This window comes from Cellulomonas triticagri, assembly GCF_003696205.1.
Classification (GTDB): Bacteria; Actinomycetota; Actinomycetes; order Actinomycetales; family Cellulomonadaceae; genus Cellulomonas; species Cellulomonas triticagri.
The window spans coordinates 1-40,614 of the sequence record NZ_RFFI01000023.1; the positions used below are offsets into that span (position 1 = coordinate 1).

Annotated in this window: 37 protein-coding genes, 1 tRNA gene and 2 pseudogenes; 21 read left to right on the forward strand and 19 right to left on the reverse strand. The window is 75.4% G+C overall.

The features are described 5' to 3' along the window. The 3 genes and pseudogenes from EBM89_RS05940 to EBM89_RS05950 all read left to right on the forward strand — a co-directional run. A pseudogene (locus EBM89_RS05940) lies at nucleotides 1-562 on the forward strand (DNA polymerase III subunit delta'); the annotation flags it as partial. Between the two features lie 26 nt (nucleotides 563-588). Then, a complete protein-coding gene (locus tag EBM89_RS05945; protein ID WP_233571573.1) occupies nucleotides 589-2,142 on the forward strand; it encodes an alpha/beta hydrolase in 1,554 nt (517 codons plus the stop codon). A gap of 69 nt (nucleotides 2,143-2,211) precedes the next feature. Further along, a tRNA-Thr gene (locus EBM89_RS05950) sits at nucleotides 2,212-2,284 on the forward strand. A gap of 1,307 nt (nucleotides 2,285-3,591) precedes the next feature. Here EBM89_RS05950 and EBM89_RS05965 read toward each other — a convergent pair. After that, complete coding sequence (locus EBM89_RS05965; RefSeq protein WP_122148544.1) at nucleotides 3,592-3,906, reverse strand: hypothetical protein; 315 nt, start codon at nucleotides 3,904-3,906, stop codon at nucleotides 3,592-3,594. Between the two features lie 227 nt (nucleotides 3,907-4,133). On the opposite strand from EBM89_RS05965, the gene EBM89_RS05970 reads away from it, so the two are divergent. After that, nucleotides 4,134-4,646, forward strand: a complete 513-nt coding sequence (locus EBM89_RS05970; RefSeq protein ID WP_147463466.1) for a hypothetical protein — start codon at nucleotides 4,134-4,136, stop codon at nucleotides 4,644-4,646. Nucleotides 4,647-5,391: 745 nt separating this feature from the next. Here EBM89_RS05970 and EBM89_RS05980 read toward each other — a convergent pair. Continuing rightward, nucleotides 5,392-5,597 (reverse strand): annotated as a pseudogene (locus EBM89_RS05980) (integrase core domain-containing protein). 98 nt (nucleotides 5,598-5,695) lie between these two features. On the opposite strand from EBM89_RS05980, the gene EBM89_RS05985 reads away from it, so the two are divergent. Both EBM89_RS05985 and EBM89_RS05990 read left to right on the forward strand, forming a co-directional pair. Then, nucleotides 5,696-6,085 carry a VOC family protein gene (locus tag EBM89_RS05985; protein ID WP_122148570.1) on the forward strand — a complete coding sequence of 130 codons (390 nt, stop codon included), beginning with the start codon at nucleotides 5,696-5,698 and terminating at the stop codon, nucleotides 6,083-6,085. 209 nt (nucleotides 6,086-6,294) lie between these two features. Beyond that, the gene (locus EBM89_RS05990; protein WP_122148547.1) at nucleotides 6,295-6,546 is read left to right on the forward strand and encodes a hypothetical protein; all 252 of its coding nucleotides are present in this window, start codon (nucleotides 6,295-6,297) and stop codon (nucleotides 6,544-6,546) included. 60 nt (nucleotides 6,547-6,606) lie between these two features. Here EBM89_RS05990 and EBM89_RS05995 read toward each other — a convergent pair whose 3' ends face one another. Then, nucleotides 6,607-7,074, reverse strand: coding sequence for a P-loop nucleotide/nucleoside kinase family protein (locus EBM89_RS05995; protein WP_233571574.1), 468 nt, complete (start codon nucleotides 7,072-7,074; stop codon nucleotides 6,607-6,609). A gap of 111 nt (nucleotides 7,075-7,185) precedes the next feature. Here EBM89_RS05995 and EBM89_RS06000 point away from each other — a divergent pair, with 111 nt between their 5' ends. Both EBM89_RS06000 and EBM89_RS06010 read left to right on the forward strand, forming a co-directional pair. Further along, complete coding sequence (locus EBM89_RS06000; RefSeq protein WP_122148548.1) at nucleotides 7,186-7,929, forward strand: Type 1 glutamine amidotransferase-like domain-containing protein; 744 nt, start codon at nucleotides 7,186-7,188, stop codon at nucleotides 7,927-7,929. 620 nt (nucleotides 7,930-8,549) lie between these two features. Then, nucleotides 8,550-8,846, forward strand: a complete 297-nt coding sequence (locus tag EBM89_RS06010) for a hypothetical protein (protein ID WP_122148572.1) — start codon at nucleotides 8,550-8,552, stop codon at nucleotides 8,844-8,846. A 6-nt stretch (nucleotides 8,847-8,852) separates the two neighbouring features. On the opposite strand, the gene EBM89_RS06015 is transcribed toward EBM89_RS06010, so the two are convergent. From EBM89_RS06015 to EBM89_RS06030, 4 genes are read right to left on the reverse strand one after another with little or no spacing between them, the layout of a single operon-like run. After that, nucleotides 8,853-9,290: a VOC family protein gene (locus tag EBM89_RS06015; protein WP_122148550.1), complete on the reverse strand. Its 438-nt coding sequence runs from the start codon at nucleotides 9,288-9,290 to the stop codon at nucleotides 8,853-8,855. Between the two features lie 17 nt (nucleotides 9,291-9,307). Next, nucleotides 9,308-10,291 carry an NAD-dependent epimerase/dehydratase family protein gene (locus tag EBM89_RS06020; RefSeq protein WP_122148551.1) on the reverse strand — a complete coding sequence of 328 codons (984 nt, stop codon included), beginning with the start codon at nucleotides 10,289-10,291 and terminating at the stop codon, nucleotides 9,308-9,310. Beyond that, nucleotides 10,288-12,927, reverse strand: a complete 2,640-nt coding sequence (locus EBM89_RS06025; RefSeq protein WP_233571575.1) for an alpha/beta fold hydrolase — start codon at nucleotides 12,925-12,927, stop codon at nucleotides 10,288-10,290. Before EBM89_RS06025 ends, EBM89_RS06020 begins: the two co-directional genes overlap by 4 nt. Next, nucleotides 12,924-13,946 carry a 3-oxoacyl-ACP synthase III gene (locus EBM89_RS06030; RefSeq protein WP_122148552.1) on the reverse strand — a complete coding sequence of 341 codons (1,023 nt, stop codon included), beginning with the start codon at nucleotides 13,944-13,946 and terminating at the stop codon, nucleotides 12,924-12,926. Before EBM89_RS06030 ends, EBM89_RS06025 begins: the two co-directional genes overlap by 4 nt. A 255-nt stretch (nucleotides 13,947-14,201) precedes the next feature. Between EBM89_RS06030 and EBM89_RS06035 the strand changes: the two genes are divergently transcribed. Continuing rightward, entirely contained in the window at nucleotides 14,202-15,035 is an 834-nt protein-coding gene (locus EBM89_RS06035) for a sulfurtransferase (protein WP_122148553.1), read from the forward strand. A 6-nt stretch (nucleotides 15,036-15,041) separates the two neighbouring features. Here EBM89_RS06035 and EBM89_RS06040 read toward each other — a convergent pair whose 3' ends face one another. The 5 genes from EBM89_RS06040 to tkt form a co-directional block, all read right to left on the reverse strand. Next, nucleotides 15,042-15,473 (reverse strand): hypothetical protein, encoded by a 432-nt coding sequence (locus EBM89_RS06040; RefSeq protein ID WP_122148554.1) that lies wholly within the window; start codon nucleotides 15,471-15,473, stop codon nucleotides 15,042-15,044. Nucleotides 15,474-15,550: 77 nt separating this feature from the next. After that, nucleotides 15,551-16,291: a DUF5701 family protein gene (locus tag EBM89_RS06045; protein WP_199731990.1), complete on the reverse strand. Its 741-nt coding sequence runs from the start codon at nucleotides 16,289-16,291 to the stop codon at nucleotides 15,551-15,553. A 71-nt stretch (nucleotides 16,292-16,362) separates the two neighbouring features. Next, a complete protein-coding gene (ligD, locus tag EBM89_RS06050) occupies nucleotides 16,363-17,442 on the reverse strand; it encodes a non-homologous end-joining DNA ligase (RefSeq protein WP_122148555.1) in 1,080 nt (359 codons plus the stop codon). A 46-nt stretch (nucleotides 17,443-17,488) separates the two neighbouring features. Next, nucleotides 17,489-17,923 (reverse strand): class Ib ribonucleoside-diphosphate reductase assembly flavoprotein NrdI, encoded by a 435-nt coding sequence (gene nrdI / locus EBM89_RS06055; RefSeq protein ID WP_122148556.1) that lies wholly within the window; start codon nucleotides 17,921-17,923, stop codon nucleotides 17,489-17,491. Nucleotides 17,924-18,058: 135 nt separating this feature from the next. Next, nucleotides 18,059-20,224 carry a transketolase gene (tkt, locus tag EBM89_RS06060; RefSeq protein WP_122148557.1) on the reverse strand — a complete coding sequence of 722 codons (2,166 nt, stop codon included), beginning with the start codon at nucleotides 20,222-20,224 and terminating at the stop codon, nucleotides 18,059-18,061. A 258-nt stretch (nucleotides 20,225-20,482) separates the two neighbouring features. Here tkt and EBM89_RS06065 point away from each other — a divergent pair, with 258 nt between their 5' ends. Then, entirely contained in the window at nucleotides 20,483-23,158 is a 2,676-nt protein-coding gene (locus tag EBM89_RS06065) for a phosphoenolpyruvate carboxylase (protein WP_122148558.1), read from the forward strand. A 70-nt stretch (nucleotides 23,159-23,228) separates the two neighbouring features. Here the strand turns inward: EBM89_RS06065 and EBM89_RS06070 are convergent, their stop codons facing one another. The 3 genes from EBM89_RS06070 to EBM89_RS06080 all read right to left on the reverse strand — a co-directional run bounded on the left by EBM89_RS06070 (nucleotide 23,229) and on the right by EBM89_RS06080 (nucleotide 28,228). Then, complete coding sequence (locus EBM89_RS06070) at nucleotides 23,229-24,437, reverse strand: cobalamin-independent methionine synthase II family protein (protein WP_122148559.1); 1,209 nt, start codon at nucleotides 24,435-24,437, stop codon at nucleotides 23,229-23,231. A 93-nt stretch (nucleotides 24,438-24,530) separates the two neighbouring features. After that, nucleotides 24,531-25,205: an alpha/beta fold hydrolase gene (locus EBM89_RS06075; RefSeq protein ID WP_233571576.1), complete on the reverse strand. Its 675-nt coding sequence runs from the start codon at nucleotides 25,203-25,205 to the stop codon at nucleotides 24,531-24,533. 113 nt (nucleotides 25,206-25,318) lie between these two features. Then, nucleotides 25,319-28,228: a helix-turn-helix transcriptional regulator gene (locus EBM89_RS06080; protein ID WP_233571577.1), complete on the reverse strand. Its 2,910-nt coding sequence runs from the start codon at nucleotides 28,226-28,228 to the stop codon at nucleotides 25,319-25,321. A gap of 437 nt (nucleotides 28,229-28,665) precedes the next feature. Here EBM89_RS06080 and EBM89_RS06085 point away from each other — a divergent pair, with 437 nt between their 5' ends. After that, a complete protein-coding gene (locus tag EBM89_RS06085; RefSeq protein ID WP_122148561.1) occupies nucleotides 28,666-29,385 on the forward strand; it encodes an HAD family hydrolase in 720 nt (239 codons plus the stop codon). Nucleotides 29,386-29,520: 135 nt separating this feature from the next. Continuing rightward, complete coding sequence (locus tag EBM89_RS06090) at nucleotides 29,521-29,877, forward strand: PspC domain-containing protein (RefSeq protein ID WP_122148576.1); 357 nt, start codon at nucleotides 29,521-29,523, stop codon at nucleotides 29,875-29,877. Here EBM89_RS06090 and EBM89_RS06095 read toward each other — a convergent pair. Then, complete coding sequence (locus EBM89_RS06095) at nucleotides 29,838-30,569, reverse strand: amino acid deaminase (protein ID WP_122148562.1); 732 nt, start codon at nucleotides 30,567-30,569, stop codon at nucleotides 29,838-29,840. The two genes, EBM89_RS06090 and EBM89_RS06095, sit on opposite strands and share 40 nt — an antisense overlap. Before the next feature lie 198 nt (nucleotides 30,570-30,767). On the opposite strand from EBM89_RS06095, the gene EBM89_RS06100 reads away from it, so the two are divergent. The 6 genes from EBM89_RS06100 to EBM89_RS06125 are packed head-to-tail and all read left to right on the forward strand — an operon-like array spanning nucleotide 30,768 to nucleotide 35,903. Continuing rightward, on the forward strand, nucleotides 30,768-31,571 hold the full coding sequence (locus EBM89_RS06100) for an HAD family hydrolase (protein WP_122148563.1): 804 nt from the start codon (nucleotides 30,768-30,770) through the stop codon (nucleotides 31,569-31,571). A 2-nt stretch (nucleotides 31,572-31,573) separates the two neighbouring features. After that, nucleotides 31,574-32,551 (forward strand): phosphate/phosphite/phosphonate ABC transporter substrate-binding protein, encoded by a 978-nt coding sequence (phnD, locus tag EBM89_RS06105; protein WP_439647168.1) that lies wholly within the window; start codon nucleotides 31,574-31,576, stop codon nucleotides 32,549-32,551. Further along, a complete protein-coding gene (gene phnC, locus EBM89_RS06110) occupies nucleotides 32,548-33,375 on the forward strand; it encodes a phosphonate ABC transporter ATP-binding protein (RefSeq protein ID WP_122148565.1) in 828 nt (275 codons plus the stop codon). Before phnD ends, phnC begins: the two co-directional genes overlap by 4 nt. Continuing rightward, a complete protein-coding gene (gene phnE / locus EBM89_RS06115) occupies nucleotides 33,372-34,202 on the forward strand; it encodes a phosphonate ABC transporter, permease protein PhnE (protein WP_233571578.1) in 831 nt (276 codons plus the stop codon). Before phnC ends, phnE (EBM89_RS06115) begins: the two co-directional genes overlap by 4 nt. Further along, nucleotides 34,199-35,062, forward strand: coding sequence for a phosphonate ABC transporter, permease protein PhnE (phnE, locus tag EBM89_RS06120; RefSeq protein ID WP_439647169.1), 864 nt, complete (start codon nucleotides 34,199-34,201; stop codon nucleotides 35,060-35,062). Before phnE (EBM89_RS06115) ends, phnE (EBM89_RS06120) begins: the two co-directional genes overlap by 4 nt. Continuing rightward, a complete protein-coding gene (locus EBM89_RS06125; RefSeq protein ID WP_199731991.1) occupies nucleotides 35,046-35,903 on the forward strand; it encodes a MurR/RpiR family transcriptional regulator in 858 nt (285 codons plus the stop codon). Before phnE (EBM89_RS06120) ends, EBM89_RS06125 begins: the two co-directional genes overlap by 17 nt. Nucleotides 35,904-35,909: 6 nt before the next feature. On the opposite strand, the gene EBM89_RS06130 is transcribed toward EBM89_RS06125, so the two are convergent. Then, on the reverse strand, nucleotides 35,910-36,158 hold the full coding sequence (locus EBM89_RS06130) for a hypothetical protein (protein ID WP_122148566.1): 249 nt from the start codon (nucleotides 36,156-36,158) through the stop codon (nucleotides 35,910-35,912). Nucleotides 36,159-36,194: 36 nt separating this feature from the next. Further along, nucleotides 36,195-37,652: a DHA2 family efflux MFS transporter permease subunit gene (locus EBM89_RS06135; protein ID WP_122148567.1), complete on the reverse strand. Its 1,458-nt coding sequence runs from the start codon at nucleotides 37,650-37,652 to the stop codon at nucleotides 36,195-36,197. A gap of 198 nt (nucleotides 37,653-37,850) precedes the next feature. Here EBM89_RS06135 and EBM89_RS06140 point away from each other — a divergent pair, with 198 nt between their 5' ends. Next, nucleotides 37,851-38,297, forward strand: coding sequence for an ATP-binding protein (locus tag EBM89_RS06140; protein ID WP_233571579.1), 447 nt, complete (start codon nucleotides 37,851-37,853; stop codon nucleotides 38,295-38,297). Between the two features lie 21 nt (nucleotides 38,298-38,318). Here the strand turns inward: EBM89_RS06140 and EBM89_RS06145 are convergent, their stop codons facing one another. Next, a complete protein-coding gene (locus EBM89_RS06145; RefSeq protein WP_122148581.1) occupies nucleotides 38,319-39,095 on the reverse strand; it encodes an endonuclease/exonuclease/phosphatase family protein in 777 nt (258 codons plus the stop codon). A gap of 58 nt (nucleotides 39,096-39,153) precedes the next feature. Here EBM89_RS06145 and EBM89_RS06150 point away from each other — a divergent pair, with 58 nt between their 5' ends. Both EBM89_RS06150 and EBM89_RS06155 read left to right on the forward strand, forming a co-directional pair. Continuing rightward, the gene (locus EBM89_RS06150; RefSeq protein ID WP_122148568.1) at nucleotides 39,154-39,783 is read left to right on the forward strand and encodes a nucleotidyltransferase family protein; all 630 of its coding nucleotides are present in this window, start codon (nucleotides 39,154-39,156) and stop codon (nucleotides 39,781-39,783) included. A 99-nt stretch (nucleotides 39,784-39,882) separates the two neighbouring features. Further along, a complete protein-coding gene (locus EBM89_RS06155; protein WP_439647170.1) occupies nucleotides 39,883-40,425 on the forward strand; it encodes an RNA polymerase sigma factor in 543 nt (180 codons plus the stop codon). The last annotated feature ends 189 nt before the right edge of the window (nucleotides 40,426-40,614 follow it).

Consider the following 40,614-nt stretch of genomic DNA (forward strand, 5'->3'; position numbering starts at 1 on the left):
GCAGTCCCACGTCGGCGTCGCCCGGCGGCTCGCCCGCGACCCCGAGGCCCGCGCCCGCCGGTCCGCGGTGCTCCGCATCGCCCCGCGCGTGCGCGGCGTGGGCGACGCCGTGCTCGCCGCCGCCGAGCTCGTCGAGACCGCGCAGGCCGACGCGAAGGCCGCCACCGAGGAGCGCGACGCCACCGAGCGGCAGTCGCTGCTCCGCTCCCTGGGCGCCGAGGGCCTCGCGACCATCCCCCCGGCGCTGCGCGGGCAGGTCAAGCAGCTCGAGGAGGAGCAGAAGCGCCGCGCCACCCGCGCGCAGCGCGACGTCCTCGACCGGGCGATGATCGACCTGCTGTCGTTCTACCGGGACGTGCTCGTCCTGCAGCTCGGCTCCGACGTGCCGCTCGTCAACGCCGAGCACGAGGAGGCCGCCCGCTCCCTCGCCGAGTCCACCACCGCCGAGCAGACCGTCCGGCGGATGGACGCCGTCGGGGAGGCCCGCACCCGGATCGAGGTCAACGTCGCGCCGCTGCTCGCCGTCGAGGCCATGCTCATCGCGCTGCGTCCCCAGGCCTGAGCCCCCCGCGCGGGTACCGTGATCCGGTGACTCCCCGCTCGAGAGCCCGTGACCCCCGCCTGCCCGCGCGCCGCCGCACCGCGCTCGCCCGCGCCGCCGCGCTCACCGCGGTCGCCGCGCTCGCGCTCGCCGCGTGCAGCGCACCCCGCCAGCAGACCGCCGTCACGCAGGCCCCGACGGCGGCCGACGTCCAGGGCCTCGACGGCGCCTACGCGCAGCAGCTCGACTGGCAGCCCTGCGGCGACCTCGAGTGCGCCACCCTCGTCGTCCCGATGGACTACGACGAGCCCGACGGCGACACCGTCGAGATCGCCGTCTCCCGGCACGCCGCGACCGGCGACCGCCTCGGCTCCCTGCTGATCAACCCCGGGGGGCCCGGCGCCTCCGGCATCGACGCGCTGTCCAGCATCGCCGTCCCGTCGTTCGGCGCCGAGGTCGTCGAGCGCTACGACCTCGTCGGGTTCGACCCCCGCGGCGTCGGGGCATCCAGCGCCGTCGCCTGCGTCGACGGTCCCGGCATGGACACCGTCACCTCCAGCGACTTCGACTTCGCCACCGACGAGGGCATCGCCGCCGCCGAGGCCATGTGGGCCGACTTCGGCGCGCAGTGCCTCGCCAACACCGGCCCGCTGCTGGAGCACGTGGACACCGTCTCCGCCGCCCGCGACATGGACGTCCTGCGTGCCGTCCTCGGTGACGAGCAGCTCACCTACGTCGGCTACTCCTACGGCACCCAGCTCGGCGCGACCTACGCCGCGCTGTTCCCCGAGCAGGTCGGCCGCCTCGTCCTCGACGGCGCCCTCGACCCCACGCTCTCCTCCCAGGAGCTGTCCGCCGGCCAGGCCGGGGGCTTCGAGAACGCCCTGCGCGCCTACGTCGCCGACTGCCAGGCCGGGAGCGCCTGCCCCCTCGACGGCGACGTCGAGGACGGGCTCGCCCAGGTCAAGACCCTGCTCGACCGCGCCCGCACCTCGCCCCTGCCCGCCAGCGGCGACCGCCGCCTCACCGGCCAGCTCGCGTTCAGCGGCATCGCGCTCCCGCTCTACAACGAGCAGTCCTGGCCCGCCCTCACCCAGGGCCTGAGCGCCGCCCTCGACGGCAACGGCGCCGTCCTGCTCCAGCTCGCCGACATCTACAACGACCGCAACGCCGACGGCACCTACGCCACCAACTCGATGGAGGCGTTCTGGTCCATCGGCTGCGCCGACGACCGCGGCACCACCGACCCCGCCGAGATGCGCGCCCAGGCCGCGGAGATCGAGCAGGTCGCCCCCACGGTCGGGTCCTACTTCGGCTTCGGCGGCGTCCTGTGCGCGAACTGGCCCGTCCCCGAGGCCGGCGGGCTCGACGACTACTCCGCCGCGGGCGCCGATCCCATCCTCGTCATCGGCACCACCAACGACCCCGCCACCCCGTACCAGTGGGCCGAGAGCCTCGCGCAGACCCTCGATTCCGGCACCCTCCTCACCTACGAGGGCGAGGGGCACACCGCCTACGGACGCTCCAACGCGTGCATCGGCGACGCGGTCGACGCGTACCTGATCGACGGCACCGTGCCCGCCGACGGGACCCGCTGCTGAGCCCGCTTTGGAGGAGGCGCCGTGTGCCAGGTACAGTGGTGGCCGCCCGTCCGGTGACGGCACGGGCGCGCCGCCTTAGCTCAGTCGGCAGAGCGTCTCACTCGTAATGAGAAGGTCAAGAGTTCGATTCTCTTAGGCGGCTCACCACGAGGGCCCGGGATCATCCTGATCCCGGGCCCTCGGCGTTCCCTGGACCTGCGAGAGCACTACCTCAAGCACGGCGCGTATCCCGATCCGCCCCTCCCGGGTGCAGAGGGGGAGGCGGCCCGGCGCCCCGTGAAGCCGGTGGTCGAACGTGACGCCAGCCAACCAGCGCCGGAGCCGGAGCGGCCCGCGCCGCGGCGCCGCACATGAGCAAGACGGACCTACTGATACGCGAGGTCCAGACCGCGCCTGACCAGCGCTTGATCAAGCCCACGTCGAATGTGTCGGCGCTTCGTCGACTGTGAGTGTCGCAGAGAGCCGCGAGAAGGCTCCCGCTGGGACCACGCTGACGATGAAGTACGACTACCGAGCGAAGGAAGCGACGCTCTGGTTCAAGCCCCACCCAGCCTGGCGTCTTGAAGAGCTCACTCCGGTTCCCGTGCCGGCTCGGCTGACCCAAGAGACCGACGTCGTGGAGAAGCTCCGGGACCGGTGGGACCTCAAGATTCAGAGGAGCCGGTTGGGCCGCGCGCTCCGCATCGTTGAGGCGATCACCCGTGAGTCACGAGCCCGCGGGTACAAGGTGACACCGGTGAAGGCCCCTCGAACAGGCCGCGCTACCGGGACGAGATCCGAGACCCGACCACCAGCGGACACCTCTTCGTCGACGTCGGTGGAGACGCGTACCGCCTCAGCGTGTTCCAAGTCGTCGATCTGGTCGCAGACGGGAGCGGACGTCCCTACGCCCGAAGGCGAGAGATCCCAACGGACCGGCTCGGCGTCCGCATACACGACACAACGCACGAGCACTGGGGGTCGTCATGGCAGGACCGCGGCGAGACGATGGTCGGGACCATGCTCCCGAAGGTGCTTCGTGAACTCGAACTGCGCCACGCAGCTGCTTCGGCCGCGAGGTAGGAAAGAGATCGGGCGGAGCGCAGCAAGCGCGAGCGCTGGGAAGCCGCCCGACAAGAGGCCATCGCACAACTTCACGAAGCCCACCGCGCCCACGTGCTCCTCGACCAGATCGAGCGTCGGCGGCCAGCAATCGCGATCCGCGCCTTCGTGGAGGAGCTCGAGGACTCGCTGGGCGAGTCCAGGACCGTTGAGGATCGTCAGCGGGCGACAGAGTAGGCCGATTGGGCGTCCAGGTACGCCGACGAAGTCGATCCGCTGCACGTTCCCATCGGGATGCCAGACCCTCTCCGTCGATCCCCCGCGAGGCGCTCGCTGAGTACATGAAGCACTGGAGCGTCGAGGGCCTCTTCGAGGCCACGCCTGTGTCGTCGTTCGGCTACGCACCGTCTACTGCCGCTGCCACCACACCATCGTGGTGGAGTGCTCGACACGTGCCGGCCTGGCGGCGTTAGGTGTCGGTCGCACGTCCTCGACGGGCAGCCACACCGCTCCGGTCGGGATCCTCTGGTCGGCGACCCGCACCCGGACGACCGAGCCTGCCCGCGTCGTCCACCACTCCAACGCGATGGTCTCGACCTCCTCGTCCCCGGTCTCCCACCGCAGCGTCACGACGACGGGGATCGGGTGCTGCACGTCGTGGTGCACGCCGGGCGGGACCGGGCGCTCGTTGAGGAGCGGGCGGACGGCTCGGATGCGGTCCATTCCGCCGGGGACGGAGTGGGGCGACGGAGGGACGAGAGGCACCACCGCATCGTCGACGCTGGGTCTGACGCGGGCAGCGGTGGCGGACTCGTCCAGGCGCTAGCGGTTGCCGACCGCGTGGAAAGTCGGGGGCCCGTTTGTCCACGAGCAGGCCGGCTGCGGGGCTACGTTGGAAGGACCGGCCAGCAAACAGGCAGGTCGGAGCACCACAAGGGGGCATCTTCCTGATGCGAAAGTTCAAGTTCATGGCGGGCTCGGCCGCCCTGGTCGCTTGCCTGGCGGCCGGCGCGTTTCCCGCTGCCGCGGCGACGAGTCCGGCGCCGGAACCGGAACCGGTCGTGACGGTCGAGGCGGCACCGGCCGCCGATCCGACGCTCGCGAGCGACGCACCGATCCAGATCCTGGCGACTTCGACGCAGACGTTCAGCGGATCGTTCAAGGCGAGCCTGCGTTCGAAGTCGTTCATCCAGTACAGCGACCAGAACATCCGTGCGAAGGTCACCACGACCGCGTGCTCGGCCGCCTACCCGAACATCAAGGTCAGCCTCTACAACGTCACGGTGGCGACCAACAGCTGGAAGGTCGGCGCGACCCACACGGTGCCGTGCGGGACCTCCTGGTGGGTCACGTGGCAGCAGCCGGGGCGCGGCGGCTTCCAGCTGCAGTTCGACCGCACCGGCCCTGCGGGCAAGGACGAGGGCACCAAGAACGTGTCGGGCCTGATCGCCTTCACCCCGTGATGTCACGCTCGTTCTGACGCACAGAAGCCCCCCGTCCGCTCGTTGCGGACGGGGGGCAGTTTTCGATGCGCGGGTCGGCGACACGCACCCGTACGACGGAGCCTGCCCCGGGCTGTCGGAAACGACGGCCTCACCGATGCTGAGCGCGAGGACTACGCCCGGCAGTATCGCGTCGGCTGTGGCCGCGACGTGAGCCGCGAAGAACTCTCCACGGTCCGCCAGTGGCTCACGAACAAGCGTGCCGCGGGCCGTCTGGCGTAGCGCAGGACGGCAGCACCGACAGGCCCTGAGCCGGTTCATCTGCGCCGACCCCGAGAAACAGAGCTACGACCCGCACCGTGGACGTCACCATCCCAAGCCGTGGGAGCACGAGGTGCAGTCCCACCTGCGCGGGTTGAAGTTGCCCGTTCCGGGCGGGAACGCTTCGGCGCTCGGAACCGACTCGCACGGAATCGTCGGTGCTGTGCACACGGGTTCGACGGCGAGGATGAGCAGTTCTTGATCTGGGCGGTCGCGACCGCATGTCGCGCGCGAGGGCGCGGACATGGGCGCCAAGCGGTCGACTACGCGATCGAGTCGTGCCGCCTGACGACGGAGCAGTACGGACTGGACTGCGGCGTGTTTACCCGGATCGATCCCCGGAACGACCCGAGTCGCAAGTTGTTCCGGAGCAAGGGCTTCGAGCATCTCGACGTGTTCCACGGCCTCGAGCTATGGGCTCGCGACCTCTAGATGTACTCGGCCATCACGTGGATAGCCGGGTGATCGGTGGCTGACCTCCGAGTGCGCTGTGGCGTCGGTCAGTGTTGTAGTGCTCGAGCCAGGGGGCAAGCGCGTCTGAGCGTTCGGTGTTGCTGGCGAAGGGCTGTCGGTAGGCCCCTCGGTGGCCAGGGTGCGGTTGAAGCGTTCGACCTTGCCGTTCTGCCAGGAGCAGTGCGGGCGGATCAGCACGTGACGGGCCTGCAGGCAGGGAGGTCACGACCGGTGGCGGACGCGCCGCGGGCCGCGGCGTTGCGCGTGCGGCCCGGCACGGTAGGAAGGTGCCCATGATGGAGCCACGGATCAGCCTCGTCACCCTCGGCGTCGACGACCTCGACCGCGCCGTCACCTTCTACCGGGCGCTCGGCTGGCCCGCCCCGGCGCGGCCGGACGCCGAGGTCGCGTTCTTCCAGGCCGGGGGCATGGTGTTCGCGCTGTGGACCGGCGTCGCCGGACGCGGGGCACCCGGGGTCGAGCTCGCCTACAACGTCCGCGCGGCCGAGGAGGTCGCTCCCGTGCTGGACGCCGTCCGCGCCGCCGGGGGGACGGTCGTGCGGGAGGCGGCGCTCGCCGAGTGGGGCGGGACGTCGGGGGCGTTCGCGGACCCCGACGGGTACGTGTGGGAGGTCGCGCACAACCCGGACTGGGGGCTGGGGGAGGACGGGCGCGTCACCATGTGAAGAAGCCCGCGACGGAGCCACCGCCCCGTAGCCTGGGCGCCCCTGCGGGTCATCGCGCGCGGCCGGGAGGCCGAGGTCCTCGACGCGGGTCTGGGCCGTGTCCTGCGCCGGTACCTCGACGGCCGGGACGTCACGGCGGCACGTCCTCGACCACGGCTTCCCGGTGCCGCTCGACGTCACGGTCGCGGACGGCGGCATGGTGATGGAGGGTGCCGGGGCCGACGCTGCTCGCGGCGTTCCTGGCGGGTGAGGTCGACGCGGGCGGGGCGGCGGTGGTGCTCGCGGAGGTGGTGGTGGCGGGCGTCGCTGGCTCCGAGCGACTTCACGGCGGCCGACGGGCCGCTCCGCCGCATGGACGGGCGTTGGCGGTGCGGTGCCGCGGGCCGAGGGCCGCGGGCGGCGAGGAGCTGATCGCGACGGCCGTGACGATCCCGCGCCCGGCCGTCGCGCACGACCCGTGACGTCCGGCCGAGCGCGCCCCGACCCCCGGGCCTCGGCCCGTCGGAGGACGGCACGGGCCCTCAAGCCTCGCCGATGACGCGGAGGGGGCCTTCCTCGGCGGTCGGCACCTGCAGCCCGTCCATGTAGGAGAGCGCCTGCTCGACCGGAACGGCGATGTCGTCGGGGCCGGCTGTGCGACGTCGCGCGAGACTCTCGAGGATGGCGTGCCGTGGCGTAGCCATGTAGTGCACGACAGGCACCACGCCGCGTGATGCCAGCAGCTCCCGGTACTCGTCGCGCGAGGCGCGCGACCAGAACGACGTGTCGACGACCACGGGACGTCCGTCGTCGACCGCCTCGAGGAGCCGACGCTGCAACGTTTCGTGGACCTCGCGGCGCCCTTCCACGGGGACCGGGTGGGTGCGGAACCCTCGCCGCCATGCCTCGATGTCGAATGACAGCACGGTGTAACCGGCCTCGCCGAGCCGGTGCGCGTACGTCGACTTCCCCGACCCGGCCGCGCCGCACATGAGAATCACCGAGTCCACACGGGATGCTATCGCGAGCGGCTCTGCGTCGGCCTGCCGCGGCGCACGGATACAGCCCCGGCAGCGGCATTCTCGAGGGTCGGTAACCGGTTGCTGAGGTAACATGGCCCGATGCTCGGACAGGTGCTCGTCCTCGGCGGCAGCGGCTTCACGATGTCGGACGACGGGACCTCCGCGATCGACGACTACCTGCTGGAGCTGACGGGGCTGCCGAGCCCTCGGGTGTGTTTCGTGCCAACCGGGAGCGGTGACTCCGACTCGTACTGCGAGCGTTTCGTGAGCGCGTTCGAGGACCGTGCGCAGCCGTCGGTCCTGTCGCTGTTCGGTCGCAGCCCGTGGGGGTACTCCGACCCGTCGGTGCTGCTTGATCAGGACGTCGTGTACGTAGGCGGCGGGTCCACCGCGAACCTCCTCGCCCTCTGGCGCCTGCATGGGGTGGCGGACGTGCTGATCGAGGCGGTCGGACGCGGGACCGTGCTGGCCGGCGTGAGCGCGGGCATGAACTGCTGGTTCGAAGGTTCCGCCACGGACTCGTTCGGCCCGCTGGCGCCGATGTCCGACGGGCTCGGGATCCTCCCGGGCAGCGCGTGCCCGCACTACCGGGGCGTCCCGGGACGTCGCGAGACCTATCTGCAGTGGGTCGAGTCCGGTGTCCTGCCTGCGGGCTACGCGATCGACGACTTCGCCGCCGCCCTCTTCCGCGACGGCGTCCTCGTGGACGCCGTGTGCGAGGTCGAGGGCAACCAGGTATTCCGTGTCACGCGCGAGGGCGAAGCCCCGGTCCCCACGAGGCTGGTGCGCACGACCGTCGCCGCGACCGCCGGACCCACGGGAGGACCTCCAGTTTCCCTGTGACGGCATGACCGGGTCAGCAGCTGCTCGCGGGCACCGTCGTCCCAGTGTCGTCGGTGTACGTGTCGGCAGTATTTTCGAACGGGTTTCCGCAGCCCCCGGTTTCGTAGGTCGTGACAGTCGCCGCCCTGCGCCTCGGCCCAGGTCTTGCCGGACGAGGCGGCCGCGCTCGGCGCGTGCGTCGTCCTCGACCACGAGTGGCACCGAGGGCAGCGGTGCGAGGCCCCGCGCACCGGTTCCGTTGAGCCAGCGGGCGAGCTCGTCGACCTGGGTGACAACGGTGGCGCAGGACGCGGGGCTCGCGGCGAGGTGTGCGCCGAGCGGGGAGTGCGGCCAGTCGACGTGGGGGAGCCAGGACAGCCAGTCCCAGCGTCGGGCGCTGGCGGGCGAGACGAGACCGGCGACGGCGAGTTCGGCGTGTGAGTGCAGGCGCGCGGCCTGGGCGGACCACGGCGCGGATCCGTGCGGACGTCTGGACGACGTCGTGGCGTGGCGCACGGTGCACGGCCCGGGGGCGACGACGGCGGCTGCGTCCGCCGCGCTGGTGCGGAGCATGGTCGTCCCGCGACCCGCGTAGGGTCGGGTCCCGGCCCGGACGTCCCGCGGCCCGGGGAGGGGTGCAGGTGCCGTCGTACCGGGTGACCCTGGTGGTCGGCCTGCTGCACCCCGGGACGGATCCCGTGGCGGTGCTGCCGGCGGCGGCGGACGCCGCGCGGACGCTGACGAAGGTCGAGGCGCAGGACCTCGCGGTGGTCGCGGGCGAGGCGCGGGTGCTGGTGCGGTTCCTCGCGCTGGGGGACCGGGGTGCGGTGACGGTCGGGCGCCGGGTCGCGGACCGGGTGCGGGACCTCGCGGAGGTGCGCCGGGCGACGGTCGCCCGGCGGGACGGGAACCGGTGGACGCCGGTCGGGTCCGGCTGAGCGCGGTCAGCCGCGCCGGAGGTCCTGCGCGAGCATGACGAGGATCCCGGACGGGCCGCGCAGGTAGGTCAGCCGGTAGGCGTCCTCGTACGTCGCGACGCCGCGCAGCGGGTGGCAGCCGTGCCGGGCGGCGGTGGCGAGCGCGGCGTCGAGGTCGTCCACGGAGAACGCGATGCGGTGCATGCCGATCTCGTGCGGCTGCGTGGGTGCGGTCTCGATCGCCTCGGGGTGGAGGTACTCGAACAGCTCGAGGCGGCCGTGCCCGTCGGGGGTCTGGAGCATCGCGAGCCGCACGTGGTTGCCGTCGAGCCCGACGGCGGTGTCGGCCCACTCGCCCTGGACGGTGTCCCGGCCGACGACGGCGAGACCGAGGTCGGTGAAGAAGGCGACGGCGGCGTCCAGGTCCCGGACGGCGATGGCGACGTTCTCGAGCGCGATGGCCATGCCCGGGACCGTACTCCTCAGGCCGCGCTGCCGCCGTAGTGCGCCGCGAGGCGCGCGAAGCCCTCGTCCAGCCCGACCTCGGGGGTCCAGCGCAGGTCGGCGCGGGTGCGCCGCTGGTCGAACCAGTGGGCGGTGGACAGCTGCTCGGCCAGGAACCGGGTCATCGGCGGCTCGTCCGTGCCGGGGCGCAGCCGCCACGCGGCCTCGACCAGCCCTCCGGCGGCCCGCGCGAGCCCGGCGGGCACCCGCCAGGTGGGCGGGCGGACGCCGCCGGCACGGCAGATGCCGACGAGCAGGTCACCGACGGTGCGCGGTTCGCCGTTGGTGAGGACGTACGCGCGGCCGTGCACGTCGGGCGCCCGGTCGAGCGCGGCGGCGATGCCCGTGGCGGCGTTGTCGACGTAGAGCGTGTCGATGAGCGCGGCACCGTGGTCGAGGAGCGGCAGGCGGCCGCGGCGCGCCCGGTCGAGGACGCGCTCGACGAGCTGGGTGTCGCCGGGACCCCACACGAGGTGCGGGCGGACGGCGACGACGGCCATGCCCTCGGCGCCCCGGTCGCGGTCCAGGGCGAGCAGCTCGGCGGCGGCCTTGGTGCGCGCGTAGTCGCCCCGGGCGTGGGCGGGGTCGGCGGTCCCGGCGCCGACGCCGACGAGCGACGTCCCGCCGTGCGCGACCGACGGGGAGGACACCTGCACGAACCGGCGGACCCCGGCGCGCTCGGCGGCGTCGAGCAGCACGGCGGTGCCGCCGACGTTCACGGTGTCGAACTCGGCTGGGGGACCCGCGAGCGAGACCCGTGCGGCGAGGTGCACGACCGCGTCGGCGCCGTCGAGCGCCGCGGCGACCACGTCCGGGTCGGTGACGGACCCGGCGACGTCGGTCGCGCCCGCGACCCCGGAGGGGCGGCGCTGCAGGGTGCGCACGTCGTGGCCGCGCTCGACGAGCAGCCGGGCGACGGCGCCGCCGAGCAGGCCGGAGGCGCCGGTGACCAGGACCGTCACGGGGTGCCCACCCGCCCGCCGGACAGCACCCGCTCCGCCCACGCGGCGAGCCGGGTGCGGTCGATCTTGGAGTTGTGCCGCACGTCGGTGGGCATGCGGGGGACGACGAGCACGGCGGCGAGCGGCACGGGCGACGCGGCCCGGACCTCCGCGGCCAGGTCGGACGGGGCCGGTCCGGCGCGACGCGCGGGGTCGTGGGTCTCCAGCACGGCGACCGTCTGCTGCACGCCGCGCGGGCCGACGCCCACGACGGCGGCGCGCCGGACGGCGTCGACCCGCTCCACGTGCTGCTCGGGCCCGACCGGTGCGAGCGCGCCGTCGGCGGTGACGAGGACGTGCGCGAGCCGCCCCTCGATCCACAGCCGCCCGTCGGCGTCGAGGTGCCCGACGTCGCCGGTGCGGTGCCAGCGTCCGGGCGGGGTGTCCCGCTCGGCGGCGCGGTCGGTGAGCCACAACCGGTCGTAGCGCTGCTTGAGGTGCGGCGCGCGGACCAGGACCTCGCCGAGGACGCCCGGGGCGGCGGACGGCTCGCCGGTCGCGGCGCCGTCGGCGTCCAGGGCGCTGACCAGCACCTCGCCGGGACCGACGGGTCGCCCGACGCAGACGCCCGCGTCGGGTGCCGTGGCCGCCGCGCGGATGCCGTCCAGGGTGATGTCCGTGACGAGCAGGCACTCGGTCATGCCGTAGGGCGTGTGCGCGGTGGCGGCGGGCATGAGCGCGGCGGCGGAGGCCAGCATCGCCTCGCCCACGGGCGCCCCCGCGGACAGGAACGTCCGGACCCGGCCGAGGGCGGCGCGGTCGTCGGCGTCGAGGTCGCCGGCGGTGGCGACGACGTTGAGCACCGCGGCGGGGGACAGGAACACGACGGTCGCGTCCGAGGCCCGCACGGCGTCGGCCACGGCGCGGGCGGTGAGCGTCCGGGGTGCGGACACGTCCATCACCGGGGTGACCGAGCGGGTGCCGAAGGCAGGGCCGAGCAGCGCGAACGGCGCGAACCCGGTGACCAGCCCGGTGTCCGGGCCGATGTCCAGGTGCGCGGCGAGCACGTCGCGCATCGCCGTGAGCTGGGCGTGGGTGTAGACGACGCCCTTGGCCGGGCCGGTGGACCCGGAGGTGAACAGGATCGCCGCCTCGTCGTCTCCGGCGGGCTCGGGCGGCAGGACCTCGTCGCGGCCGAGGTCGGCGACGTCGACCAGGGTGTGCGTCACGCCGAGCGCTCGCCGCAGGCGGGGGTGCAGGGGGTCGGCGGCGATGCGGACGCCCGGCCAGCCGAGCGCCCGCGCGGCGGTGAGGCCCTTCGCCTGGCCGATCACCCAGTCCGGCTGGGCGCCCTGTTGCGCGCGGGTCAGGCCGCGCGCGCCGAGGCCCGCGTCCGCGACGACGACGACCGCGCCGATCCGCAGGCACGCGTACACGAGGGCGGTCAGCGTCGGCCCGGGCTGCACCAGCAGCGAGACCCGGTCGCCCGGGCGGACGCCGAGCGTGTGCAGGCCCGCGGCGATGCGCCGCACCTGGCGCGCGAGCAGCCGCCAGGACACGGTGCGCGAGCCGCCGGGGGCGGCCATGTCGAGCACGGCGGGACCGGCGTCGTCGGCGCGGGCGTCGAGGGCGGCCCACAGCGGGGCGTCCTGGGCGGCGCGTTCCGGCTCCGAGGCGGCGTCGCGCTGCCCGAGGTCCTCCCGCAGCCAGGTCAGCAGCGGCCCGGCCCAGTCGACGTCCTCGGCCACGAGGTGCCCGGCACCGGCGAACCGGTGCACGCGCGCGTGCGGCAGCCGGTCCAGCAGGTCGTCGAGGTACCGGTCGCGGAACACCGGGTCGCGCGCGCCCCACAGCAGGGCGGCGGGGACGTCGAGGGCGGCGACCCCGGCGGCGATCCGGCGCAGCTCGGGCGAGCTCGGGTGGGCGTCGTACCCCGGGATGTCCGCGACGAACCCCTCGATGCCGTGCCGCTCGTCGGCGTACCGGTAGGGCGCGCGGTAGGCGTCGGCGACCTCGCGGACCAGCGGCGGGTGCGCGAGCGCGAGCGTCGTCTCGAGGAACGCCCGGGTGGTGCTGGTCGCGAGCCGCAGCACGGGACCCGCGGTGGCGGCGCGCAGCGGTGCGGGGATCGGCTCGCCGTCCGGGTGCGCGACGGCGGTGTTCAGCAGGGCGAGCCCGGCGAGCTGGTCGGGGTGGTCCACGGCCCAGCCGGACGCGACGACGCCGCCCCAGTCGTGGCCGAGCGCGACGACCGGCCCGGTGAGGTCGAGGGTGCGGGTGAACGCGTCCAGGTCGGCGACCCGCTCCGGCAGCGTGCGGAGGCGTCCGGTGCGCGCGGACCAGCCCATGTCGAGCTGGTCCACCGCGACGACGCGCCACGCCGGGGCCCCGGCCGCGGCGGCGTCCAGGGACGCGGTGAGCAGGTCCCGCCACAGGTAGGACCACGTCGGGTTGCCGTGCACGGCGAGGACGGTGCCGACCGGCTCGACGCCGCGGGCGGCGAGCTCCGGGCCGGTGTCGAGGTAGTGCCACGTCGGGACGCCGGCGCCCAGGGCCACGCCGGGGACGTCGACGGCGAGGACGTGGCTCAGCCGCGGGTCCAGGCCCGGCAGGCCGGAGGGGACGTGCAGCGCGGGCCGCAGGGGAGCGGCCGTCACCACTGCAGCTCCAGCATCGCGGTGTTGATGCCGGAGCCCACGCCCATGAGCAGCACCCGGTCACCCGCGCGCAGGGAGTCCTGCTCCTCCACCAGCGTCAGCGGCACCGAGGCGGGGCCGACGTTGCCGAGGTGCCCGAACGTCGTCGGGACCCGCTTGCGGTCCAGGCCGACGGCCTTGACGATCGCGTCGGTGTGCACCCGGGACACCTGGTGCGTGATGTACCGGTCCATGCCGGACCAGCGCCAGTCCGGCTCGGCGTCGCGCCACGCGTCCACCACGAGCTCCAGGCCGCCGTCGAGCAGCGCCCGGGCGTCGGTGACCATCGCGTCGGGGTTGCCCACGCACAGGCCGTGGTGCTGGGTGCCCGCGCGGGTGATGCCGCCGCGCAGCCGGTGCCCGCCGGGGTTCTCGTCGGTGCGGCCCAGCACGGCCGCCGCGGAGCCCGAGCCGAGCGTCAGCGTCGCGAACTCCTGCATGACGTCGTCGCGGGTGACGTCCGGACCGAGCAGCCGGTCGACGGTGTGCTCCGTGATGTCGTCGGCGTCCTCGCCGTCCACGACGAGTGCGTACCGCACCTGCCCCGCCTCGATCATCGTCGCGGCGAGCGTCAGGCCGTTGATGAACCCGAGGCAGGCGTTCGCGATGTCGAAGTTCACCGCCGCGCTGCCCAGGCCGAGCCCGTGGTGCAGCCGCACGGCGACCGACGGCTCGAGGTGCTTGCGGGTCACCGACGTGTTGATCAGCAGGCCGACGTCCCCCGGCGCCACCCCCGCCTCGGCCAGCGCGCGCGTGCCCGCCGCCACGGTCCCGTCGTCCACGTCCTCGTCCGGTGCCCACGTGCGGCGCGCGTGCACGCCGGCGACGCGCTCCAGCACCGTGCGCGGCAGGCGCAGGCGGCGCAGCGTCGGCGCCAGCCGCTCCTGGATCTCGGCGGACGTGGTGGTGCGGCTCGGGAGGTGGCTCGCGACAGACAGCAGCGAGACGTTCTCGAACCGGGTGGTGGCGTTTCCGGACACGCAGGCTCCAGACAGCAGGGGACGAACCGGGGGCTCGTGAGGGAGGGACGCCAGGATGCGGCACCCCGGGCGCACGCGCCCCTCGAGAGTCCCGGTGCGACGCGGCCGGTCGACGGGTGCGGTCGGACCCGCGGGGCACCTGATGCCTCAACGGCCGGGGCGGACGCCGAGTTCCGGGCGCCCCGGATGGTCCCGCCCGCTGTGGCCGACGCCACGCCCGGGACGCGGCGGGACACCCGGTCGTAGGGTCGGGGCATGGCCGATGTCCTCGTCCCCGCCGCCGACCTCGCGCTCGAGCTCGCGGGCCCGTGCCCGCCCCGGCTGCTCGACGTCCGCTGGCAGCTCGGCGGCCCGCCCGGCGTCGAGGGCTACCGCGCGGGCCACCTGCCCGGAGCCGTCTTCGTCGACCTCGACGCCGAGCTCGCCGCCGTCCCGAGCGCCGCGGGCGGGCGGCACCCGCTGCCGGAGGCCGCCGACCTGCAGGCCGCGGCCCGCGGGTGGGGGCTGCGGGCCGGGGAACCGGTCGTGGTCTACGACGACACCGGGGCGATGTCCGCGGCGCGTGCCTGGTGGCTGCTGCGCTGGGCCGGGGTCGCCGACGTGCGGATCCTCGACGGCGGGCTTCCCGCCTGGGTCGCGGCGGGCGGGGCCGTCGAGCCCGGCGACGTCGACGTGGAACCCGGCGACGTCGTCCTCACCGGCGGGCACCTGCCGACGCTCGACGCGGACGGCGCCGCCGCCTGGGCCGCCGAGGGGGTGCTGCTCGACGCCCGCGCCGCGGAGCGCTACCGCGGCGAGGTCGAGCCCGTCGACCCCCGCGCCGGGCACATCCCCGGCGCGGTGAGCGCGCCGACGGCCGAGAACCTCGACGCGGACGGCCGGTTCCTGCCGACCGACGCGCTCACCGCCCGGTTCGCCGCCCTCGGCGTCCCCGAGGGCGGGGACGTCGCCGTCTACTGCGGGTCCGGGGTCACCGCCGCGCACCAGGCCGCCGCGATCGTGCTGGCCGGGCGGACGCCCGTGCTGTACCCGGGGTCCTGGTCGCAGTGGTCGTCGGACCCGGACCGACCGGTGGCGACGGGCGCCTGACGCGACTCAGGCCTCGGGCTCGTGCAGCGCCCAGGCCGTGACGGACAGCAGCGCCTGCTGCACGGGCCACAGCAGCCCCACCACGGCGGGCTCGGCGCCGATCACGACGAGGGACGGGACGGCCGTCGTCGCGGCGACGGCGGTGAGCGCCCACCACAGCCCTGCGCGCCGTCCGGGCGACCGCACGGACCGGACGTACCGACCCAGCGCCAGGCACCAGGCCACGGCGGCGGCGGCGAGCGCCACCATCCCGTGGAACACCTGCTCCAACCCCCGCCGGAAGCCGTCCTCGTCGGGGTCGGTGCCCACCGCCTCCAGCCCCGCGTAGGTCCCGAGCAGCACGGCGACCGTCGTCGCCGACACCAGCCAGGGCAGGGCGACGACGACCGACGTGCGGACCGTGCGGGGGACGGTCAGGGCCCCTGCGGTGCTGCTCACGGCGGCACGCTACCGAGCGGGCAGCCGCCGCGGGGCGGGCATCCGGGTGACACCCGCCCCGGGGGTGTGCCGAGCCGTCAGGCGGCCAGGCGCCCGCCCGCCGACGCCGCACCGAGCCACGTGTGCGGGTTGCGGTCCCAGCACCAGCCGAGCTTCGGGCGGCGCTCGCTGAGCCACAGCGCAGGCACCCGCTGGTTCTGCGCGCGCGACCCCATGAGCGAGAAGCACCGGTTCGGCCGCAGCATGTCCGGCCGCAGCGCGGCGAGCGCCAGGCCCTCGCCGATGGTCAGCGGCGTGCGCCCGCGCCCGCGGACCGTCACGAGCGCATCCTCGGGCCTGACCCCGCAGAACTCCGTCCCGGTGTCGACGTCCCGCAGCAGGTAGGGCCCGGTGGGCACGTCGAGGTCGGGCAGCGGGCGGTAGGTCGCCATCTCCTCGGCGTCGATGACGCTGACGCCCGGGCGCACCGTCCGGGAGCCGTGCCGCAGCGCGGGGACCGCCGCGTTCGCGTGGTCGGCGCCGCCGTCGAGCACGAGGACGAACGGCACGTGGTCGTCGGCGGGCACGACCCGCCCGGACGCGTCCGGACCGGGGACGGGCTGCGGGCCGTCGAGCGCCGCCCGCAGCGGGGCGACGGCGTCGTGCAGCCGCTCGGGGGTCCAGCCGAGGACGGCGGCGAGGCCGAGGTCCAGGGCGGAGCGGATCTGCCGGTCGAGCTCGGTGCGTGCGTCGGCGGCCGGGTCGTACGGCGCGGCGGTGCGGTCGGCGGCGGCGACGGTGGGCCAGGTCGGGTCGGCGGGGATCACGGGGACGGGCACGGGCGCTCCTCGGCTCGGTGGCGGGAGGAGGCCCAACGCCCGGCGCGGGCGTCCGGTTCCCCGGCGCGTCGTCAGTGCGGCCGGTCGCGGTCCTTGCTGGGCTGGACGCGCTTGGGCTCGCCCGGCATCTTCGGGTACTCCGGCGGGTAGGGGAGGTCGCCGAGGTCGTGGTCGCGCTCGTCGCGCGCGGCGAGGTCCAGCAGCCCGTCCAGCGACCCGCCGCCGGGGGCGTCCGGGGCGCGCGCGACCAGCGGGGCGAACAGGTCGCCGACCTCGGCGAACCGGGCGGGCATCGTCGTGACGTCGAAGTCGTCGGGGTGCACGTCCGGCACCTCCTCCCAGCGCAGCGGGGCGGAGACGGTGGCACGGCGGTTGGGGCGCACGGAGTACGCGGAGGCGATGGTCCGGTCGCGGGCCATCTGGTTGTAGTCCACGAAGATCGTCTCGCCGCGCTCCTCCTTCCACCACTTCGTCGTGACCTGCCCGGGCAGGCGCCGCTCGAGCTCGCGGCCCAGCGCGATGGTGGCGCGGCGGCACTGCGTGAACGTCCACCGCGGCTCGATCGGCACGAAGACGTGGATGCCGCGCCCGCCGGAGGTCTTCGGGTACCCGGTGAGCCCGTGCTCGGCCAGGACCTCCCGCACGTGCGGGGCGACGCGGGCGGCGTCGTCGAAGGTCGTCCCGGGCTGCGGGTCGAGGTCGATGCGGAGCTGGTCGGGGGCCTCGACGTCGGCGCGCGTCACCGGCCACGGGTGGAACGTCAGCGTGCCGAGGTTCGCGGCCCACGCGATGACGGCCAGCTCGGTGGGGGTGACCTCGTCGGCGGTGCGTCCGGACGGGAACGTGATCGTCGTCGACTCGACGTAGTCCGGGGCGCCCTGCGGGACGCGCTTCTGGAAGAACGCGTCGCCCTTGTTGTCCATCCGGGTGGACAGCCGGGCGCCCTCGAACCACCCGCGGGGCCAGCGCTCGAGGGTGGTCGGGCGGTCGCGCAGCGCCCCGAGGATGCCGTCCCCCACGGACAGGAAGTACCGGACGACGTCGAGCTTGGTGATCCCGCGGTCCGGGAAGTAGACCTTGTCCGGGCTGCTGACCCGCACGGTCCGGCCCGCGACCTCGATCTCCTCGGCTGGGACCTTCGACGGGCTCATGGCCTCACGGTAGGGCGGGCCGGCCCGCGGCGCACCCCTCTGCGCGTCAGGCGGCGGGGTGGTGCCCGGCGGCGAGCGCCACGTCGAGGTCCTCCAGGACGCGGCGGCACTCCTCGACGTCCCACGGGGTCCCGGCGATCTCGAACTCGAACAGCACCGGCCGCCCGGACCGCGCCGCGATGTCCCGTGCCGCGTGCTGGTAGTACCGGCCGAAGTTCCGGTTGCCGCTGCCCATCACGCCGACCATGCGGCGCCGGTTCACCGGGGAGCGCAGGAACCGGCGCACCGCCTCGGGGATGGTGTCGTTGGCCTCGTTGCCGGTCTTGTAGGACGGGGTGAGCAGCACCCAGGGGCCGTCGGCCTCGCTCTGCCGGACGTCGCGCACCGACAGGTCGAGCACGGGCCGGTCGAGGCGCTCGGCGAACGACCGCACGAGCCCCGACGCGGAGGAGTAGTAGTACACGGGGGTCTGCCGGCTCACCCCTCGACTGAACCCCGCCCACCCGCACGCCCCCCGGGACCAACGTCCCCGCCGCCCGGCGGGGTGGGGAGCAGGACGGCGACGGCCGGGCACCCTCGGTGGGGTGCCCGGCCGTCGGCGCTCAGGGGAGCGGGGTCAGAGCTGGTCGCCCGTGCCGCTCGCCGTCGGGGCGCTCGCGTCCGTCGCGGGCGCGTCGTCCCCGCGCGCGGCGGCGATCGACTCGTGCGCGGCGGCGACCACGGCCTCCGCCGTGATCCCGAACTCCTCGTAGAGCGTCTCGTACGCCGCGGAGGCGCCGTAGTGCTCCAGCGAGACGGCGCGACCGGCGTCGCCGAGGATCTTCCACCAGGACAGCGCGATGCCGGCCTCGACGGAGACGCGGGCCTTCACCGCGGACGGGAGCACCGACTCGCGGTACGCCTCGTCCTGCTCGGCGAACCACTCCAGCGACGGGGCGGACACCACGCGGGTGGGCACCCCGGCGGCCTCGAGGGTCTCGCGGGCCGCGACGGCCAGCTGCACCTCGGAGCCGGTGCCGATGAGGATGACCTCCGGCGTGCCGGTGGACGCCTCGAGCAGCACGTACGCGCCCTTGGCGACGCCCTCGGCGGACGCGAAGCCCTCCTCGCCGCGGGGGAACGTCGGGACGTTCTGCCGGGTGAGGATGAGCGCGGCGGGACCGTCGGTGCGCTCGAGGATCGCCTTCCACGCCTGCGCGGTCTCGTTGGCGTCGGCCGGGCGGACCACGGCGAGGCCGGGGATCGCGCGGACGGCGGTGAGGTGCTCGACCGGCTGGTGGGTCGGGCCGTCCTCGCCGAGGCCGATGGAGTCGTGCGTCCACACGTAGATCGCCGGCACGCCCATGAGCGAGGCCAGGCGGACCGCCCCGCGCATGTAGTCGGAGAACGTGAAGAACGTGCCGCCGTAGGGGCGGGTCAGGCCGTGCAGGGCGATGCCGGACAGGATCGCGCCCATGCCGTGCTCGCGGATGCCGAAGTGCAGCGTGCGGCCGTACTGGTCGCCCGCGAACTCGTGCGTGGAGCGCTCGGCGGGGATGAAGGACGGCTCGCCCTTCATGGTGGTGTTGTTCGAGCCGGCGAGGTCGGCGGAGCCGCCCCAGAGCTCGGGCAGCACCGGCGCGAGGGCGGACAGCACCTCGCCGGAGGCGGCGCGGGTCGCGACGGCCTTGCCGGCGGGGAACGTCGGCAGGGCGTCGGCCCAGCCGGCGGGCAGCTCGCCGGCGCGCAGGCGCTCGAGCAGGGCGGCGCGCTCCGGGTTGGCGGCCTTCCAGGCGTCGAAGCCGACGGCCCACTCGGCCTGGGCGGCCTTGCCGCGCTCCAGGGCCTGCCGGGTGTGCGCGAGGACCTCGGGGTCGACGTCGAAGGTCTTCTCGGGGTCGAACCCGACGGCCTCCTTGAGGCCGCGGACCTCGTCGGTGCCGAGCTTGGAGCCGTGCGAGCCGTGGGTGTTCTGCTTCGTCGGCGACGGCCACGCGATGATGGTGCGCAGGCCGATGAACGACGGGCGGTCGGTGACGGCCTTGGCGGCCTCGATCGCGGCGTGCAGCGCGTCCACGTTCTCCGTGTACTCGCCGCCCTCGGTCCAGTCGACGAACTGCACGTGCCAGCCGTACGCCTCGTAGCGCTTGAGGACGTCCTCGGTGAACGCGATCTCGGTGTCGCCCTCGATCGAGATGTGGTTGTCGTCCCAGATCGCGATGAGGTTGCCGAGCTTCTGCGTCCCGGCGACGGACGACGCCTCGGAGGAGACGCCCTCCTGCAGGTCGCCGTCGGAGCAGATGGTGTAGACGAAGTGGTCGAACGGGCTGGTGCCCGGGGCCGCCTCGGGGTCGAGCAGGCCGCGCTCGCGGCGGGCCGCCATCGCGAAGCCGACCGCGGAGGAGATGCCCTGGCCGAGGGGGCCGGTGGTGATCTCGACGCCGTCGGTGTGCTTGTACTCGGGGTGGCCGGGGGTCTTGGAGCCCCAGGTGCGCAGCGCCTCGATGTCCTCGAGCTCCAGGCCGAAGCCCGCGAGGTACAGCTGGATGTACTGCGTCAGCGACGAGTGGCCCGCGGACAGGATGAACCGGTCGCGACCCAGCCAGTGCGGGTCGGCGGGGTCGTGCCGCAGGACGTTCTGGTAGAGCAGGTACGCGGCGGGGGCCAGGCTGATCGCCGTGCCGGGGTGGCCGTTGCCGACCTTCTCCACCGCGTCCGCGGCGAGGACACGCACCGTGTCCACCGCCTTGTGGTCCAGCTCGGTCCAGCCGACGGACTGGGCCAGGGGAGCCTTCGCGTTCACCGCACCTCATTTCCGCCCGGACCGGCAGCCCGGGGCATCGGGGGTTCAGGGCTCGCTCGGTCACGAGGAGGCGACCGACCGCGGGCACTGCCCCGAGCCTAGACTCCCGCGCGGACGAGGGCGGACAGGTCACCCCGAACCGGACACCGCCCCGACGTCGCCCGGACCGACCCGGCGTGCCCGTCCGACGCGCGGTCGGGACCGGCCACCAGGCGGACAGCCGTCTCGGGCGTCGGACGGTTGACCTACGCTTGACCGGTGACCGACCCCCAGCACTCGCGCGAGGCCCGCCGTGGCCTCGCCCGCCACGAGGTCCCCGACCCGTTGCGCAACGACGTCCGGCTGCTCGGTGAGTTCCTCGGCCGAGTGATCCGCGAGTCCGGCGGCGACGACCTGTTCGACGACGTGGAGCGCGTCCGCGCGCTGACCATCCGCGCGCACGACGAGCAGGACCTCACCGCTCTCACCGAGGCCGAGGAGCTCGTGGCCTCGTTCTCCATCGAGCGCGCGCAGCAGGTCGCCCGTGCGTTCACCTGCTACTTCCACCTGGCGAACCTCGCCGAGGAGCACCACCGGGTGCGCGTGCTGCGCGCCCGGGAGGCCGAGCTCCCCGCGGGCGAGCTCATGCAGGACGACTCCCTGCCGGCCGCGATCGAGGCGCTGGCCGCCGAGGTCGGGCACGACGAGGCCGTGCGCCGGCTGCGGGACCTGGAGTTCCGCCCGGTGCTGACCGCGCACCCGACCGAGGCGCGTCGTCGCTCGGTGTCCCGCGCGATCCGCCGGATCTCGGACCTGCTGGCCGAGCGCGACGCCCTCGCCGCGGGCGGCACGTCCCGCGCGGAGAACGACCGCCGGGTGCTGGAGGAGATCGACACCCTGTGGCGGACGTCCCCGCTGCGGGCGCAGAAGCCCACGGTGCTGGACGAGGTCCGCACCGTGATGAACATCTTCGACACCACGCTGTTCGACACGTTCCCGACGGTCTACCGCCGGCTGGACGACTGGCTGAGCGGCGACGCCGCCGGGCGCGAGGCCCCGCAGGTGCGCCCGTTCGTGCGCCTGGGGTCCTGGATCGGCGGCGACCGCGACGGCAACCCCAACGTCACCGCCGAGGTGACCCGGGCGGCCGCCGCGCTCGCGAACGAGCACGTGCTGACGGCGCTCGAGGAGTCCGCCCGCAAGATCTCCGCCAAGCTCACGCTGGACGACACGGGCACCCCGGCGTCGGCGGACCTCACGGCCCTGTGGCAGCAGCAGCGCGACCTGTCCGAGGACGCCGCCGCGAAGGCCGCCCGCGAGGTCAAGCACCAGCCGCACCGCCGGGCGCTGCGGATGATCGCCGAGCGCGTCGCGGCCACCCGCCGCCGGGACGCGGACCTGTCGTACGCCGGTCCGGAGGAGCTGCTGGCCGACCTCGACGTCGTGCAGCGCTCCCTGGCCGAGGCGGGCGCCGCGCGCGTCGGCTACGGCGACCTGCAGAAGCTCATCTGGCAGGTGCAGACCTTCGGGTTCCACCTGGCCGAGCTCGAGGTGCGCCAGCACTCGCAGGTGCACGCCGCCGCGCTCGCGGACGTCGCCGCGCACGGCGTCGACGGCGACCTGGAGCCGCGCACGGTCGAGGTGCTCGACACCTACCGCGCGCTGGGCACCGTGCAGCGGCGCTACGGCGTCGCCGCCGCCCGCCGGTACATCGTGTCCTTCACGCAGGCGCCGGAGCACCTGGCCGCGGTCTACGAGCTCGCCGAGATCGTGTTCCCCGACCCGGCGACGCGCCCGGTCATCGACGCGATCCCGCTGTTCGAGACCTTCGCGGACCTCGAGGCCAGCGTGGACATCCTCGAGTCGATGCTCACGCTGCCCGCCGTGCAGGCGCGGCTGGCCGAGAACGGCCGCCGGGTCGAGGTCATGCTCGGCTACTCCGACTCGTCCAAGGACGTCGGCCCCGTCGCGGCGACGCTCGCGCTCGACGTCGCCCAGAGCCGCATCGCCCAGTGGGCGGAGAAGCACGACATCGTGCTGACGCTGTTCCACGGCCGCGGCGGCGCCCTCGGGCGCGGCGGCGGCCCCGCGAACCGCGCCGTGCTGGCCCAGCCCCCGGGCTCGGTGGACGGCCGGTTCAAGCTCACCGAGCAGGGCGAGGTCATCTTCGCCCGGTACGGCAACCCGACGATCGGCGCCCGGCACATCGAGCAGGTCGCCGCGGCGACCCTGCTGGCGAGCGCCCCGTCGACGGAGCAGCGCAACGCGTCGGCGACCGAGCGGTTCGCCGACCTCGCCGCCGCCATGGACGCCTCCTCGCGCACGCGGTTCTACGAGCTGGTCCGCGCCGAGGGCTTCCCGCAGTGGTTCGCCCAGGTGACTCCGCTGGAGGAGATCGGGCTGCTGCCGATCGGCTCCCGCCCGGCCCGCCGCGGCCTGTCCGTCGAGTCGCTGGACGACCTGCGGGCGATCCCGTGGGTGTTCTCCTGGTCGCAGGCCCGCACCAACCTCGCGGGCTGGTTCGGCCTCGGGACGGCGCTGGACTCCGTGGGCGACCTCGCGGAGCTGCAGGCGGCGTACGAGGCGTGGCCGCTGTTCAGCACGATGATCGACAACGTCGAGATGTCGCTGGCGAAGACCGACGAGCGGCTGGCCGAGCGGTACCTCGCCCTCGGTGACCGGGACGACCTGAAGGCGCTCGTGCTGGAGGAGATGGCGCTGACCCGGCGCTGGGTCCTCGCGATCACGGGCTCGGAGCAGATCCTGTCCCGCCGCCGGATCCTCGGGCGGGCCGTGCAGCTGCGCAGCCCGTACGTGGACGCCCTGTCGCTGCTGCAGATCCGCGCTCTGCGCGCGCTGCGCACGGGGGAGTCCGAGGACCTGGTCGAGGAGAACAAGCAGCTGCTGCTGCTCAGCGTCAACGGCGTGGCCGCGGGCCTGCAGAACACCGGCTGACCCGCACCCCGCACGCGCGACGGCCCGGCACCCCCCGAGGGGTGCCGGGCCGTCCTGCGTGCGTGCGGCGTCAGCGCCAGAGGCGCTGCGTCGCCAGGGCCGCGCCCTCGACCAGGGTGTCGAGCTTGGCCCACGCGATCTGGGGGTGGATGCGCCCGCCGAGGCCGCAGTCGGTGGCCGCGACGACGTTCTCCCGGCCGACGAGCCGGGCGAACCGCTCGATGCGGTCGGCGACGAGCTCCGGGTGCTCGACGACGTTGGTCGCGTGGCCGACGACGCCCGGGAGGATGAGCTTGCCCTCGGGCAGGGTCACGTCCTCCCACACCCGCCACTCGTGCTCGTGGCGGGCGTTCGCCGCCTCGAAGGAGTACGCACCCGCGTTCACCTTGAGCATGGTGCGGACGATGTCCTTCATGGGCAGGTCGGTGGTGTGCGGGCCGTGCCAGGAGCCCCAGCACAGGTGGTACCGGATCTGGTCCTCGGGCAGGCCGCGCAGCGCGTGGTTCAGCGCCTCGACGCGCAGCTCGGTGAACCTCACGTAGTCCTCGACGGTGGGCTCCGGGGTGATCTGGTCCCAGTTCTCCGCCATCGACGGGTCGTCGATCTGCAGCACGAGGCCGGCGTCGACGATCGCGACGTACTCCTCGCGCAGCGCGTCGGCGAGCGCCCAGACGTACTCCTCGTCCGTGCCGTAGAAGTCGTTGTCCATCCGCGCGGCGCTGCCCGGCGCGATGGCGGTGACGAAGCCCTCGGCCGCGCCGGTGGCGTCCAGCGCCCCGCGCAGGTTCGCGGCGTCCTGCGCCACGGCGTCCTGCCCGGTGTAGGTGACCGGGGCGACGGCGGTCGGGAACGGCTTGGGCTCGCCGCCGTGGAAGACGCCGCTGGTCGGGTCGGCGTACGCCTCCTCGAACGCGGCGCGGTCGCGGCGGCGGCCGAAGCCGGTGACCCGCACGTCGCCGGGGCCGGACTGCACGTCCTTGAAGATCCACGACGCGCCGTCGCGCAGCTCCAGGCCGCCGAGGCGCTGGAACGAGTACGACCACCAGGCGCCGTAGTCGATGGCGCTGCTCATGGACTTGCCGAGCTCGCCGTCGCCGGGGACGTCGATGCCCGCGTCGACCTGGCGGCGGACGAGGTCCGTGACGGCCTCCCGCAGCAGGTCCGCGTGGCCCGTGGCGTCCTCCCCGGCCTCGCGGGCGGCGTTCGCCGCGATGAGCTCCGGCGTGCGCGGCAGGCTGCCGGCGTGGCTGGTGAGGATGTGGTCGGTGCTGCGGATCATCGGTTCTCCCGGCTCGGCATGGCTGCGTCGCCATCGTGGCACGGCGCCTGCCACGTCAGGGGGACCTGTCCGCCGAACGGTCTCGGGTGCGCCTCAGCCGAGGCGCGGGGTGCCCGGCAGGCCGCGGTGCGCGAGGTCTCGCAGCACGTGCAGCAGGATCCGGTTGAACGCCACGGGCTGGTGGCTGTTCACGTCGTGCCCGGCGTTCGGGACGACCCACTGGCGCGCCCCGGGGTGCGCGCCGAGGAACCCGCGCGCCCCGAACCGCAGCGGGTCGCGCGACCCGTTGACCAGCCACACCGGCAGCACGAGGCGTCGCAGGTCGGCCAGCGGGGAGTACCCGTGCAGGGCGGCGAGCATGTCGGTGACGACGTGCCAGGACCCGCCGCCGCGCCCGAGCGTCCGCACGACCCGGCCCGACGCCCGCCGGTAGGCGCGCAGCGGCTTGCCCTTGATCTCGGTCGAGCACCCGGCGAGGACGACCCCGGCGAGCCGGTCCTCGTGGCGGGCGGCGTAGGCCAGCGACATGTACCCGCCGAGGGACAGCCCGACGAGCAGCGGCGGCTCGTCGCACCCGCGCACGGCGGCGTCGATCGCGGCGAGACCGCCCTCGAACGTGAACCGCTCCCCGGCGCGCACGCCGTGGCCGGGCAGGTCGATGGCGTGCGTCACGTGGCCCCCGTGGGTGAGGGCGCGGACCTGGTCCTCCCAGATGCGGGAGGACGTGCGGGTGCCGTGGACGAGCACGATGGGCTGGCTGGCGGGCATGCGGGCTTCCGGGTGCTGGCGGACGGGGCGGCGGCGGACGGGGTCGCCGCCGGCCGCGGACTGCCCGCGAGCGTAGCCCGTGATGCTGGGCGCCGGCTGGGTGCGCCACCGGTTCACCCGGGTGGGTCGTCGACCCCCAGCAGCCCGCGCCGGTGCGCGACGGCGACGGCCTCGGTGCGACCGCCGACGCCGAGCTTGCCCAGCACGCGCGAGACGTGCACGGACACCGTCTTGCCGCTGATGTAGAGACGTTCGCCGATCTGCCGGTTGCTCAGCCCCTCGGCGACGAGGGCCAGCACCTCCGCCTCACGCGCCGTGAGCACGTCGGCGCCGCCGCCGGGGACGCCCGGCAGGTCGAGCCGGGCGCGGCGGGACAGGTCCCCGAGCGCCGTCGCGAGCGGCACCGCGCCGATCTCGCGGGCGGTGGCGAGCGCGAGCGCGGCCTGCTCGCGGGCGGCGTCCCGGTCGCCCGTCGTCAGCAGCGCCTCGGCCCAGCGGCGCCGCGCCCGCGCGACCTCGTAGTCGTACCCGTAGTCGAAGCCCTCCGCGGTGCGGCCCCAGGTGGCCGGGTCGTCCGTGCCGGTGAGGCGGCCGTGCTCGGCGTGCGCCCGGGCCAGCCAGGCACGCCCCTCGGGGCCCATCTGCCCGCCGCGGGGCCGACCGCGGTCCGCCGTCACGACGGCGCGCTCCAGCAGCCGGGCACCGACCGCCAGGTGCTCGGCGGGGTCCCGCCCGGCGAGCCGGTCGGCGGCGGCCAGGTCGGCGAGCGCGGCGATGCCGAGCGCCGACAGCCAGATGCCGCCGAGGAAGTAGTCGGACCACACGCGCCCGATCTCGTCGAGGAGCTCGTGCGCCAGCGCGACCGCCTCGTCCAGGCGCCCGGCCCAGGTCAGGGCGTCGACGGCGCAGCCCCCGGCGATGAGCGTGATCATCGTGTCCCCGTGCTGCCCGTGCAGCAGCGACAGGCTGCGCTCGGCGGCGTCGGCGTCGCCCCGGGCGACCACGGCGTACATCTGCACGCCCTCGACGGCGGACAGGGCGCGCGGCGGTCCGGGATCGGCGCTGGGCACGGGGGCGCCCAGGTCCCCTCGGGTGTACCGGACGATCTCGGCGATGAGCCGCAGCTCGACGCCGTAGGTGCTCCAGGTGAGCCCCGCGCGGGCGGCGAGGGCCAGCCCGGCGTCCACGGCGTCGGCGGCGTCCGCGAGCCGACCGGCGTAGAACCGGTTGGTCGCGAGGTTGTACGTGCAGCGCAGCTCGGTGGTGGTGTCCCCGGCGCTCCGGGCCCGGTCGAGGGCGTCGCTGAGCAGGTCCGCGGCGCGGTCGGGGTCCTCGACCACGAGCACGGCGAGCGAGATGAGCGCGTCCGCCTCGGCGTCGGTCGCCCCGGCCGAGCGGGCCTCGTCCACGGCCGCCGCGGCGGCGATCTCCGCCTGGTCGTCCAGGTCCGAGTTCAGGGCCGCGCGGGCGTGCGTGGCGAGCGCCCACGCCCGGTCGGCGTTCGGGGGCAGCGGGCTGGCGTCCAGCGCGGCGAGCGCCCGGTCGGTCTCCCGCAGCGCCTCGTCGATGCGCTCGACACCGAGCAGGTGCCGGGCGAGCGTCGTGCGGACCGCGGCGAGCCGCCGGACGTCCGCCGACCCGGCGCCGTCGACCACGCCCACCGCCTCGCGGGCGAGGGCCACGGCGCGCTCGCCGAGGCCCGCACGGGCCCCGGCGGTCGCCGCGGCGAGCAGCACCTCGACGCGGTCCTGCCCGAGGTCCGCCGCCGCGTCGGGGACGCCGGACCACAGCCGCAGCACCGTCTCCAGGTGCCGCAGCTCCTCGGCGGGGGCGAGCACCCGGCCCGCCTCGCGGGCGGCGTCGCGGGACGCCAGCAGGGCGAGCCGCTGGTCGTGGGACAGCAGGGCGTGGTGGGCGCGCTCCGCGGGGGTCGCGAGCGCGGGGTCGGTCGCGGCGGCGAGCAGGTAGCCGCGGTGCAGCGCGACCTGCTCCCCGGGCAGCAGGTCGGTGTAGACGGCCTCGGCCAGCAGCGCGTGCCGGAACGCGATCCGGCCGTCCTCGCCCACGAGGACGTCGAACGTGTCGGCGTCGTCGACCACGGCGCGCAGCAGCGGCTCGGCGACGCGGCGTCCGGCGGCGGAGGCGGTGCGCACCAGGCGCTGCACCGCGGGGTCGAGCTGCTCGAGCCGGGCGCGCAGCACGTCGGCGAGCGTCCCGGGCAGGTCGGTGCCGGCTCCCCGCGCCTCCAGCAGCTCCTCCGCGAAGTACGCGTTGCCCTCGGACCGGCGCTGGATGCGCGCGAGCGCCTCCGCCGGCAGTGGGTGCCCGGCGAGCGCGGTCGTGAAGTCGCGCAGCTCGTCCGGGGTGAACGGCGGCAGGTCGAGGCGCTCGACTCGCGGGTGCCGCCCGAGCTCGGCGAGCACGGGGCGCAGCGGGTGCCGGCGGTGCAGGTCGTCGGCCCGGTACGACGCCACGAGCAGCACCGGCTCCGACCGCAGGCGCGCGACGAGGTACCGCAGCAGGTCCCGGCTGGACGAGTCGGCCCAGTGCAGGTCCTCCAGCACCAGGACCAGCGGTGCGCCCGCCCGGCCCGACGACGCCAGCACGGACGCGACCCCGTCGAACAGCTGCAGCCGCTCGCCCTGCTCGTCCGCCGCGCCCGGCGGCGGCGCACCGGGCGACGCCCCGGGGAGCGTGGGCACCAGGCGCCGCAGCGCGGGGCGGGTGGCGGCGACCTGCGCGGCGCCCTCCGGGTCGGCCTCGGCGAGCTGCAGGAGCGCGTCCGCGAACGGCAGGTACGGCAGCCCGATCTCGCCGAGGTCGACGGCGTGGCTGGTCACCACGGTGGCGCCGCGCTCGGCGGCGAGCCGGGCGAGGTGGGTGAGCAGCCGCGTCTTGCCGACGCCCGCGTCCGCCCCGACCAGCACGAGCCCGGGCTCGCCGCGGCCCGCGCGCTCGACCGCCCCGAGCAGGACGTCCACCTGCTCGGCGCGGGCGACGAAGGCGTGCGCGGACCGGGTCACGAGGTTGATCGTGGCAGCACCCACCGACACCCGTCAGCCCCGTCCGCCCCGCGCGGCGCAGCGCGCCCCGGCCCCCGTCACCGGCGGTGACGGCGCCGCCAGCGCCACCCCAGGTCGGATCCGCGCACCGCGGCCCGCACCACCTCGCGCCGGTAGGCCACCTCGGCGTCCAGCGCCGGTCCCCACACCGTGTCCATCTCGTCCCCCGCCCTCCCCGGCGGGCCCGCCCCCTCCGGGCGGGCCCGCCGGTCCTCGTCGTGACCTGATGCCTCCACCCTGCTGCTGAGGCACCGGTGCCCGGATCGGGCGACCGTCGCGTACCTCGCGTCGCACGGCGCGGGCTCCGGGCCTGAGGTGCCCCTGAGGCCCGCCTGAGGTGCCCTGAGGCGGGGTGCGCCACCCGGCGCGGCCCGCCGTCGGCGTGCGAGGCTCGGGGCATGACGACGCCGCAGCCCGCCCCGCCCGCCGCCACCGACGCCGCGCCCGCGCGCGACGTGCTCGCCGAGACGTTCGACGCCGTGCTGTTCGACATGGACGGCACGCTGATCTCGTCCACGGGCTCGGTGGAGCGCTGCTGGCTGCGGCTGGCGGAGGAGTTCGGGATGCCGACCGGGCCGATGAGCCCGTTCGCGTTCCACGGCGTCCCGGCGCGCGCGATCATCGACGACCTGCTCGCGGACCGTCCCCAGGACGTGCGGGACGCGGCGCTCGCACGGGTGGTGGAGCTGGAGATCGCGGACGTCGCGGGCATCGAGGTGCTGCCGGGTGCGGCGGACGCGCTGGCGGTGCTGGCCCCGGCGGGGCGGTGCGCGGTGGTGACCTCGTGCGGGTCCGCGCTGGCGGCGGCGCGGTTCGGCGCGGTGGACCTGGTGGCCCCGCCGCGGACGGTGACGGCGGACGACGTCGAGCGCGGCAAGCCGGACCCGGAGCCGTACCTGCGCGGTGCGGCGGCGCTGGGCGTGGACGCGCGCCGGTGCCTGGTGGTCGAGGACGCGGAGTCGGGGGTGCGCTCGGGTCGCGCGGCGGGCGCGGCGACGCTCGCGCTGCGCACCACGCACGCCGCGGGGCCGGGCGGCGGCGCGGACCTCGTGGTCGCCGACCTGGGGGCGGTGCGGTTCGCGGTGCACCCGGACGGGGTCCGGGTGGTCGCCGCCTGAGCGGTGGCCGGGTCAGGGTGCGGTTCAGGGTCGCCCCAGGGTCCGTCCCGGATGTGCGGGGGCGGCCCGGCGCGGCACCGTAGGGGTTGTCGCCACGGCGACGACCATCCGCAGCACCGACAGGGAGTGACGACGATGACCGGCATCTACGAGACCATGTGGCGCAGCGGCCTGGTCCGGCCGCAGGACGGGCGCGTGCTGGGCGGCGTCTGCGCCGGGCTCGCGCGCCGCTTCGGCATGGACGCCTGGCCGATGCGCTGGCTGTTCCTGATCGTGCTGATCGTGCTGCCGGGCAGCCCGCTGCTCATCTACCCGCTGCTGTGGATCTTCATGCCGGGGCAGGACTGGGTGGCGCGCACGCACGGCCCGTCCGCCTACGCGGCGTCGTTCCCGCAGGCGTACCCGGCCCAGCAGCCGTACCCCGCGCAGCAGCCGTACCCGGGCCAGCAGCCCTACCCGGCGCCGCCCGCGGACGGTGACGCCCCGCGCTGAGCGGGGTCCAGCAGGACGTTGTACCGCGGGACCGGGGGGAGGGCCCGGGTCTCGCGGAGCCACCGCGGGGTCGCCTCGACGGGGAACGCGGTGACCGGGCGCACGCCGTCCGGCCCGACCAGCCCGTAGACCAGCGCCCCGCCCCCGACGCCCTGCGCACGGTGCACCACCGTGCGCAGGGCGTCGGCCGTCCCCGGGACGGGGTCGTCCCGGTGCAGCAGGGTGCCGGGGCCGTCCGGTGCCGCGAGCACGGGCAGCACGGCGTCGGTGACGCGCTGCAGCAGGGTCCGGTCGTCGGGCCGGTGCCAGGGCAGCAGGTGCCGCGGGTCGAGGCCGAGGGCGACGGCGAGGGCGCCGCCGGTCCACCGGTCGCGCTTGAGCCCGTACGGGGTGGGCACCGTGGACAGCAGGTACCCGTAGACGTGCGCGAGCCCGGCGTCGGTGCCGGGGAACTCGACGGGCAGCCCGGCGAGCACCTGGAGGCGCGCGAGGACCGCCCGGTCGAGGACGGGCGCGCGGGTGTGCTCGTCGACCACCGTCGACCGGGCCCACCGGCCGAAGGTGCCGCGCTCGCGGTCGGCGACGACCTGGGCGACGAGCCAGCCGAGCGGTCCGTCGGTGGCGAGGGGGTCGTCGGTGCGGGCGGCGGCGTCGAGCGCGGCGAGCGCGTGGTCGTCGGCGGGGGTGGGCACCCGCGCAGGCTAGCGGCGCGTCGACGCCGCCCCGGGCGGGGACGGGGCCTTCGGCCATGCCGCGCGCGAGAGTTCTCCTGGAGTTCACACGGACGTGGTGAAACCGTCCATGGGGTACCCCTAGCGTGGACGGTGCGTCCACACGGGCGTTCTCCACCGGGCTGCGCTCGCCGCACGCCCCCGCACGCAAGGCGATCCGTGAGCCGAACCGACACCCTCCTCCTGCTCGACTTCGACGGCACCGTCGCGGTCGGGCACGGACCGGTGCTGGCGTACGCCCGCGCCGCCTCCGGCAGCCTGGACCCCGCCCCCGCGGCGGCGTTCCGGGCCGACGTCGCCGCCGCGCTCGACACCGTCGACGACCCCGCCCCGACCGGGCGCCGCGCGGGCGGCCGGGCCCCGGCGACCACGGACCGGCTGCTGCCGCTCGACGGCTACGACCTGGTCCGGGTGCTCGCCGAGCGGCACGGCATCGGCCCGCTCGCCCTGTCCGCCGCGTACCTCGCGAGCCGGCACGCCCTCGGCACCCCCGAGGCCCCGGTCGCCGCCCCGCGCGGCCTCGCGGCCGTCCTCGCCGAGGTGCGCACCGAGGCCCGCGTCGTCCTCGCGACCAACGCCCCGGACATCCGCCTGACCGAGACGCTCGCCGCGCTCGGGCTGTCCGGCCTGCTCGACGCGGTGCTCACCGACGTCGGCAAGCCCGGCGGCATGGACGCCGTCCTCGACCGGTGCGGCGTGCGCCCCGACGGCGCCGGCACCCGGGTGCTCAGCGTCGGCGACGTCTGGGTCAACGACCTCGCGCCCGTCGCCGCCCGCGGTCACACGACCGCCCTCATCTCCCGGCGCCCGCCGCCGGAGGCCCGTCCCACCTGGACCGTGCCCGCCCTGCCGGACCTGTACCCGGCGCTGCGCGAGTGGGTCCGCACGGGCGCAGTCCCGCCCACCGCACCGAGCACCACCCCCACCGCCCGGGTCCCCGAGCGGATCACGAGTGAAGGATGACCATGTCGAAGCACGTCCTGCCCGGCGCCGCCCTGCTCGCCGCGGCCGCGCTCACGCTCGCCGCCTGCTCCTCCGGTGACGCCGAGGCGTCGCCCGCCGGCGGCGAGACCGCCGCCGACCCCACGTCGCTGACGCTCGCGCTGGTCCCGTCCCAGGACCAGAACGGCCTCGTCGACACCGCCGCGCCCCTGACCGACTTCCTCACCGAGGAGCTCGGCATCGAGGTCACCGGCGTCGTCTCCAAGGACTACCAGGCCGCCGTCGAGGCCATGGGCGCCGACCAGGCGCAGATCGGCTTCCTGCCCTCGCTGCAGCTGTGGCAGGCGGCGGACATGTACGACGCCAGCGTCGTGCTGCAGACCGAGCGCAACGGCAACATCTCCTACCCGGCGCAGTTCATGACGAACAACCCGGACAAGTACTGCGAGGACGAGCCGGTCGAGCGCGACGGGATGCTGTTCTGCAACGGCGCCGACGCGATGCAGGGCCCCGCCGGGCTCGACTCGATCGAGAAGGTCGCGGGGGCGAAGGTCGCGCTGCTCGGCCCGGCGTCGCCCGCGGGCTACATCTACCCGGTGCTCGCGCTGCAGGAGGCGGGCCTCGACACCGACGCCGATATCGAGCAGATCCCGGTCGCCGCCAACGACGCCTCGGTGCTCGCCGTCTACAACGGCGACGCCGAGGTCGGCTTCTCGTTCTGGGACGCCCGCAGCATCGTCGTCAAGGACACCCCGGACGTCGGCCAGAAGGTCGTGGTGTTCGCCCTCACCGAGGAGATCCCGAACGACGGCGTCGCGCTGTCGTCGTCGCTGTCGCAGGACCTCCAGGACCGCATCTCCACGGCGCTCGAGGACTACTCGAACACCGAGGAGGGCTCGCAGGTCCTCACCGACATCTACTCCATCTCGAAGCTCGCCCCGGCCGACCCGGCGTCCCTCGACGTCGTCGCCCGCGCGGCGGAGAAGCTCGGCCTGCAGTGAGCGCACCGCTCACCTCCGCGGCCCCGGCGGGCACCCCCGCCGGGGCCGCGGCGCCGTGGCCCGTCCGGCTGCGCGACGTCGTCGTGCGGTACCCGAACGGCGTCGTGGCGCTCGACGGGGTGTCCCTCGACATCGCGGCGGGGGAGATGGTGGCCGTCGTCGGCCTGTCCGGCTCCGGCAAGTCCTCCCTCATCCGCACCCTGAACGGCCTCGTGCCGGTCACCTCCGGCACCGTCGAGGTCGGCGGGCACGACGTGACCGCCGCGCGCGGCCGGGCGCTGCGCGCGCTGCGCGGCGAGGTCGGCATGATCTTCCAGGGCTTCAACCTGGCCGGACGCGCCACCGTGCTGCAGAACGTGCTGGTCGGCCGGGTCGCGCACGCCCCGGCGTGGCGCACCCTCCTGGGCGCGCACACCGCCGCGGACACGGCGGTCGCCGCCGAGGCCCTGGACCGGGTCGGCATGCTCGACCGCGCCTGGCACCGCGCCGCCCACCTCTCCGGCGGGCAGCAGCAGCGCGTCGCCATCGCCCGGGCGCTCGCCCAGCAGCCGCGCGCGGTGCTGGCCGACGAGCCCGTCGCGAGCCTCGACCCGCCCACCGCGCACGGCGTGATGGCGGACCTGCGGCGGATCAACCGCGACCTCGGCATCACCGTGCTGGTGAACCTGCACCTGCTGGACCTCGCCCGCGAGTACGGCACCCGGCTCATCGGCCTGCGGGCCGGGCAGGTCGTCTACGACGGCTCCGCGGCGGACGCCAGCGACCGGGTGTTCGAGGACATCTACGGCCGGTCCATCCGCCCCGACGACGTGCTCGGCACGTGAGCGCCGTCCTGCCCGCGCGGCCGGCGGCTCCCCGGCCCGCCGCCGTGCTGCCCGCGCGTCCCGCCGGGCGGTGGCGGGTCGTCGTCGGCTGGGCGGTGGTGCTCGGGATCACCGCGCTCACGCTCGTCCCCGGGCTCGGCGTGGAGGTCGACCTCGGCGCCGTCGCCCGCAGCTGGCGCAACGGCGCGGACAAGGTCGTCGCGCTGCTGCAGCCGGACTGGGCGTTCTTCCCGCGCACGGTCGCCCCGCTCCTGGAGACCCTGCAGATGGCCGTCATCGCGACCGCCGTCGCAGGGGCGGTGTCGCTGCCGCTGAGCCTGTGGGCGGCCCGGACCACCAACCCGAACCGGCTGCTGCGCGGCGCCGTGCGTGCCGTGCTCAACGTCGTGCGCGCCGTGCCGGACCTGCTCTACGCGTCCGTGCTGGTCGCGATGGTCGGCGTCGGCGCCCTGCCCGGCGTGCTCGCCCTGGTGCTGTTCGACGTCGGCATCGTCGTCAAGCTCGTCTCCGAGCAGCTGGAGGCCGCCGACACCGGGGCGATCGAGGCCGGTCTCGCCGCCGGGGGCACGCAGTCGCGGGTCAACCGGGCCGTCGTGGTGCCGGACATGATGCCCGGGTTCTGGACCCAGCTGCTCTACGTCCTCGAGCTCAACGTCCGGGCCTCCTCGGTGCTCGGCCTCGTCGGCGCGGGCGGGATGGGCCTGCTCATCGACGCCGTGCGCTCGTTCTACCGGTACGACCAGCTGTCCCTCATCATCCTGGAGATCCTCGTCGTGGTGCTCGTGCTCGAGGCCGTCAGCAGCGCCGTCCGCCGGAGGCTGGTGTGACCGCCCCGGCGGCCGTGCGCCCGAGCCGGGGTGGCCGGGGCGTGCTCGCCGGGGACGTGGCGCTGCCCGCCCGGCCGTCGCGCCTCGCCGTGCGGGCGCTGTCCGCCGCCGTCGTGGTGGTCGTCGTGCTCGCGTTCTGGTCCGTCGACATCCAGTGGGGTCGGCTGTCGGACCTGCCGTCCGAGGTCGTCCGCTACCTGGGGCTGATGTTCGCGGCCCCCGAGTGGTCGAAGCTGCCCGAGGCGCTGTGGCAGACCTGGCGGTCCGTCGCGATGGCCTGGCTCGGCACCGTCCTCGGCATCCTCGTCGCCACACCGCTGAGCCTGCTCGCCGCGCGCGGGCACGGCCCGGCCCCGGTGCGCGGCGCCCTGCGGCTGCTGTTCGCGGTGATCCGCGCGGTGCCCGAGATCATCATCGCCATCGTCATCCTGTCCGTCACCGGACTGACCCCGCTGACCGGGGCGCTCGCGCTCGCGGTCAACGGCATCGGCACGCTCGGCAAGTGGGGCTACGAGGCGATCGAGGGGATCGGCCCCGGTCCCGTCGAGGCGGTGCGCGCCGCCGGGGGCTCCGGCACCCAGGTGCTCCGCTGGGGCGTGTGGCCGCAGGTGCTGCCCGCGTTCGGGTCGTTCTGGCTCTACCGGTTCGAGATCAACGTGCGCTCGTCCGCCGTGCTCGGCCTCATCGGCGTCGGCGGGATCGGTGACATGCTCACCTCGTACACGCAGTACCGGGAGTGGTCCACGGTCGGCGTGCTGCTCATCGTCGTCGTGGTCGTCACCGTCGCGATCGACGCCGCCTCGGGCGCGCTGCGCCGCCGCATCATGGAGGGAGCCCGTGCCCGTGCCGTCCAGCCCTGACGTCGTCGCGCACCCCACGGTGCGGATCAGCACCGCGCTGCCCAGCCTGCACGCCTCCGAGCGGCGGGTGCTGGAGGAGGTCCTGGCCCGGCCCGACCTCGTCGTGGAGTCCACGGCGCAGGACGTCGCCGACCGGATCGGCGTCGGCCGGTCCACCGTCGTGCGCGCCTGCCAGAGCATCGGCTACAAGGGCTACCCGCAGCTGCGGGTGGCGCTCGCGGCCGAGCTCGCGCACGCGGGCGGGGAGGTCGACTACGGCACCAGCGCGCTCGGGCGGCTGCGGGGCGATATCGCGGCGCTCGCGGCGGCGCTCCCGCAGATCACGGCGGTGCTGGACGAGGCCACCGTCGAGCGGGCCGTCGACGCCCTGACCGGCTCGCGGCGGCTGCTGGTGCTGGCCAACGGGCTGTCGGCGCCGCTCGCGACCGACATGGCGATGCGGCTGACCGCCGTGGGGCGGCCCGCGGACTTCGTGGCGGACTCCATCGGGCAGCAGATCGCCGCGCGCGGCCTCGCACCGGGGGACGGGTGCGTCGTGCTCAGCGGGTCGGGGGCCAACGAGGCGAGCCTCAAGGTGGCCCGCGCCGCGCGGCAGGGCGGCGCGACCGTGGTCGCGGTGACGTCGTTCCGCGGTTCGCCGCTCGCGGACCTCGCGGACGTCGAGCTGGTCGTCGCACCTGCCGCGACGACGTTCGCCCGCGAGCTCGAGCGGACCTCCCGGATCGCGCTGGCCGTGCTGGTGGAGTCGCTGGTCGCCGTCGTCGCCGACCGGTCGGGGGCCGCGGCCGCGGAGATCCACGACCACGTGCTCGACGTGCTCAGCGACAACCTCGCGGACTGAGGGCCGTCAGCCGAGCACCTCGACGGTGACCTCCCAGGCGAGGTCGTCGAGGATCTCGGCGGCGTGCGTGTGCGCGGCCCGGACCGCGGTCTCCAGGTCGGGGGCCTCGCCGCGCAGCACGAACGTCACCGGCGCGGGCCCGGCGAAGGCGGGCGGGGCGTCGTCCCGCAGCGCCCCGAGCGCGTCCGCCATCCCGGCGCGCGTCTCGTCGTCGGGGACGTCGGGGACGGTGAGGTGGGCGACGTAGTCGGGCATGGCCCCATCATCGGCCAGCCCACCGACACGCGGGCGTCAGGTGCGCGGCGCGGCGGGCGGGCGCACCCCGGCGGCGGTCGTCGGGATCGCCACGGCGCTCACCAGGGCGCCCCCGGCCATCAGCACCGCGCAGGCCAGCATCGCCACCGGGTGCGCGTCCGCCAGCACCGCCGGGTCGGACAGCCCCGCGCCCACGCCCGCGACCAGCGGCAGCACCGCGACCGCCAGCAGGCCCGCGACCCGGGACACCGCGTTGTTCGTCGCCGACGCCACCCCCGCGAGGTGGTCGGGCGCGGCGGACAGCGCGGTCGAGGTCAGCGGCGCCACCGTGAGCACCAGCCCCGCGCCGACCAGCAGCACGCCCGGCAGCACCCCGGTGACGTAGGTCGTCCCGGGGCCGATCCCGGCGAGCAGCGCCGCGCCGCCGCCCGCGAGCAGCGGCCCGACCGTCATGGGGATGCGCGGCCCGATGCGGGCCCCGAGCGCGCCGCCCTGCGCGGACAGCGCCAGCATCAGCAGCGTCACCGGCAGGGACGCGATGCCCGCGGCCAGCGGCGACCAGCCGGTGACGACCTGCAACGTGATCGGCAGGAAGAAGAACACGCCCGACAGGGCCGCGTAGACCAGCAGGGTCGCGAGGTTCACCGCCGCGAACGGCCGCCACCGGAACAGCGCCAGCGGCAGGGCGGGGTAGCGCTGCTTCGCCTCGGCGACGAGGAACGCCACCAGCGCGAGCACCCCGCCGGCGCCGACCGCCGCCGTGGTGGCGTCGAGGGAACCGGCCTCGGACCACGCGGTGAGCGCCCAGGTCAGCGCCCCGAGGCCCAGGGCGGCGAGCGCCGTGCCGACCACGTCCAGCCCGCCGGGTGCCTCCGCGTCGACGGACTCCGGCACCCAGCGCACCGCCACGACCACGACGAGCGCCGCGAGCGGGATGTTGATGCCGAACACCCACCGCCACCCCGCGTGCTCCACGATCCAGCCGCCCAGGAACGGCGCGACCGCCCCGACCGCACCCGCCAGGCCGGACCACGCGCCGATGGCCCGGGCGCGGTCCCGCTCCGCGAACGACGACTGCAGGATCGCCAGCGAGCCCGGGGTGAGCAGCGCGCCGCCGACGCCCTGCACCGCGCGGGCGGCCACCAGCAGGCCGACCGTCGGCGCGACCGCGCACAGGACTGACGCCGCCGCGAACGCGATGGTGCCGATCAGGAACAGCCGCCGCCGCCCGAACCGGTCGCCGAGGGAGCCCCCGAGCAGCAGCAGCGCCGCCAGCGTCAGCGCGTACCCGTTCACCGTCCACTGCAGTCCCGCGCTGGTGGCGCCGAGGTCGGCGGCGATGGCGGGCAGGGCGATGCCGACCACGGTGCCGTCGAGGAAGACGAGCGCGGAGCCGAGCACCGTCGCCAGGAGGGTGCCGCGCCCGGCGGCGGTGCCGAAGGTGAGGCTCGCGGGGGCCGCCGTCGGGCCGCCCTCTCGGTCGGGCACGGGCATCGCAGGACCTCCGCGGCGGCTGGGCGGGTGGCGCGGACGACGGCCCGTGCCCGGTGACGGTACGTCCGCCGAGCGCCCGCGCGGTACCCCCTGGCGGGCTCGGTGCCCGTCCGTGCCGTGGGGTGATCCGCGTCGCGTCGTGCCGTCCGGCGTGTCGTTCGCGCGGCGGAGCGGCCGTCCGTCGGGCACAGTAGGCGGGTGGGTGACGTCAGGGATCTCCGTTCCGCGCCGGGAGAACGGCGTGCGGACGCGCGTGCGGAGCACGACGAGCTGGTGCTCGACGCCGTGCGCCAGGCCCCTCGTGCTGCCCGGCACTGGATCATGCACCGCGTCGCGGTGGCCGGTGTCTCGGGCTCCGCGAACCAGGTGATCGAGCTGCTGACCGGCGAGGTCGTGGCGAACGCCGTCGTGCACGGACCCGAGCACGGGCAGGTGCGCGTCGCCGTCCGGATCGACCACCGCGGCGTCCGGGTGGCGGTCTCGGACGAGAGCCCCGCGCGGCCCCAGGTGCAGCACCCCGAGCCGACGGCGGTCAGCGGGCGCGGCATGGCGCTGGTCGAGGCGCTGTCCCGCACGTGGGGCGTCGACCTGCACGACGGCGACGGCAAGACGGTGTGGTTCCTGGTCGACCCCGAGGCCGACTGACCCGACCGACCTCCCGAGCCGTCAGCGGAGGGCGCGACCCGGCGCGAGGTCGACGACCAGCGCCCGGTGGTCGGACATGCCGGTGTCCACGGAGATCGGCTCGCTGCGCGGCGCCACGTCCCCGTCCAGCAGCACGTGGTCGATCTGCCGGTCCGGCACCTCGACCGGGAACGTGTCCGCCCGGCCCGCCGAGCGCCACCCCGACACCCGGGCCGGGGTGCCGCCCTCCAGGTTGAGGTCGCCGGTGACCGCGAGCGGGCGGGGCAGCGCGTGGCACGCCCGCACCAGGTGCCGCAGCTGCAGCACGTTCCAGCCGGTGATGAACGTCAGGTGCGTGTTCACCACCGTCACCGGTCCGTCCGGCGTGTCCACGACCGCGGCGAGGGCGGCGCGCTGCTCGTCCTGCACCAGCGAGGGGCGCCGGGTGCCGCGGTGCACCATCGGCACCCGGCGGCGCAGCGTCGGCAGGGTCAGCACGCGCCAGGCCGTGACCGGGTACCGGCTCAGCAGGGCGATGCCGTAGGCGGCGAGGTCCGGCTGGTCCTCGCCGGTGGCGGCGGTCCACGTCCCCGGGTGTCCGTGCAACGTCGCGACGAACCGGTGGTGCGTCGCGCCCATCGCCTCGGCCGCGACGGCGGTGAGGTCCGCCTGGTGCGAGCGCGGCTGGTCCCGGTCCACCTCCTGCAGCGCGAGGACGTCGGCGTCGAGGCCGCGCACCGCGGCGGCGAACCGGTCGAGGTCGACCTTGCCGTCGCTCAGGCCGCGGCCGTGCAGGATGTTGAACGTCGCGAGTCGCACGTCCGCGATTCTTCCCGCCGGACTGCGGGCGCGCGCGTCGTCGGGCACGATCGGCCCCATGGACTCCGGGACCGCGACCAGCGCAGCCGTCGGGGCCGAGGTCGGCCCGGGGGCCGCCGACCCGCCCGACCCGCGCACGGCGCTGCAGGACGCGCTGCGGATGACCGCCGTCGCGCTCGAGGACGCGGGGATCCCGTTCGCCCTGGTCGGCGGGTACGCGGCGTGGGCGCGCGGCGCCCCGGAGCCCGACCACGACGCGGACTTCGCGGTCGCCGAGACGGACGTGACCCGTGCGCAGGAGGCGCTGGCCGCCGCCGGGCTGGACGTGCGGGAACCGGCGGAGAACTGGCTGTTCAAGGCGTTCCACCACGACGCGATGGTCGACGTGCTGTTCCGGATGGTGGGGGAGCCCATCACGGGGCAGATGCTGGACCGCAGCGACGTCATGGAGGTGCTCGCGGTCCGGATGCCGGTGCTCGACGCCACCGACATCATCTCGGCGAAGATGCGCGTGCTCGGGGAGCACTACTGCGACTTCACGCGGATGATCGCGATGGTCCGGGCGCTGCGCGAGCAGGTCGACTGGCACCGTGTGCGCCGGGAGACCGCCGAGACGCCCTACGGTCGCGCGTTCCTGCTGCTGGTGCACGAGCTCGGCATCTCCCCGGTCGGCCCCGAGCCCCGCTGACGACCCGTCGCGCGCCGCCTGCAAGGACGGGCCGCGTCGCGACACAGTGGGGGCAGGAGCCGGACCCCGCCCGGCGCCGCCCGACCGAGAGGACGCGCCGTGCGCACCGACGAGCACCCCGCCGGACCTGCCGAGCCCGGGCCCGGGCCCGAGGTGGACGGGGCGGTCGGCGAGCGGGGCGACGCGTGGTTCGAGGACCTGTTCCGGGAGCACGCCACCGCGGTGCACCGGTACCTGCTGCGGCGCGGTGCGGCCGACGACGCCGAGGACCTCGCCGCGGACGTGCTGACCGTCGCGTGGCGCCGCCGGACCGAGGTGCCCGAGGGCGCGGAGCTCCCGTGGCTGTACCGGACGGCGGGCTTCGTCCTCGCGAACCACCGGCGCAAGGGGCGGCCGGTGCCGGTCGCGGAGGTGCCCGACGAGCCCGATCCCGCCGACCCCGCCGTGCTCGCGGTCCGCGACGACCAGGTGCGGACCGCCCTCGGCCGGCTGGGGGCGCGCGACCGGCAGGTGCTGCTGCTCACGGCCTGGGAGGGACTCGGCGGGGACGACCTGGCGGTGGTGCTCGGCATCTCGCGCGGCGGAGCCGACGCCGCCCTGTCCCGGGCCCGCGCCCGGCTGCGCGAGGCCTGGACCGCCTGAGGACGCCGCCCGCCCGGTGCAAGGTCCGGGCCCCCGGGCACACAGACAGGGTGGAGGCGCCGGTGGGGCGCCGGCAGGCAGGAAGGGGCGGGCCGTGGACGAGCACCGCGAGCAGCAGCAGGACGGGTCGGGCACCGACCCCCACGACGAGGCGTTCGCGCGGCTGTCCGCCGCCGACCCGGCGGCGGA

Excerpts from the sequence above, each read along its gene's own strand:
- EBM89_RS06015 (WP_122148550.1), bottom strand. The coding sequence starts at position 9,290 with ATGGCCATCGCGCTCGAGAACGTCGCCATCGCCGTCCGGGACCTGGAC.
- EBM89_RS06070 (WP_122148559.1), bottom strand. The coding sequence starts at position 24,437 with ATGATCCGCAGCACCGACCACATCCTCACCAGCCACGCCGGCAGCCTG.
- EBM89_RS06035 (WP_122148553.1), top strand. The coding sequence starts at position 14,202 with ATGGCCGATGTCCTCGTCCCCGCCGCCGACCTCGCGCTCGAGCTCGCG.
- EBM89_RS06135 (WP_122148567.1), bottom strand. The coding sequence starts at position 37,652 with ATGCCCGTGCCCGACCGAGAGGGCGGCCCGACGGCGGCCCCCGCGAGC.
- phnD (WP_439647168.1), top strand. The coding sequence starts at position 31,574 with ATGTCGAAGCACGTCCTGCCCGGCGCCGCCCTGCTCGCCGCGGCCGCG.
- EBM89_RS06090 (WP_122148576.1), top strand. The coding sequence starts at position 29,521 with ATGACCGGCATCTACGAGACCATGTGGCGCAGCGGCCTGGTCCGGCCG.
- EBM89_RS06075 (WP_233571576.1), bottom strand. The coding sequence starts at position 25,205 with ATGCCCGCCAGCCAGCCCATCGTGCTCGTCCACGGCACCCGCACGTCC.
- EBM89_RS06130 (WP_122148566.1), bottom strand. The coding sequence starts at position 36,158 with ATGCCCGACTACGTCGCCCACCTCACCGTCCCCGACGTCCCCGACGAC.
- EBM89_RS05965 (WP_122148544.1), bottom strand. The coding sequence starts at position 3,906 with ATGGACCGCATCCGAGCCGTCCGCCCGCTCCTCAACGAGCGCCCGGTC.
- EBM89_RS06150 (WP_122148568.1), top strand. The coding sequence starts at position 39,154 with ATGGACTCCGGGACCGCGACCAGCGCAGCCGTCGGGGCCGAGGTCGGC.
- ligD (WP_122148555.1), bottom strand. The coding sequence starts at position 17,442 with ATGAGCCCGTCGAAGGTCCCAGCCGAGGAGATCGAGGTCGCGGGCCGG.
- EBM89_RS06085 (WP_122148561.1), top strand. The coding sequence starts at position 28,666 with ATGACGACGCCGCAGCCCGCCCCGCCCGCCGCCACCGACGCCGCGCCC.
- EBM89_RS06000 (WP_122148548.1), top strand. The coding sequence starts at position 7,186 with ATGCTCGGACAGGTGCTCGTCCTCGGCGGCAGCGGCTTCACGATGTCG.
- EBM89_RS05985 (WP_122148570.1), top strand. The coding sequence starts at position 5,696 with ATGGAGCCACGGATCAGCCTCGTCACCCTCGGCGTCGACGACCTCGAC.
- EBM89_RS05970 (WP_147463466.1), top strand. The coding sequence starts at position 4,134 with ATGCGAAAGTTCAAGTTCATGGCGGGCTCGGCCGCCCTGGTCGCTTGC.